We start from the raw sequence: 56972 nt of genomic DNA, 5'->3' as shown, positions 1-56972 counted from the left end.
TCCCCGTGTGTTGAGCACGGCTTGTGCCCCTTGCTTCCCTTGCAACACCTCGTCCACCACCGCATTGTCACTTATCTTCTGGCCGATGCGTTTGGGATCCGGGTGATAGATCAGGGTCTTCTGCCGGTCGACCACGTAGAGGTAGGAGCCATCCTGGTAGTAGTGCTGGCCCAGCAAGCTGGAAAGCACGCTGGCGGACTGCAGGTAGATGCTGCCGGCGACAAAGCCGAGAAAGCGCCTGTCCGCCGAAAACACCGGGTAGGAGAGGCTGATGAGGTAGTTGCCCGAGAGGGAAATGAGAGGGTCCGAGATGATTGGCTGCTGGCTGGCGAGACTCTGGCGGGCGCTGCGGGAGGTGAGCTTGGCCCCCTTGATCTTCAAGGTCTCGGGGGAGACGGCGACGACGACGGACTCGGTATTCACGACGGCTACCGAGTTGAAGGTGTTGGTGCGCTCGCGCAGCTGGGTCACCTCCTGCTCCAATCCCTTGACGTCGTTGGCCTGCAGCAGCGGCGCCAGCTGGGTGGCGCTGTAGGCAAGCTGCCCCTGGGCCGCGCTCAGCATGGTGTCGGCGGAGGCAGCGAGCTTGGCGGCATAGACCCGGTTGGCCTCCAGGGTACTGTCGATCAGCAGTTGCCTTTGTGCCTGATGGATGGCGTAGAAGCTGTTGCCAAAAGTGGCCAGCACGCCGAGCACGGCCAGGGCCAGGATGAGGCGATGGAGATCAAACCTCAGCAGCCAGTGGGATAGCATTGGAGAAACGAGTCCTTGTCGGTTGGCGCCGAACGCCGGGGCCATGGTGCAATTTTACGGGGGCTGCCCGCTCAAAAGCTACCGTTAATGTGGTTCTCGAACGATTCTGCCCTGCGCAAGGAGCCGTCGCCGCGCTATGGCTCGCTACCGCCTTGATCAGCCAGAGTGGTGAGAGCGGGATCACCGAGCTCGGCCACCGTCTGCCAGAAGGGGGCGACGAGGGGGTTATCCCCTCCCGGCGGGCGAATGAGGCCGATGATCCAGCTCGCCTCGGCCTCCCTGAGGGGCAGGGTGATCACGTCCGGGTGCTCTATGGTGGTGGAGGAGGGGACCAGGGTCCAGGCGATGCCCGCCGCCGCGGTGGCGATGCCGGCGGCGAAGTCGTTGACGTACTGGATCTCCTGAAACCTCAGTCCGCTCTGTGCCAGGTAGTGCACGAACTGATCGTGGAAGGAGGGAGCTTTGTCCCGGCGCAGGATGGCGAGCGGCTTGTCCAGCAGATCCGAGAGCCCCGTCACCCCCTGGTAGCTGGCGGGCAGCACGGCGACGAAATGGGCGCGCACCACAGGCAGCACTGGCCAGCCCTTGGGGGCGGGCAGGCGGCAGAAGCCGAGATCCAGCCTGCCTTCACTGAGCGCCAGCAACTGGTGATGGGTGGAGAGATCGTTGAGCTCGATGCCGACCCCGGGGCGGGTGGCCCGAAAACGGGCGATGGCGGCGGGCACCAGCAACTTGGTGGCGACCCCGAAGCCGATGCGCAGGGTGCCGCCATTGCCCGCCAGCACGTCGCGGGCGGTGCGACCGAGCTGCTCGCTCTGGGCCACCAGGGCGCAGGCGTCCCCGTAGAGGGCGCGTCCCAGGGGGGTGAGCCGGGTGCTGCTGGCGTTGCGCTCGAACAGCTCGCCGCCAAACGCCACTTCCAGTCGCCGGATCTGCTTGCTCAGGGCCGACTGGGTGATGTGCTGGCGCGCCGCCGCCTGACCAAAGTGCAAGACCTCCCCCAGGGTGACGAAGGCCTTCAGATCCCGCAACTCCATCACGACTCCTTCATTCCTGTTTGGAATATTGAATAGCAAAAATTGTCATTGGACGGAATTCTAGAACTGTTCGATGCTGATGCCAATTCGTTTTGACGCCCGCCAGTGCCCCCAGAGGGAGAGGCGGCACCATCCTCAAGCAGCAGGAGACAAGCCAGATGCACCATCCCAAGTTCAACGACTTCCCCGCGGATTTCCTCTGGGGGGCCGCCTCTGCCGCCTACCAGGTGGAAGGGGCCTGGAACGAAGACGGCAAGGGCCCCTCGGTGTGGGATCTCTTCACCAAGTTGCCGGGCAAGACCTTCGAGGGCAGCAACGGTGACGTGGCGGTGGATCACTACCACCGCGTGGAAGAGGATGTGGCGCTGATGGCCGAGATGGGGCTCAAGGCCTACCGCTTCTCGGTGAGCTGGCCGCGCATCTTCCCCAATGGGCGCGATGAGGTGAACGAGGCGGGGCTCGCCTTCTACGAACGGCTCATCGATGCCCTGCTGGCCCACTGCATCGAGCCTGTGCTGACCCTCTATCACTGGGATCTGCCCCAGGCCCTGCAGGACGAGTACGGCGGCTGGGAAGACAGGCGCATCATCGACGACTTCGAGCGCTACTGCGTGACTCTCTATCAGCGCTTCGCTGGTAAGGTGAAGTACTGGGTGTCCCTCAACGAGCAGAACTACAACCTGACCAACGCCTACCAGCTCGGCACCCATCCGCCCGCAGTGCAGGACAGGAAGCGCTTCTTCGCCGCCAACCACATCGCGTTTCTCGCCAACGCCCGGGTCATCAAGGCGTTCCGCCAGCATGTGCCAAACGGCCTCATCGGCCCGAGCTTCGCGTATTCCCCCGCCTATCCGGCCTCCTGTGCCCCGAGCGACATGCTGGCGTTCGAGAATGCCGAGGAGTTCACCAACCTCTGGTGGTTGGATGCCTACTGCTTCGGCCGCTATCCCCAGGCGGCGCTCGCCTACCTGAGAGAAACAGGCGAGGCCCCCGAGATACTGCCAGGGGATCTCGAACTGCTGCGCGAAGGTACCCCCGACTACATAGGCGTCAACTACTACTACACCCTGACCTTCACCGACAATCCCCTCGGCGGTCAGACCATGCAGCGCATCAACACCACGGGGCAGAAGGGCACCACGCCGTCGAGCGGCGTTCCCGGTCTCTACAGGACAACCCCCAACCCGCACCTGGAGACCAGCAACTGGGACTGGGCCATCGATCCCACCGGGATGCGCATCGCCCTGCGCCGCCTCTCGTCCCGCTACGGCCTGCCGCTGATGATCACCGAGAACGGCCTCGGCGAGTTCGACAAGCTGACCGCGGACGGCCGGGTGCAGGATGACTACCGCATCGCCTATCTGCACAGCCACCTCAAGGCCTGCCAGGAGGCGATGCAGGACGGGGTAGCGCTCATCGGCTACTGCGCCTGGTCCTTCACCGACATCCTGAGCTGGCTCAACGGCTATCAGAAGCGCTACGGCTTCGTCTATGTGGAGCGCGACGAGCAGGGGGGATCGCTGCGCCGCATCAAGAAGGAGAGCTTCCACTGGTACAGCCAGGTGATCGCCTCCGGTGGCAAGACGCTGTAACGACCTGTCTCTGGCTCCTAAAAATACAGAAGGCCCCTCGCGGGGCCTTTTTCATGGCTGGTGGGCAGCGTCGCAGGGAAATGACGGCCTAGATAAACATGCCTCCCGAGGCCTCGATGCGCTGGGCGGTGAGCCAGCGGCAGTCATCGGAGAGCAGGGCGGCGATGGCACCGCCGATGTCGTCGGGCTGGCCGACCCGGCCGAGCGCCGTCTGGCTCGCGATAAAGGCGTTGACCCCCTTGTCGTCGCGCACCACGCCGCCGCCAAAGTCGGTCTCGATGGCGCCGGGGGCCAGCACGTTGACGGCGATGCCGCGCGGGCCCAGCTCCTTGGCCAGATAGTGGGTCAGCACCTCCACGCCCCCCTTCATGGCGGCATAGGCGGCATAACCCGGCATGGCGAAGCGGGTGAGGCCGGTGGAGAGGTTGATGATGCGCCCGCCATCACGAAGCAGCGGCAGCAGCTTCTGGGTCAGGAAGAAGGTCCCCTTGAGGTGGATGTTGAGCAGGGTATCGAACTGCTCCTCCGTGGTCTTCTCGAAGCTGGCACGAATGCCGATCCCGGCGTTGTTGACCAGATAGTCGAACTGCGACCGTTGCCACTCCCGAGTGAGCAGTTGTTTCACCTCCTCTGCGAAGGCGACAAAGGAGGCGCTTACCCCCACATCCAGCGCCAGGGCATGGGCCTGAACCCCGAGCGCCCTGGCCTCGGCCACGACGGCCGCCGCCTCGTCGGCCTGGCTGCGGTAGGTGATGATGAGATCCACCCCCTTGGCCGCGAGGGCGAGGGCGCTGTGTTTGCCGAGGCCACGACTGGCGCCGGTGATGAGGGCGATGGGTCTGGTCATGGTGTGACTCCTGTGGGTGACAAGGGCTCGGTGCGAGCCGACCGGATCACTGTATTGTTCCTTTATTGCCGGATAAATAGCGCGATAATGAAATCACTGTTCCGTTTGAAGAGACAATCAGTCCATAGATCAACTGGATGCGATGAAATTGTTCGTGCGGGTCGCCGAACTCGAGAGTTTCACCCGTTGCGCCGAGCAACTGGGCATCCCCAAGGCGACCCTCTCCGCCGCCATCCGCAGGCTGGAGGAGCGCATGGGCACCCGGCTCCTGCTGCGCACCACCCGGCGGGTGCAGCTCACCACGGATGGCCAGCTCTGCTACGCCAGGTGCCGGGATCTGCTGGCGGACATGGAGGAGTTTAACGGCCTGTTTCGCCAGGGGGGGCAGATCTCGGGGCAGTTGCGGGTGGACATGCCGAGCCGGATGGCGCGCCATCTGGTGATCCCGGCGCTGCCCGCCTTCCTGGCGCAGCACCCCGACTTGCAGCTGATGTTGAGCAGTACGGACCGACGGGTGGATCTGGTGCGCGACGGCTTCGACTGCGTGGTGCGGGTGGGAGCGCTGGAGCCCTCCAGCCTGGTGGCGCGGCCGCTCGGCCACTATCGCCAGATCAACTGCGCCAGCGCCGCCTACCTGGCCCGTTACGGGGTGCCGCAGACCCTGGCGGATCTGGCCGGGCACCGGCTGGTCCATTATGGCTCCGGGCAGGGGCGCAGCGAGCCGGGGTTCGAGTACCAGCTGGAAGATGGCAGCCGCGCCCTCTTGCCGATGGCGGGGGCCCTGATGGTCAACGACAGCGAGACCTACCTGGCGGCGGCGCTGGCGGGGCTTGGCATCATACAGATGCCGAGGGTGGGGGTGGAGGAGTTGCTTGGGCGCGGCGAGCTGGTGAGTCTGTTGCCCCGGTGGCAGGCGCCGCCGCTTCCCATCCACGCCCTCTATGCCCATCGCCGCCAGCTGGCGCCCAGGGTACAACTCTTCATCCACTGGCTGGCGGAGCTGCTCGCCAGGGCCCTGGTCGAGGGATCAGAGCCGGCTGCGCCTTGAGCGGTATTCGCTGGGGGAGAGGGCGAATGCCTCCTTGAAGAAGCGGGTGAAGCTGCTCTGGCTGGCAAACCCGAGGCGCCCGCCCACCTCCTGCAACTGCAGGGCAGGGTCTTGCAGCAGCCGGCAGGCCTCCTCCCTTCTCACCTGCTCCAGTAGGGCCGAGAAGTGGCACCCTTCCTCGCGCAGGTGGCGGTTGAGGGTCCAGCGGGTCAGCCTGAGGGCCTCGCAGACCCCCGCCAGCAGGGTGGGGGAGTCGACGCTCTCCTGCCAGAGCCGCTGACGGATGAGCCCGAGCACCCGCTCCCTGTAGTGGCTGCTCGGGCGCAGCAGCCGCATCTGGCCGTCGAGCTCCCCCAGCAACAGGGGTTGCAGGGGGCCGTTGCAGCCGCCGTGGGCGAGATCGAGCAAGGCCGCGGGGAAGCGCAGCTCAAAGCGCTCTCCCCGTTGCAGCCGCTCCCCCAGCCAGGCCCCCAGCTCGCGCCACAGCTTGGGCCGCACCGGGGTGGGCAGCACCAGCTGGCCCTGGCCGGGGTGGTAGAACTGCAGCAGGGCATAGAGGTGACCGAGGTTGGCCAGGCTGCTCATGGCGATCACGTCCGGGTGATCGGACTCCGAGTGGTAACTGAGCCTGGCCTCTCCCTCTTCCTCCCGCAGGACGATTCTATCGCACTCGCCGATGAGGGGGCGGTAGGCGAGAAAGAAGTGCAGGGCCTGGCGCAGGGTGGCGGCGTTGCAGCAGAGGCTCGCCAGCGGCAGGTAGTCGGCAAAGAGCCCCGCGAGCGAAGGGGGCGACCACTTGTGGGACATGTCCAGATGGGGGGCGACCCGGGTCAGCAGCCGGAAGTGGCGCTGGGCGTCGATCCGCCCCTGGGGGAGCAGCAGCTCTTCTCTGGCAATACCGGCTTCTTGCAGGAGCTGGGCCGGATCCCTGCCCTCTCTCTGCCAGTGGTTGAGGCAGTGCAGGGCTATCCGGTTGGAGACTGTCTTCACGGCGAAAATCCTTGTCGGCGGTGGCCCACCATCATCCGCCAACGGCCATGAATTGCCGTGAGCCAGGTTCGGCTTCATGTTTCAGAAATGTAACCAAGGGTAACCCTGCAACCCTTTTCACACTTTTCGAACTTGCTCCCAACCGGCAATTCCCTGCACCCGCAGGGCAAGTGAGGCGGGCCGATTTTGCATAGAGTGGCCACTCCGACACACACAAGGAAGATAACAATAATGAAACACCACTCGCTCTCCCGAACCCGCGTCGCCCTCACCATAGGGGCCCTGCTGCTGGCAGGGTGCAATGACAACGACTCCACCCCCAAGCCGGCGCAGCCCACCCTGGGCCACCGCACCGTCAGCCTGATCGAGCAGGACGGCCTGCAATTCAAGGATCTCGATGGCAGCGGCACCCTGACACCTTATGAAGATTGGCGCCTCGGAGCCGCCGAGCGGGCCCGGGACCTGGTGGGCAGGCTCTCCCTGGCCCAGAAGGCGGGCCTGATGATGCACGGCACCCTGGTGCTGGACGCAGACGGGCGGGTCAACCTCACCGCCATGGACAAGATGCTGCGTGAGGATGGCGTCAATACCTACATCACTCGCATGGCGGGGGATCCGGCGGCCATCGCCGACGACAACAACCGGCTGCAGGCCCTGCTGGAAGGGGTGGGGCTCGGCATCCCCATGACGGTGAGCACGGATCCCCGCAACCACTTCACCCATGATCCCAACGCCACCAGCATAGGCGCCGGGGCCTTCTCCCAGTGGCCCGAGACCCTGGGGCTCGCCGCCATCGGCGATGCCGCCCTGGTGCAGCGATTTGGCGACATCGCCCGCCAGGAGTACAGGGCCGTCGGCATTCACGAGGCCCTCTCTCCCCAGGCGGATCTCGCGACCGAGCCGCGCTGGGGCCGCATCAACGGCACCTTCGGCGAGGACAATCTGCTCGCCAAATCCCTGGTCAAGGCCTACATCGAGGGCTTCCAGCAGGGAAGCGACGGCATAGGCCCGGAGAGCGTGGTCACCGTGGTCAAGCACTTCGCCGGGGCAGGTCCTCAGAAAAACGGCCTGGATGCCCACAACCCCTGGGGCAAGGAACAGGTCTACCCGGGCGGCCAATTCGCCTATCACCTGGTGCCCTTCGAGGGGGCCTTCGAGGCCAGGGTGGGGGCAGTGATGCCCTATTACGCCCTGCCCGAGGGGCTGACCTACGAAGGGCAGACCATCGAGGAGGTGGGCTTTGGCTTCAACCGCCAGATCCTCACCGACTTGCTGCGGGGCCACTTCAAGTTCGACGGCGTGGTGCTGAGCGACTGGGGCATCGTCAACGACTGCGACAGCCGCTGCGAGCAGGGGCTGACCCAGGATGAGGTGACGGCGGGCGTCAGCCCCTGGACAGTGCCCTTTGGCATGTCCTGGGGGGTGGAGAAGCTCACCAAGGCCGAACGCTACGCCAAGGCCATCGACGCCGGGGTGGATCAGTTCGGCGGCGTGGAAGATCCCGCTCCCTTGCTGGCGGCGGTGCAGAGCGGCCTGGTGACCGAGGCGGCCATCACCACCTCGGCCGAGCGGATCCTGGAACAGAAGTTCGCCCTGGGACTGTTCGAGAACCCCTATGTGGATACCCAGGCCGCGGTGGCCCTGGTGGGCAAGGCCGAGTTCCAGCAGGAGGCCCAGGCCGCCCAGGCGGCGTCCCACGTGTTGCTGAAGAACGAGGGGGCCCTGCTGCCACTCAAGGCGGACGGCAAGCGGGTCTACCTGCATAACGTCAATGCCGAGGTGGCCAAGGCCAACGGTTACACCGTAGTGACTGAGCTGGCCCAGGCCGATCTCGCCATAGTGCGGGTCAATGCCCCGGGTGAGCAGGATCCCCGCTTCCCGTTTGGCAGCATCCACTTCGGTCAGCTCGGCTTTGCCAGCGCCGATCAGGTGGTGCAGGAGACGGCCCACGAGGGGGTCTACCGCGGGGCGGACGAGTACGCCGCCATCCAGAACATCGCGCAGGCCGGGGTGCCCATGGTGCTCTCCGTCTATCTGGACAGGCCCGCCATCCTGACCGAGGTGGCACCGGCAGCCCAGGTGCTGCTCGCCAACTTCGGTGCCCTGGATCAGGCGCTGTTCGACGTCATCAGCGGCAAGGCCAAGGCCAGCGGCAAGCTGCCCTTCGAGCTGCCCTCCAGCTGGCAGGCGGTGCAAAACCAGCACCCGGACGTGGCGAAGGACTCCGCGAACCCGCTCTACCCCTATGGTGCCGGTCTGGCCTATTGAGGGCGAGCCCGACATCCATCATCAAGGCGCCTCCGGGCGCCTTTTCCATGGGGATCATCCATGGGGCATAGCTGATTGCCCTGCCCGGGACAGGCGCCGCATCCTTGAGTACCCCACGATGGGAGGGGCATGGGTCCTTTTTCCGGTTGGAGGATCCCGAGGTTTTGATCCGCGCGATGGTGGGGGCTGCGGGAGAGCGGGTTGTCGCCGATATGCGCGGACTTCTGTTCGGTATCAATGGCCATTGACGGGAACATGTCGGCAATCAGTTCACTGAATACCCTAGGGAAGGTGCGAATAAGCGGGGAAATTCTTCTCGGCTGACTCAGTCATTTCATTTCTTCATGTTTGAGCCGATTTTTTCTCCCGTAAATGCCTTGAATCAGCCTATTTAGACCGTTTCTTCGCCATTTAAGGCGTTATTCCCAGTTTTTAGTGAGATCTCTCCCACTGACGTATCATTTGGTCCGCCCGAAACAGGTTGGCCAGCGTGAATAACATCGCCAGTTGGTTATCGTTTTTCAGCAACCCCTTGTATCTGGCTTTCACGAAGCCGAACTGTCGCTTGATGATGCGAAATGGGTGCTCCACCTTGGCCCGGATGCTGGCTTTCATGTATTCGATGTTGATGGCCGTTTTGTTCTTGCGTGGATGCTGTTTCAAGGTTCTTACCTTGCCGGGGCGCTCGGCGATCAGCCAGTCCACATCCACCTCGGCCAGCTCCTCGCGCTGTGGCGCCCCTTGGTAGCCGGCATCGGCTGAGACAAATTGCTCCTCTCCATGCAGCAGATTACCCAGCTGATTGAGGTCATGCTCGTTGGCCGCGGTGGTGACTAGGCTGTGGGTCAGGCCACTCTTGGCATCGACACCAATGTGGGCCTTCATGCCAAAGTGCCACTGATTGCCTTTCTTGGTCTGATGCATCTGCGGATCGCGTTGCTGCTCTTTGTTCTTGGTCGAGCTGGGTGCCTCAATGATGGTGGCATCGACCAAGGTGCCTTGAGTCATCATGACGCCTGCTTCGGCCAGCCAGCGATTGATGGTCTTGAACAATTGGCGGGCCAGTTGATGCTGCTCCAGCAGGTGGCGGAAATTCATGATGGTGGTGCGGTCCGGCAAGGCGCTATCCAGGGATAACCGGGCAAACAGACGCATGGAGGCGATTTCGTACAGAGCATCTTCGATCGCGCCATCGCTCAGGTTGTACCAATGCTGCATGCAGTGAATGCGTAGCATGGTTTCCAGCGGATAAGGTCGCCGGCCATTACCAGCCTTGGGGTAAAACGGCTCGATGACTTCCACCATGTTTTGCCATGGCAGAATCTGCTCCATGCGGGACAAGAAAATCTCTTTTCTGGTCTGACGGCGCTTGCTGCTGAATTCACTGTCGGCGAAGGTAAGCTGATGACTCATGATGAACCCTGTTCCATGGCTCCAGATGACAAACATGATCTCATATCAGGGACTTGTTCGCACCTTCCCTAGGTATTCGAGCTCAGCTCTGTATTCTTCCAATCGACCCTGAAAATGTGTGGTCATGGCTCGGCACCGGCACCCAAACGGAAAATGAATAGGGCAGACTAGCAAAAGCGCGGGGCTCGCCCAAGCACCGGGATCACAGCTTGGCGCCGACTGCTCTCTTTATGACCATCTGGTGAGGGAAAATCCGCCCTGGTGCACAGCTTGCGGCCGGGCAACTGGGCGCCGCCTGGGGGCTGTGCTCTAATAAGCTCCCTCTTTGGCGGTAGTGCTGCCGCCCTGAACATCGACAACGAGGCGGCGGCCCGGGCCGCGCCAATGGAGCCACAGATGCAGATCACCAGATTGAACCGCTTTATCGGATTGGGGGTGGCGGGCAACTTCGCCGGCCATCTGGAGCAGGCAGGGGAGGCGGCAGATTTCGTCGCCGTCAAGGTCGCGGACAAGGTTGCCCCCAAGGCGCTGTTCCCCTTCTATGTGCCGGATCATCCGGGCCAGCTCGGCGTCTTCCCATTGAGCGGTGAGGCCATCTTCCTGCCAGAGGCGGCGGTGAGCGGTGACGAGAAGGTGCAAATCGAACCCGAGGTGGCGCTCTGGTGCGAGCTGGAGTACGCAGGGGAGCAGGTGGTGGCCATCCATCCCAAGGCGTTCGGCGCCTACAACGACTGCTCCATCCGTCGCCCCAACGCCAAAAAGATCAGCGAGAAGAAGAACTGGGGGGAGGAGAGCAAGGGACTGGCCGCGAGCCTGCTGCCGCTATCCCACTTCGGCGCCGGGTGCGAGCTAGACGACTATCGCATCGCCTGCTACCTGGAACGGGATGGCGAGCTGCATCCCTATGGGGTTGACAGTGCGGCGGTGGATTACAGCTACTTCCATCGGCAGCTGCTCGACTGGGCCATCGACAAGTTCAACCATCAGCAGGATGAGGGCCCGGCCGAGCATATTCAGGGGCTGCTGGCCCAGGCGGGGCACCCGACCCATGCGCTCATCAGCATAGGGGCCACCCGCTACACCCCCTTCGGCGAGACCCACTTCCTCGCGCCTGGTGACACTTCCTGCGTGGTGGTCTACCCGGCCAGCCGTTACGGCGAAGCGGATATTCGCGAAGCCATTCGCAGCCGAACCTTTGGACCGGATGTCTCTGCCTTGCTCCAGGCGGTCAGGGTTCGCTGATCTCTTCCTTCCCCCGCGCCCGTGGGGGAAGGTTTGCCACCTCTTCCTCTTCGCCAGCTGCGGCGCCGAGCTGACATACCGTCATGAGTTGTTTTAACATTCAGCCTCTGTCGCACCCCTGCTAGAGACCCATGATGCTGGAGTTCAAAACGATCGGGTTGTTTCTGATCACCGCAGTGGCCGAGATCGTCGGCTGCTATCTGCCCTATCTGTGGCTGACCCAGGGGCGGAGCCCCTGGTTGCTGCTGCCCGCGGGTCTGAGTCTTGCCCTCTTTGCCTGGTTGCTCTCCCTGCATCCGACCGCCGCCGGCCGTGTCTATGCCGCCTATGGGGGCGTCTATATCTTCGTGGCCATCCTCTGGCTCTGGGCGGTGGATGGCATCAGACCCACGCTGTGGGACTGGCTCGGCTCCGGGGTCGCCCTGACGGGCATGGCCATCATCATGTTTGCCCCCAGATCCGCATAGGGCGGCGCTGGGGCACACCGAAGATCAGGAGGGTTACCATGGTGGTGATCAGAGCGTGCAGGGAGCAGGATCTGGCGGGTTTGCTCGGCCTTTACGCCGAGCTCAGGCCCCGGGATCCCGTGCTGACGCCATCGGTGGCGAGGGCGGCGCTCAGGCAGCTGCTGGCCGAGCCCGGGGTGCGGATCCTGGTGGCCGAGGTGGAGGGTCAGCTGGCCGCCACCTGCCAGCATCTGGTGTTCGGGGTGACGGGGCGCTCCCCCCTGGATGGTCAGGGCAAGCCCTATCCCCTGCTGCACATGGCCTTGGCCGCCGAATAAGGGCGCCAGAGCATAAAAAACCGCCCGAAGTGGGCGGTTTTTTTGTGTCAGGTCGGCAGGGGGTTGCCTCACTCCTCGCTGGAGTTGTCCTGATAGTCGTCCCGCTGGGCCTTGGGCAGGCGGCGCATGGGGGTGAAGCCGATGTCTTCCCCCACGACCTCGCGCTTGCGAGCCGGGGCCGGCTTCTTGGGGCCGTCCCCTTTGGCCTTGCCTTTGGCCGCGTCAGGCTTGCCCTTGGCATTGTTGCTCTTGGCGTTGGCATGGCCACGGGCACGGGGCGGGTTTTGCACCGGCTTGCTGCCTGGCAGGGTCTGGCGGCTCGGTTTGCCGCTCGGCTCGTACCCTTCCATGATCTCCACGGTCAGGGATTGGCCGATCAGGGCCTCGATATCCTTGAGCTGGCCCAGCTCGTCCTGGCTCACCAGGGAGATGGCTTCGCCACCACGGCCGGCGCGGCCGGTGCGGCCGATGCGGTGGATGTAATCCTCCGCCATCTGGGGCAGCTCGAAGTTGATCACGTGGGGCAGCTGATCGATGTCCAGGCCTCTGGCGGCGATGTCGGTGGCGACCAGCACCCGCACCTTGCCCTCGCGGAAATCGGCCAGCGCCCGGTTGCGGGCACCCTGGCTCTTGTCGCCATGAATGGCGACCGTATTGAGGCCATCCTTTTGCATCTGCTGGGCGAGGCGGTCGGCGATCTGCTTGGTACGCACGAACACCAGCACCCGCTGCCAGTTGCCACGGCCGATCATGTGGGAGAGCATCTCGCGACGGCGTTCCCGGTCGACCTGGATGACGCACTGGGTCACCTGATCGGCGGCGGTGTTGCTGGGATCCACCTCGATCAGGGTGGGGTCATTGAGCAGATCGTCCGCCAGCGCCTTGATGTCGTTTGAGAAGGTGGCGGAGAACAGCAGCGTCTGACGCTCTTCCGGCAGCGCATTCATGATGCGGCGAATGTCGGTGATGAAGCCCATGTCGAGCATGCGATCCGCTTCATCCAGCACCAGCACTTCCAGGGCGCTCAGGGTGAGTGCCCCCTGGGTCAGCAGATCCAGCAGGCGGCCCGGGGTGGCGACCAGGATGTCGACCCCGAGCTTGATGGCGTCCAGGTTCGGCTTGATGCTGACGCCGCCGTAGGCGATCAGGGTACGGAACGGCAGATGATGGGCGTACTTGATGATGCTCTCGCCCACCTGGGCGGCGAGCTCCCGGGTCGGGGTCAGCACCAGGGCGCGAACCTGACGGCGACCGCCACGGCCGTGGTTGGCCAGCAGACGGTGCAACATGGGCAGGGTGAAACCGGCCGTCTTGCCTGTCCCTGTCTGGGCACCGCCCAGCACGTCCTGACCGGCCAGAATGGCCGGGATGGCTTGCTGCTGGATGGGGGTGGGCTGTTCGTAACCCAGCTCCTTGACGGCCCGCAGGATGTGCGGTGACAGACCCAGTTCATTGAATGACATGTTCGAGAGAAACTCCGAGCCTTGGGCTCAACGGGTGACGGCAGCCTTGGCCCGTCACGACATGGAAGAAGGTGGGTAGCGGGTCAGGACACGGCCTGATCCCTTCAGGCCCGTCCCGCGGGCGCTACGACACGAAAAAGATAATGGGCGCGTAATATAGCAGAAGTGACGAGGACACGCAGTAACGGCGTCACGAATGAGGACCCGGAACACCGAGGGGCGGCCAACTGATGGGAGAGGGGCCACGCCAGCCTGTCGCACGGGGTGCCCCGCTCACAGCTGCGCCTGGATGGCCCCCGCCAGATCCTCGGGCTTGGTCTGGGGGGCGAAGCGGTCCACCACCCGGCCCTCGCGGTCGATCAGAAACTTGGTGAAGTTCCACTTGATGGCCTCGCTGCCGAGCAGCCCGGGCTTTTGCTGCTTGAGCCAGCGATAGAAGGGGTGAGCCTGCTCGCCGTTGACCTCGCACTTGGTCATCAGGGGGAAGCTCACCGGGTAATCCACCTGGCAGAAGCGGGCTATCTCCTCGGCATCCCCGGGCTCCTGGTGGCCGAACTGATCGCAGGGAAAGCCCAGGATCACCAGTCCCGCCGGGCCAAACTGGCGATGAAGGGCCTCCAGCCCGGTATATTGGGGGGTGAAGCCGCAGCGGCTGGCCACGTTGACCACTAGCAGGACCTTCCCTTGCAGGGTGTCTCTCGGGAACTCGCTGCCATCGAGTCGTTGCAGGGGAATTGGGGGCAAGGGCATGGGGTTCTCCTGGGCCGTGGATGCAAGGGGAAGGCCCGTGTCGGGCGTTGCTTGCACGTTAACGGGCCCGGAGCGGCGGGGCAAGGGGAAACCACGACTGATCCTATTGATGGCGGGACTTCTCAAGAGAAGCAATCCGGTTTGTGCCAACAGGGGGAAGTCGCTACAAAGCGCACTCTCTCCACTCGCTGCGAGTCAATCTTGGACTATCAAGCCGTCATGGATGCCATTTACACCCGGGGATGGGTGATTGTGGATGATTTCTTAACCACCGCCGAGGTGGATGCCTTGCGGGCCTGCCTGCCCGATGAGTGGCAACCTGCGGGGATAGGGCGGGAGGGGCTGCATCAGGGCAACCCGGAAATCCGCCGGGATCAGATCCACTGGCTGGATCCTGATCAGGGCGCCCCCGTGGCCGACTATCTGGCCCGCATGGAGTCCCTGCGTCTGGCGGCCAATCGCAACCTGATGCTGGGGCTGTTCGACTACGAGGCCCACTTCGCCCGCTACCGCCGCGGTGATTTCTATGCGACTCATCGCGACGCCTTTGCCGGGCGATCCAACCGCCGTCTCACCTCGGTGTTCTACTTGAACAACGGCTGGCAACCCCAGGCGGGGGGCGTGCTGCGGGTCTATGACAACGACGAGCAGTTTCTGATGGATGTCTCCCCCAAGGGGGGGCGCTTGGTGCTCTTCCTGTCGGAGGAGTTTCCCCACGAGGTGCTGCCCGCGAGCGAGGAGCGCTACAGCATCGCCGGCTGGTTTCGGGTCAATGGCAATGGCGCCGGTCGGGTCGATCCCCCTCGCTGAGTCCGTTTCGTCCCGTTTTTGACACAGGCGCCGCTTTTTACGGGCCAGTATGGGGGGATGGCGTCCCCATCGGCTGACAAGGCTTCCTCTCCCTTGCTACACTGGCCGCACTTATGTTTGTATCTGGCTTCGCCCGTTGTTTCGTGCGCAGGTCGCGCGGCCGGATTTTCCCCGGCCATGACGAAGCCGCTTCTCCCAAGGGATCACATCTAATGAAGAACATGCATGTCTTGCTGCTGTGCGGCGGCGGTGGCGCCGAGCACGAAGTCTCTCTGCGCAGTGCCAATTTCCTCGAACAACAGCTCGGTCTTTTGCCTGGGGTCGAAGTGACCCGGGTCGAGATGTTCGCCGACCGCTGGCTCAGTGCCGACGGCCGCGAGTGCAAGCTGGGGCTGGACAAGCTGCTCTCCTTTGATAGCGTGGCCCGTCCGGTGGACTACGTGGTGCCCTGCATCCACGGCTATCCGGGTGAGACCGGCGATCTGCAATCCTTCCTCGAGCTGGCGGGCCTGCCCTATCTGGGGTGTGATGCCGAGGCGAGCAAGATCTGCTTCAACAAGATCAGCACCAAGCTGTGGCTCTCCGCCATCGGCATCCCCAACACCCCTTATCTGTTTTTGACCGAGCAGGGCGACGCGGCGCTCGCCGAGGCGAGAGCCGCGCTGGCCAAGTGGGGCAAGGTGTTTATCAAGGCGGCCTCGCAAGGGTCATCCGTGGGCTGCTACTCCGCCAGCAACGAGGCCGAGCTGGTGCAGGGGATCAAGGACGCCTTCGGTTACTCCGAGCAGGTGCTGATCGAGAAGGCGGTCAAGCCCCGCGAGCTGGAAGTGGCTGTCTACCAGTACGGTGACGAGCTGGTGGCCACCTATCCCGGGGAGATCTGCGTGCCTCAGGACAAGTTCTACACCTATGAGGAGAAGTACAGCAGCGCCAGCCACACCGAGACCGCGCTCAAGGCCGAAGGCCTGACCCAGGCTCAGTCTGACGCCATCCATGCCTACTCCCTCAAGGCTTTCCGCCAGCTGAAGTTGACCCATCTGTCACGCATCGACTTCTTCCTGACCGAGGATGGCGAGATACTGCTCAACGAGATCAACACCTTCCCGGGCATGACCTCCATCTCCATGTTCCCGAAACTCTTGGAGCATCATGGCCACAGCTTCGCGGCCTTCCTCGAGCAGAATCTGCGCCCCGTCTGAGGGTGCCGACAAGGCATGTCAACAAGCGAGGGGCCCAAGGGCCCCTCTGTCGTTTCTGCGGCGTTGCATGACCCTCAGGGCTGCTGGCAATCCCCGGGGAATGGAGTGAACAGCCAGATGTGCGCCCCTTGCGGATCGGCGATGAGCGCCATGCGCCCGACGGTGGGGATGTCCATTGCGGGCACCACCAGGCTGCCGCCATGCCGGGTCACTTTGGCCAGCCTGGCATCGACGTCATCCACCGCTATGTAGGTCGCCCAGTGGGGCGGCACGCCAGCCATCTGGGGGTTGTCCCGGGTGGACTGTACTCCGGCCACCGGTCGGCCATTGACCACCAGCATGGGGTAGTTGCCTCCCTCCATCTCCATGAGCTGGCTCTCCCAGCCGAGCACTTCGGCGTAGAAGCGGATCCCGGCCTCGCCATCCGGCACATAGAGCTCGTGCCAGGTAAAGGTGGATCCTTCGGCCAGGGCGTGCTCCCTGGCCATGTCTGGTTCTGCCATTTTGTCCTCCTTGTCCCATCGGCCTTCCCGTGCGTGGGATGATGGGATGAGGACCAAGTATAGAGCGGTGCGTTGGTCTCTGCGCCTGGCTGGGCAGAGGCCGCGCACCTTGCTCCCGGCAGACCCGCTCGCTACAATCTGCCCCTTTTTTCCCGCAGACCCTGTCGCTGAGCCGCGCCCCATGAAGCCCATTCCCGATCATGCCGTCAATCGCCTGCGCATCTGGCGCAAGAGCATCTCAACCCGTCCCTTTCTCGCCCGTGGCGGCAGCGTGCCCCGCTGCGAGGCCTGCCAGCTGCGTCATGCTTGGTGTGCCTGCGAGTGGCGCCCCGAGCTCAAGGCCGAGGCGGGCTTCTGCCTGCTGATGTATGACAGCGAGCCCATGAAGCCGTCCAATACCGGCCGTCTCATCGCCGACGTCTTGCCCCAGACCACCTGGGCCTTTCTCTGGAAGCGCACCCAGCCTCATCCCGAGTTGCTGGCCCTGCTGGCGGATCCCGTCTGGCAGCCCTATGTGGTGTTTCCCGCCTGCGAGAAGAGCCCGGCCCGGGTGACCGAGCAGGTGGCCCTGGCCCCTGGCAAGAAGCCGCTCTTCATCCTGCTGGACGGCACCTGGCCCGAGGCGCGCAAGATGTTCAACATGAGCCCCTATCTGGATGGTTTCCCCGTGCTGTCGGTGCGGCCGGATACACTCTCCACCTATGGCATGCGAGTCGCTCACTGTGATGAGCACCTCTGCACCGCCGAGGTGGCGGCCTGCGTGCTGGAGGTGGCCGGGGAGCTGCAGGCAGGGCAGGCGTTGCAGCACTGGTTCAATCTGTTCAGCAGCCGTTATATGGCGGGCCGAGTCAGCCGGGCCCCGGGCGAGGACGAGACCCCGCTGTTGCAGGCCCTGGAGACGATCAAGGGGGAGGTTGCCGAGTCTGACGCTGAGCGGGGCGAGGCAGCGCTGGCTTAACCCTGTTCAGCAGCCGCTATATGGCGGGCCGGGTGAGCCGGGCCCCGGGCGAGGACGAAAACTCGCTGTTGCAGGCTCTTGATGCGATCAAGGGGGGAGGGCGCTGGACTGGCTGACCCTCTCCTGCAGGGATCGGACGCTGCCTGAGCTACCGGGGCGACTGATGAAAATCAGGAATCAATTGGCTGCCATTGTTTCGTTAGCCTCATGAGCCCGCCCCCGTTAGGATAGCGACCTGCATTGTGCTCAAACAGGACACCCGGGATTGCCGCAGGTGGCCGCATCAGACGAGGTTTATGGATGGAACTGGAACTGCTCACCCTGGTTGCCCTGTTCGGGGTCGCCCTCATCGCCGGCTTTATCGACGCCATCGCCGGAGGCGGCGGCCTGCTGACGGTGCCGGCCCTGCTCGCCACCGGCATGCCGCCCGCCCTGGTGCTCGGCACCAACAAGTTGCAGAGCAGTTTCGGCTCCTTCTCCGCCACCTGGTTCTATGCCCGCCGTGGGCTGCTGGAGTGGGGCATCATCTGGCCGGCAGTCATCTGCACCTTCATCGGGGCTGCCCTCGGCACCCTGGCGGTGCAGACCATAGACGCCGCCATCCTGGAGCGGCTGCTGCCCTTCCTGCTGGTGGCGTTCGCCTGTTACTTCTACTTCTCACCCAGGGTGAGCGATGCGGAGAGTCAGCGCCGCCTCACCCCCATGATGTTCGCCCTGCTGGTGGGGGGCGGTGTCGGCTTCTATGATGGCTTCTTCGGTCCCGGCACCGGGTCCTTCTTTGCCATCGGCTTCGTGGCGCTGGCGGGCTTTGGCATGGCGCGGGCCACGGCCCACACCAAGTTGCTCAACTTCACCTCCAATATCGCCTCCCTGCTGTTCTTCGCCCTCGGTGGCAAGGTGGTGTGGAGCGTCGGTTTTTGCATGGCGCTGGGTCAGTTCATCGGGGCCCGCTTCGGTTCCAAGCTGGTGCTCAAGAAAGGGGTCAAGCTCATCAAGCCGCTGCTGGTGACCGTCTCCCTGGTGATGTCCGCCAAGCTGGTGTGGAGTCAGTACCCCGAGCTGTTCAGCTGGCTGGTCTGAGTCAGCTCTAGCCTTGGCTCACCCGGGCGAAGTGGGCCCGGATCTCCTCGACCAACCGCTGGATGCGCGCCCGTTTCAGGCTGCTTGGGCGATAGACCAGGTGCAGTGGGCGCGCCAGCCCCGGCAGGGCGCGCGCCCGTTTCCCCTGATCTCCCACCAGGGCCAGCAGACCGGCCGGCAACAGCACGGGGCCTATGCCAGCCTTGGCCAGCTCGATCAGCGCCAGGTAGGAGTCGAGCTCCATGGCTGGCACCAGCCCGAGCGCGGCCAGGGGATCCCGCAGATAGCGATTGGAGGGGTTATCCAGATCCATGGTGAGTATCTTGCGCACCTTCTCCTGCGCCAATAATTCCTCATTCACCTCTGCCTCGCTCAGCTTGCCAGTCAATGTTGCTTGCAAGGCGATCTGATGATCCGGCTGCACCACCTCATCCCCATCGTCCCCCACCAGATAGAAGGGCTCTTCCAGCAGCAGCTCGGCGCACAGGCCGTGACCGGGGGGCAGGCGACCGGCACAGATGCCGAGCAGGGCGTCCCCCCCGCGTACCCGCGTCAGGATCACCGGCGTATGGTGAGTGGAGAGGGCAAGGTGGGGATCCCGGCCCAGGTAGTCGTGCATGAAGCGGGCGAGGTAGCCCGCCAGCAGGGTTTCGGAGCAGGCGACAGGCAAGGGAGTCTTGTCGGTGAGGGTCTGGCTGTCCGCCAGCACCCCCTTCATCTCCGCGAGGCTCGGGGCTACCCGGGCGAGCAGCTCCCGGGCCTGGGGGGTGAGCCGGATCTGGCGGCCATCCGGCTCGATGAGCCGCTTGCCAAGGCGCTGCTCCAGCTGGGTGATGCGTTTGCTCACCGCCGACTGGCTGATATAGAGGCGGCTCGCGACCTTGGCCATGGTGCCCTCGCTCGCCAGCAGGCAGAGTGTCTCCAGCCCTTCCAGTAACATCGTCTCTCCGGTCATCCTCTGTAGGGAGCCGTTACCTTAGGGGCTGGTGGCATCAGGGGCAAGTACCGTTTGCAGCCCTCGATAACGGCCAGCGCCACGTCTTGACGGGCGGGGCGAAGATCACCAGGTTGCCGATGAGGCTCACCACCACCCCCATGATGGAGACCGTCTGCCAGACGAAACCCTCATACAGGGTGGAGAGGCTGAGCGCTACCAGGGGAAACAGCACGGTGGCATAGGCGGCCTTGCTGGCGCCGATGCGCCCCACCAGGGTGAGGTAGGCGGTGAAGGCGATGACGGAGCCGAAGATGGCCAGATAGACCATGGCCGCGAGGTAGCGGGGCTCGGTCGGCAGGGTCAGCGACTGACCGAGCACCATGACCCAGCCCAGCAGCAGCGCCACCCCGTACACCATGCCCCAGGGCACCATCTGCAACACCTGGTAACCCTGACGCTGACCACGGGCGGAGACAAGGTTCCCGAGAGAGAAGCAGAGGGTGCCGCCGCAGGCGAATAGCAGCCCCTTCCAGCCGTTTGCACCCAGTTGCGCATCTGCAAGCACGGGCCAGAACAGCAGCAGGGTACCAAATAGGCCCAGCAGTGACCCCTGCAACCAGCGCAGGCCGGGGCGTTTGCCCTCGAACAGCCAGAGGTTGAGGCCGTTGAAGATGCTGGCGCTGGCGAAGATCACCGCCGACAGACCGCTCGGTATATAGAGGGTGGCGTGATAGAAGCAGAGAAAGTTGGTGGAGAAGAGCAGGGCGCCGAGCAGGGCCGCATAACGCTGACCCGCCCAGGGTAGGCGAGGGAACCTGCCGCTCACCGTGAGCAGGGCAAACAGCGCCAGCGCCGCCAGGGCGAAGCGATAGAGCACCGAGACCTCGATGGGAATGGGGCCGAGCTGCCAGGCGATGGCGATCCAGGTACTGCCCCAGATGAGGACGGTGGAAACATACAGCAGGAGATTCATGAGCGGATCCGATGAAAAGGAGAGTGACATGGGGATCAGCATGGATCGGACGGCGTGAGCTGGCTTGCACCATCTTGCGGTTTTTTGTGGCCGGCAGCAGCGCTTGGCGAGCCGCCGCGATAAGATGACGGCACGGGAACAAGGATGGGGCAGACAGGTGCAGCAGAGACGACAGGCGGGGGTGTTTGATGCCCTGGTCAGCACGGGGGCGCGGCTGGAGGACTCCTGCTGGCTGGAGCCCGGGCTCGGGGTGGCCAGCTGGCGCAACCGCTACGATCAGACCCGCTACCACAAGCCGGGTCACCACACCATCAGCGTCTATCTGCAGGGGGGCGAGCAGACCGAGCGCCTCGACGGTCCCGGCGGCCATGGCGGTACCGGCAAGGTGTGCATCATGCCCGATCACCACAGATCCGAATGGCTGGTACGCGAGGAGTTTCGCTTCTTCCACCTCTACTTCACTCCCGCCCACTTCACCCGCATCGCCGAGCAGGTGTGCGACAAGGAGGGGCGCCACCTGGTGTTGCAGGACAAGACCTTCATCGAGGATCCCCAGGCCGCGGCCCTGGTGCAGGCACAGCTGATGAAGCTGGACTGGCAGCACGGGGTCGATCGCATGGCGCTCTCCCACGGCGCCTGGATGCTGATGTTGCACGCCTACCGTCACCATACCCGGGAGGCGCCCAGCCTGCCGGAGGTGCGGGGCGGCCTGGCGCCCGTCGTTGTCCGGCGGGTGCAGGAGTACCTGCTGTCTCACCTGGCGGACTCCGTGACCTTGAGCGATCTTGCCCGGGAGGCTGGCCTGAGCGAATACCATTTTGCCCGCATGTTCGGCCAGAGCCTGGGCTGCCCGCCCCATCGTTACCTGCTGGGGCTCAGGCTCCAGCGGGCCAAGCAGCTGCTGGCAGGAAGCGATCCCCTGGCCAGCATTGCCGCCCAGTGCGGCTTCTCCTCCCAGGCCCACTTTGGCAATCGTTTTCGGGAGGCCTTTGGCCTGAGCCCGGGGCAGTGGCGCGCACAATTGTCATTCTCCTGTCACAGATAACGCTGAGACTCTGGGTAAAAGAGGTGTACCCTCTGCCTCTTACCCACAAAAAGGAATGCCCATTGAATCATCGCAAACGTCAGACCCGCACCCGCCACCTCTGGTTCAGCCACTGGAATGCTCCGCAAGACCGCCTCTCTGTTCCCACCCCACCCGAACCCGCAGTGCCTCACAGTTCCCGCTGAAAACCCCAAGACCCGATAGGATTTTTCCGGCAACTTTGCCACTATTGCGCCATCAGGATGGACTGGATATGGCCGCATGTTTCTGGAACGCATTGAAGTCAAAGGTTTTCGCGGGATAAATCGGCTCTCGCTCGGGCTGGATCACACCACGGTTCTCATCGGTGAGAACGCCTGGGGCAAGTCCAGCCTGCTGCGTGCCCTCTGGTGCCTGCTGGGGGATGCCGAACCCTATCAATTCAGTCGCGATGATTTCCATCAGCCCGAAGATCCCGAGCTGAGCCCGTCGCGCACCCTGCAACTGGTGCTCACCTTCAGCGAGTACCGCCCCCAGATGTGCCAACACTCCCGCCGATTGGCGCGCCTGGGTTCGGCCTGGATCCCCCACAAGGACAAGTTCCACCGGGTGCACTATCGCGCCAGCGCCGAACTGCAGGACGACGGCAGCGTGCAGAGCACCCATGACTTTCTCGATGGCATTGGCAAGAGCCTGGCCATCGACAACAACGAAGAGCTGGTACGGCTGCTCATCACCATGAACCCGGTGTTCCGGCTGCGGGATGCCCGTACAGCTCGCGACGGCATAGAGCGGCTGCCCTGGGACGATCTCTCCGAGCAGCGACTCGGGGAGCTCGCCGGCAAGCTGACCGATGAGCCCCAGCGCATCGGCGAACCCGAGCTGAAAGAGGCGCTGCAGGCGGTACAGCAGTTGATGGAGCACTACTTCAGCGCCCTGGCCCCCATCAAGCACAAGCCGCGCAGCCAGCGGGAGATAGTCAATCGCCCCATGACCCTGCGCAATCCCGGCAACTTGCAGGTGCTGCTGCGCAATGCCGATAACCGGGCCCTGCAACTGGCCATGGCGGGCATGGCCGCCATGCTGCTCCATGCCCGCGGCAACCGCGAGTTGGAGGAGGGGGCCAGGCCCATCCTGATGCTGGAAGATCCCGAGAGTCGCCTGCACCCCACCATGCTGGCACTGGCCTGGGGCCTGCTCGAGCAGTTGCCCGGTCAGAAGCTGCTCACCACCAACTCGGGGGATCTGCTCTCTTCCCTGCCACTCAATCAGGTGCGCCGCCTGGTGCGCCGCCAGCATGACATCCTCTGCCACCAGTTGGGGGGGGAACGTTACAGCAGCGATGACCTGCGCAAAATCGCCTTCCACGTGCGCATCAACAGACCCATGTCGATGTTTGCCCGTTGCTGGTTGCTGGTGGAGGGGGAGACAGAGATCTGGCTGCTTTCCGAGCTCGCCCAGATCTGTGGCTACAGCCTGCGGGCGGAGGGGGTGCGCATCATCGAGTTTGCCCAGTGCGGTCAGGCCCCTCTCATCAAAGTGGCCCGCGACTTCGGCATCGAGTGGCACCTGCTCACCGACGGTGACGAGGCGGGCGCCAAGTACGCGAGCTCGGCTCGTTCCCTGCTCAAGGGGGAGCGTGAACGGGACCGGCTGACCCAGCTGCCCTCGGCGGACATAGAGCACTACCTCTACCAGAACGGATTCGAGGCGGTGTTTCGGCGCGAGGCGGGTGTCGGTGGGCGCTCCACCCTCAACGCCGGGCGCATCATCTCCAAGGCCATTCATCACCGCAGCAAGCCCGGCATGGCGCTGGCCGTGGTGGAGGAGGCGGAGCGCCTTGGCAGCGAACACATTCCCCCCATGCTCAAGCAGATGTTCGCGCGAGTGGTCGCCCTGGCCCGCGGCCAGAGCTAGTCTCGCAGGCGTTGGGAATAGGGGCGGGTTTGGGTATACTCGCCCCTCGTTTTTTGTTGCCGGGGCCTCTTGGTCCTGTCCTCTGTTTGCTGCCGGAGACCCTATGTTCGTCCAACTTCCTTTTTGGCTCTTTTCCCTGACCGGCCTGATGGCCCTGGGGGCCTTGATCGCGCTCGGGATCGTCTTGTGGCGTGGGGATCTCTGCCCGGGCCAGCGCTCGCGGATCACCCATCAGCTCTTCTCCATCTGGGTGATCACCGGCCTCTCCCTGATGCTGGGAATTGAAGCCGGGGTGACCGGCTGGCTTCCCTGGTGTGGGGGCGCCGCCCTGATCCTGGGGATAGTGCTCTCCCTGGCCCAGTCCCGCCTCGAGGGCAAGCGTGCCATTCCCGCCACCCTGCTGTGGTTGCCCGCCATGCCGCTCGCTCTCTATGGCCTGGGTCTGCTGCAGATCCAGGGCTGGCTGAATGGTGTGCTGCAGATGGTGCTGCTGGGCTCGGCCTTCGCCCACCTGATGCTGCTGCGTGCCCGCCACCGCCTGCAGGCATTCAACCTGCTGCTGCCGCTGGCGGGGCTGTTGGCCGCCATGCTGAGCCTGATCTGGCTGGCGGTGCTGGTGAGCGGGCAGGACAATGGCGCCGGGCTCGATGCCCTGATCCCCGGGGTGCTGACCCAGGCGGGCTTGCTCATTGCCGCCCTGCTGCTCTGGTTCAGCCCTCTCTACCGGCAGCAGGAGACGGCCCCCGTGGTGTTGTCCGTGACCCTGTGCGGTCTCATCATCGCCCAGATAGCGGCGACCAGCGTGCTGCACCAGCTGGCCTGAGTCGCACAGTGGCAAGCCAGGGAGTAAGCCCGCGTCTGTGTAGACGCGGGCTTTTTCATACATAGAGAGGGGTATGTGGCACGCCGGAGCCGGTAGCGCAGCCTGGCAGGCGAGGGCCTTGAGTGGCAAGGTCGGCACCTAGTTGACTGAAAAAACTACGGTTTGTTGCAAAAGAACACAACATGTGATGGTTTAATCCCCTGGTAAACTTTTTTTAGGATAATTACTTGCAATCTCAGCGTTGGAGCCTATTATTGGCGACCTCAGACGCGGGGTGGAGCAGCTCGGTAGCTCGTCGGGCTCATAACCCGAAGGTCGTCGGTTCAAATCCGGCCCCCGCAACCATCTGAGTGTCGACATCGACGACAACCTTAGGGTGATAGCTGATGAAGACGATTCGAACTGGCTAGTGCTCGGTCACTTCGGAAAAATACGGACGCGGGGTGGAGCAGCTCGGTAGCTCGTCGGGCTCATAACCCGAAGGTCGTCAGTTCAAATCTGGCCCCCGCAACCAACTATTTGTGCTCATGGCAAGGCTGATGCCAAGCGGTGAACGTAAAGGCAGCACACTACTTCTGCTCGGTAGTGCGCGGTGATGAAAGCAGTACAATTCGGACGCGGGGTGGAGCAGCTCGGTAGCTCGTCGGGCTCATAACCCGAAGGTCGTCAGTTCAAATCTGGCCCCCGCAACCAACTATTTGTGTTCATGGCAAGGCTGATGCCAAGCGGTGAACGTAAAGACAGCAAACTACCTCTGCTCGGTAGTGCGCGGTGATAAAGGCAGTACAATTCGGACGCGGGGTGGAGCAGCTCGGTAGCTCGTCGGGCTCATAACCCGAAGGTCGTCAGTTCAAATCTGGCCCCCGCAACCAACTATTTGTGTTCATGGCAAGGCTGATGCCAAGCGGTGAACGTAAAGACAGCAAACTACCTCTGCTCGGTAGTGCGCGGTGATAAAGGCAGTACAATTCGGACGCGGGGTGGAGCAGCTCGGTAGCTCGTCGGGCTCATAACCCGAAGGTCGTCAGTTCAAATCTGGCCCCCGCAACCAACTATTTGTGTTCATGGCAAGGCTGATGCCAAGCGGTGAACGTAAAGACAGCAAACTACCTCTGCTCGGTAGTGCGCGGTGATAAAGGCAGTACAATTCGGACGCGGGGTGGAGCAGCTCGGTAGCTCGTCGGGCTCATAACCCGAAGGTCGTCAGTTCAAATCTGGCCCCCGCAACCAACTATTTGTGTTCATGGCAAGGCTGATGCCAAGCGGTGAACGTAAAGACAGCAAACTACCTCTGCTCGGTAGTGCGCGGTGATAAAGGCAGTACAATTCGGACGCGGGGTGGAGCAGCTCGGTAGCTCGTCGGGCTCATAACCCGAAGGTCGTCAGTTCAAATCTGGCCCCCGCAACCAACTATTTGTGTTCATGGCAAGGCTGATGCCAAGCGGTGAACGTAAAGACAGCAAACTACCTCTGCTCGGTAGTGCGCGGTGATAAAGGCAGTACAATTCGGACGCGGGGTGGAGCAGCTCGGTAGCTCGTCGGGCTCATAACCCGAAGGTCGTCGGTTCAAATCCGGCCCCCGCAACCAACTTGTCATCTATTCCTCTCTTTATATCCATCTCGACTCCCTCGTATATCACCCTGATCCAGCACATTAATTTATGTGGTGGCGATCCTTTGTCCCATTTGTTCGGTATCATTCTGGCTTCTGTTCATGGATGAGGCCTCTCCCTGTGATGCACGCTTTCAACTACCTTCCTCCCAAGATAACCATGCAGACCACCACCCTGAATGAGGTGATGGCGAGCAACATTCCCGTCAAACTGCTGCTGGTAGCCGAGACCGGGCGCGATGCCCTGCTGGCGCAGCCGGCCTTCGCCGGGGTGGCGTCCCAGATAGCCCTGGGTCTGCCGGCCCCTTACCGGCTGGCGGATGGTCAGGGTCTGCAACTGGTGCTCTTCGTGGACTCGGCGCCCGTTGTGGATCACCGGCTCTACAAGCAGATCCGCACCTGGACAGCCCCCCTCGCGGGCCTCAAGGTGGCGCAGCTGGCGCTGCACCTGGAGGGCTTCGATGAGGCGCCCCGGGCGCTGCTGGCCGAGCTGGTGCTCGCCACCCTGCTGGCGGCCGATGTGCCGCTGCCCACCCAGAAGCGCGCTGACGAGGCGCCCATCGGCTATCAGAGTCTGACCCTGTCTCCCCCCTGCGTCCTTGATCTGGCCCGCATCGAGGCCGAGGCGCAGGGCAACGGGCTGGCCCGTCACCTGGCCGTCCTGCCTGCCTCAGAACTCAATGCCGGCAGTTACCGTGCCTTCGCGCGGCAGCTGGCGCAACAGGAGGGTTGGCAGTGGCAGGAGTTCGACGAGGCGGCCCTCGCCAAACTCGGTGCCGGCGCCTTCCTGGCGGTGGCCAGGGGCTCGGAGGACAACCAGGCTGCCATCGTCAGGCTCAGCTATTGCCCGGCCAATCCGGTGCGTCGCATCGCATTGGTGGGCAAGGGGATCTGCCACGACTCCGGGGGCTATAACCTGAAAGTGAGTGGCAGCATGTATGGCATGCACCTGGACATGGGGGGCAGTGCGGTGGCGCTCGGGACCCTGCATGCCATCAGCCGGGCCAAGTTGCCCGTTGAGGTACACTGCTGGCTCGCCATCGCCGAAAACCACATAGGCCCCAAAGCCTACCGACCGGGGGAGGTGGTGACCGCCCTCAATGGCACCACCATAGAGGTGGTGGACACGGACGCCGAGGGGCGCATGGTGCTGGCGGATGCTCTGGCGCTCGCGGCCCAAGGGGAGCCCGATCTGCTGATCGACTACGCAACCCTGACCGGTGCCTGCAAGCGGGCACTCGGCAGCCGCTACAGCGGCGCCTTCACCAATCGCCCCGACTGGTTTCCCGAGCTGATACGCCTGGGGCAGCAGAGCGGTGAACGGATCTGGCCCTTCCCGCTGGACGAGGATTTCGATGACAACCTCGATAGCGAGTGGGCCGATCTGTTACAGTGCGCGCCGGGTAGCTCGCCGGATCACATCGATGCGGCCCGCTTCCTCAGCCGCTTCGTGCCCGGGCAGACACCCTGGTTGCACCTCGACTTGAGCGGTTTTCGCAACAAGGGGGGCAACGGCGTGGTCAGCAGCGAAGTGACCGGGTTTGGTGTCAGGCTGTCGCTGACCCTGCTCGCCAGCCCGCTCGGGATGGCCGAGCCTGGCACCCAGGCAACGACATGAATCGCCAAGTACAACCGATAAGGACAAGCGTGAAACAAGCAAGCTATGACTGGGTGCTGTTCGATCTGGACGAGACCCTGCTCGATTTCCCGGTCGCCCAGGCACTGGAGCGCACCCTGCAGATCTATGGCGTGACGCCGACGCCCCCCAGGATGGCGGCCTATCACGAGCTGAACCACAGGCTGTGGCAGCAATACAATTCGGGTGAGATAAACGCCACCCGGCTGCAGCAGACCCGTTTTTCGATGTTTGCCGAGCAGGTGAACGTGGCGCCCATGGCGATGAATGATACCTTCCTGCAGCAGATCATCGCCCTGAGCGTGCCGCTGGAGGGGGTGGAGGAGACCCTGCTGGCCCTGAAGAGCCGGGTCAGGATGGGGATCATCACCAATGGTTTCAGCCTGCCCCAGCGCGGTCGTCTCGACAAGCTGGGCTGGAACGAGTGGTTCGAGCCCCTCGTTATCTCCGACGAGGTGCAAGTGACCAAGCCGGCCGCCGCCATCTTCCAGCACGCTCTGGATCTGATGGGACAACCGAGCCCGGCGCGGGTGCTGATGGTGGGGGACAACCCCAAGACCGACATCGCCGGTGCCGCCGCCCAGGGGCTGGCGACCTGCTGGTACAATCCCGCCCGCCAGCAGGGGCCCAGCGAGGCGACTCACGAGATCCATCACTTCGCCCACCTCTCTGACATAGTGCTGGGACGCTGAGCCAGGCCCTAGGCGACTTCGCAAAGACAAGAAAGGCAGCCCTCGGGCTGCCTTTTTCATCGGTGGCGTTCTCAACTGCCGAGGCGGCTGAGCAGCCAGGCCTCGAGCAGGGCGACGCCGGGAGCCAGCACAGCCTCGTCGAAGTCGAACTCCGGATGGTGGTGAGGCGCCGCCAGATTGGCCCCCAGAATGAGGTAGGCGGCCTCACCGCCATTTTGCTGTACTCGCTCGATGAGAAAACCGGCATCCTCGCTGGCGCCGAAGCGGCGAGTGTGGATGGTCTCAAGCTTGAGCGCCTCGGCCAGCGGCACTATCTCCTCGAGCAGGGCCGGGCTGTTCTCTATGCCGATGGCTTCCCCCTGTTTGCGAATGAGGTAGCTGGCCCCCTGCATCATGGCGGCCCCTTCCACTATCTGCTGCACCTGGCCGAACATGTAGTCGTTGAGAGCCGGGGTCGCGCCACGGGTCTCTCCCTGCAGTCGGGCGTGACCCGGGATCACGTTGCGACCGCTGCCCCCATTGAGCTGGCCTATGTTGATGCGGGTCATGCCGTCCCGGTGGCGGGCAATGCCGAGCATGGCGGTGGTGGCCATGCAGGCCGCCGCCAGGGCATTGCTGCCGGCGTTGGGCTCGAGCCCCGCGTGAGCGGCGCGCCCCATAAATTCCACGTCAAATTTTGTTGAACAGAGAAACTCGGTGGGATTGATCACCAGTTCGCCGCTGTTGGCGTGAATGCCGATGTGCAGCGCCAGCAGGGCATCCACGTCATCGAGCTGACCGCCCGCCGCCAGCGCCTTGCCGCCGCGGCATCCCTCCTCGGCAGGCTGGAAGAACAGCTTGATGCGGCCGTTCAAACCATCGGCCAGGGCCGCGATCCGCTCGGCCAGCACCAGCCCGATGGCGGTGTGGCCATCGTGGGCGCAGGCGTGCATCCAGCCCGGGTTGGCGGAGTGCCAACCCTCCTGGCAGGGTTGGTGTGCCGGCTCCCGGCTCTCTTCCACTTCTACCGCATCGATGTCGAAGCGAAAGCCCAGGGTAGGGCCGGGGCGGCCGCTGTCCCAGACGCCCATCACCCCGGTGATCTCGTCGATGCGGGCCAGCCAGTCGGGGTGGGCCCCCTGACGCAGGGCACGCTCCTTCTGGGCTGCGACGTCTATCTCCCGTCCCATGATGAGGTTGCTGGCCAGCAGCTTGTCACCCAGCATGACGGAAAAACCGAGTTCACAGAGGTGGTGGGCGATGAGGGCGCTGGTACGAAATTCACACCAGGCGGCTTCGGGGAGACGGTGAAGGTCACGGCGCCAGTGGCGCAGAGCATCCTGAGTCATGGTGATTCCTGCATGGCAAATCCAGCGGACATTGTGACGGGCAGGGGGGCAAGAGTAAATCCCGCAGAGACAGATGCGGCAAGGGGAGCACTGAGGCTCCCCTTGCAAGAACGGCGATCATGACGTTCAGGTCGTTAAATGCTCACTGATGGCCAATAACTCCTGACTGGCATCCTGTTCTTGCACAAGGCTTCAAAAAACCACCTTTGCGGGTGTTTTTGCGGCCTGGTGGCGCTATCAAGACGCAGGCCAAGCAGCTGCCTGACCGATTAACCGCCTTAGAGCTGTGCCAGCGAGGGCAGAGAGACGGCAACCAGAGTGAAAAACACGGTAAAAACGGCGGTAACAACGAACTCTTTCATTATTTTGTCTCCCTTGGCTGACTGATGATGAGACCAAGATACCACAATGACAGGGGATAACAATGAAAAATGTAATTATGTGGCAAAATAAGGCTTGCGGTGTCGTAGTGCTGTGTTTTTGTAATTTTGTGGCCGTTTTATCACCCGCCCAGAGGGTGATGGATTTCTATCTCATGATATTTATCATTATATTGTTTATATACAGTTACTTATTGTTTTTCGTTTGCGTTTTTTGATGGGTTTTGTACGAGGCTATTTTGGTGGTCATCAACTTTTGTGGCGAGAAATGGCAGGGTGATGCGCCTGAAAGTGTCGCCAGTGATGGGTTGGCTGGCTGGTGGCGCCATTTTCCTTATCCCATCATTTTTATCTGCCCGCCATGAGGTAAACCCAGTAGTGACGGTGCTTTATCGCCATCACCTCCCGGCATAATTTCAATTCACAGGGGAAAACAGGGTAAAACAGCAGGCATTCGGCAGGGAAAAGCCCCGCTGCCCCGCCCGCCGAGCCGCTCTTTTTGAGTGGGCGTCATGGTGGGAGAGGTGGGCTTTCATTCACAGATGCCCAGAGATAAGTACGCAGAGACGGACACCCAGGCAGGGGGCTCCTGTCAGAGGAGTAGGGGCAGGGCGAGGGGGCAGAGTCTGCTGGAGGGGGGAAACCTCAGTAGAGCGCGGCGAAACGAAAGAGAACGCCTGTATCGCCGTCTATCAGGCAGAAGCACAACAGGGCAAGCTGGCTCGTTACAGGTCGGGGAGGGCGGTTGCCTGTGTTTGCCGGGGCACTGATGCAGGCATAAAAAAACCCTCCGATGGAGGGTTTTTGTCACAACAACCTGTCTGAAGCGCGATGGCTTAGAACAGGGTGGTGGAGAGATCGTACAGCTCCTGATCGAACGGGCGCTTGAGGTTCTCGATGCAGTCGATGATGTCGTGGTGCACCATCTCGTTGCCCTGGATCCCGACGCAGCGGCCACCCTGACCGGCCAGCAGTTGCTCGACGGCAAAGGCACCCATGCGGCTGGACATGATGCGATCTCGGGCGGTCGGCGAGCCGCCACGCTGGATGTGACCCAGTATGGTGGCGCGGGTTTCGCGGCCTGTCATGGCTTCGATGTCTTTGGCCAGGGCATTGACGTCGGTGACGTGCTCACAGATGGTGATGATGGCGTGCTTCTTGCCTTTGGCTTCACCTTCCTTGATCTGTTGCAGCAGCTTCTCTTTGTCAAAAGCCACTTCCGGCACGATCACGTACTCGGCGCCACCGGCAACGGCGGCGGACATGGCCAGATCGCCACAGTGGCGGCCCATGATCTCGACCACGGAGATGCGGTGGTGGGAGCTGCAGGTATCGCGCAGACGGTCGATGGCGTCGACGACCACGTTCAGCGCGGTGTCAAAGCCGATGGTGAAGTCGGTACCGGCGATATCGTTGTCGATGGTGCCCGGCAGACCGATGCAGGGGAAACCCTCTTCGGTCAGCTTCTTGGCACCCATGTAGGAGCCGTCACCACCGATCACCACCAGGGCATCGATGCCGTGTTTTTTAAGGTTCTCGATCGCCTCGGCACGCACTTTCGGGTCTTTGAAGGCGGGGAAACGGGCGGAGCCCAGGAAGGTACCGCCGCGGTTGACCACGTCGGAGACGCTGTGGCGCTCGAGCTTGACGATCCTGTCCTGATGCAGACCGAGGTAGCCATCATAGATGCCGTAGACTTCCAGGCCATGATGCAGACCGGCGCGTACCACGGCGCGAATGGCTGCGTTCATACCCGGTGCGTCACCACCACTGGTCAAAACACCAATACGTTTGATTTGTTTGGTCATGAGTGCCTCTGGATCTGAGTTGTCGAATATCAATATCTGAAAAATACGGCCAGCCGCTTTTACTATATCGGCTTTCCTATGGCAGAAGGGTCCATAGGAAAGCGATATCAAGAGAGGGGCCAGGCCCCTCTCTTGTGTCACTTACTGGGCGGCGCCAGCGATGATCTGGGAGAAGTCGTCCACTTTCAGGGACGCACCACCCACCAGGCCACCGTCGATGTCCGGCTGACCGAACAGGTCGGCAGCGGTCGCGCCAGTGACGGAACCACCGTACAGGATCTGTACCTTGGCAGCCACGGCGGCGTCGAAACCGGCCAGGTACTGACGGATGTGAGCGTGCACGGACTGAGCGATTTCCGGGGTAGCGGTCTTGCCGGTGCCGATGGCCCATACCGGCTCGTAAGCCACTACGGCGTTGGCGAAGGAGGCGATGCCGCAACGGTCGATGACGGCTTTGAGCTGGGTCTCAACCACGGTCTTGGTCACACCGGCTTCGAACTGCTCCAGGGTCTCACCGATGCACAGAACCGGTACCAGGCCAGCTTTCTGGATGGCTTCGTACTTGGCAGCCACCACGTCGTCGGTCTCTGCGTGCAGGGTGCGACGCTCGCTGTGGCCGACCAGGGAGTAGGTGCAACCGAAAGCTTTGAGCATGGAGGGGGCGTTCTCGCCGGTGAAGGCGCCGGACTCGTGAACGTCGGCGTTCTGGGCACCGTAAGCAATCTTGCTGCCAGCGGTCAGCTGTTCAACCAGACCCAAAAAGATAACCGGCGGGCAGACGGCGACTTGCACGGAAGGATGAGCGGCAGCAGCCGGGGTCAGTCCTTTGATCAGAGCTTCGACAGAAGCTTTGGTGCCGTTCAGTTTCCAGTTACCCATTACCAGGTGCTGTCTCATCTTCTCAATCTCCTAGGCATTTGATTGCGCAACATTATATGAATTGAACCGAGCCCAAGATAGCTGACCCGGCGGCAAATGACGTAATTTTTTTTCGCTTTCCTGATCCAAATCAGGAATGCAAGAACCGATCGCTCATTCGTTAACCTGCCCCCGCAAACGGGCCCACCATACCCCAATCCATTCGTGAATGGCAGCCTCGGAATACATCAGGTAGCGCCCCTTGGGCAGGTAGCTGTAGAGGGGTTGCGGCTCCTGACTCTGCTTGGCGGTATAGTCGGTGGGGGCCGGCACCGCATCGAGTCCCTGACCGCGATAGATCGCCATGGCCCGGGGCAGGTGGGTGGCCGAGCTTACCAGCGCCACCCGCTTGCCCTTGAGGTGGGCGCTGATGCTGACCGCCTCGTCGTGGGTGTCTTTGTTGTTTTCAAACAACGTCATTCGGGAGCGGGGGATGCCGAGGCCTGCCGCCATGCGGGCATTGACCTCGGCGTTGGAGAGGGGATCCCCCGACACATAGCCCGAGAAGACCAGCTCCGCTTGCGGGTAGGCCTGGGCCAGGCGCACCCCTTCCAGGGTGCGGGTCAGGGAGATGTTGTTCTGCCAGGCGCGTTCAGGCACTGCCGGATCGCTGACATGGCCGTTGCCGAGCACCACGATGGCGTCGATATGGGGATGCAGGCTCACCTCGAACGGTGGATAGGTCTGCTCCAGGCTTCGCGCCAGTTCATAGCTGACGGGCCTCATCCCCATCAGGGTAATGAGGAGCAACGAGAAGGTGGCCAGCAGTTTGCCGGTTTTCTGAAAGCGGGTGAACCAGAGTAGCGCGAGCGCCAGCAACAATAAGGAGAGGGAGAAGGGCAGCGGCATCAGCAGCTGGCCCAGCCACTTCTTGATCACAAACAAGTTCAATTCAAACACAGTGTTCTCCCATCAATTCCTTATTACATGCGATAGCTGGCATCAGGTGCTGGGGCACTTTATCAGATCCAGCGCCTGAATGATCTCGACACCTTAACCTTGGACTCGAACACCGTCAGCTCTCCAGAGAAGCAGTGTTATCGCGCCGACTTCACAATCACTATCAAAAAACAACTGGTGAAATTGCCGGTTGAATCCTTGCTACTTCTGCTCAGAATGGCCAGGGGTCAAAATGATCCTGGCCTTTTTCATTTTTGGGCAACCTCGGTATGCTTCGAACAGCTCAGCATGCCACCGTGTAGTCGCATCAGTTGAGTCGTATTATGTCTAAGCATGCAGCCAAGGTCGGGAATATAGGAACCGACCACGATGGATTTCACCCCACGCCTATCATTGCCGGTTCTCCCGACGTTTTCATCGATGGCATCCCTGCCGCCAGGGTCGGAGACCCGTTGGCTCCACATGACAAGCCAAACCATCCCCCACACCCCCGCAAGATAGCGTCAGGTTCATCAACGGTATTCGTTAACGGTAAGCCCCTGGCCATCACAGGTGGCTCTGTTGACTGTGGTGGAGTGATCATCGGTTCGGGAACTGTGATAGTTGGCGATCAGTTCGAGAAGGTCGATTCAAATTTCATACCTCCCGTAATTGAGAAAGTCACTCCGTTCATTTTCGCGAAGTCTAGCTCGGTGCCGCCGACAACCATTGAGGCGGCTACAATTGCAGAGCCTCTCGCGATGTTCGGTAGAGCCGTGGTACTGGCTCCAATGCCATCTAAAGCCAAGTGAGGAGATGCTGATGTCTGGAGCCACAACCGCAAGTGCAACAACAGAAATTGCACTTGGGAGAATATCTGGCGCCTTGCCAAGTGAATTAGGGGCCTGGGCTCTGCGTTCTAGTGGGGCCGCCTCTGGGGCGTTTCTGATGGCATTTTGGCCATCAGACTTAGGGGATGGAACGCTCTACACGGATGCGCAGTTGCAGGCCATGAGCCGGGCTGCCACGCGGGTCCGTTTCAGATTCATTGAGGATGAACAGGGGCGGATGCAAGTGTATGGGATCCACACCAGCGCAGCATCTGGCATGGATTCAGTGCCTATCGTGCAGGCCCGGCAAGAAGGCAGTGCCGTTGTAGCAGTGGTTCCCGGTGGTCCCACTCTAACTTGGTACCCTGATAGCAGTGGCGAAGTGCCTGATGCCAGTAGTTACTATCCGGAGCGGGATGGCATGGATGTGTCGAACATTTTAGTTCGTCCCATCCCTGAGGCTCCAGATGCTGAGCTCGAGACATTCCCGGTAAGCGGGGATGACCTGGAAGATTGCATCATCACCTTCCCTGCATCATCAGGGGTTCCACCGTTATATCTGGTTTTCAGCAAGCCGCCGGTGAAATTACTGGAAGTCGATACCTACAGAGGATTTCAGGGGAGACCAAGGGCAGGCACTCATGCTGATCACATGCCATCAGCAGCGGCGATTGAACGCTATTTGCTTGAGACCTTTCCGGGGTTAACATCCTCAGAAATAGGAGGGCTTAAGAAGGATGTTGCAGCCTTAATAATTCCTGCCTCGGTTCACCAGAAATGTAGTGAAACCTATGGTGGAAGGAATACCTCTTTGCAGATTGAAAAAGACTCAAAGGACTTAAAAAAGGCCGTAGACAGCAACTTTGATATGGTTAAGAAGTGTTTGCTGGATGAAGGGTATGACAATGCTGAAATCGAGCGGGCAAGGCAGGAAATGCACCAAGTGAATAAAGAACAAGGGTGGTACAAATGACGGTGGATGCTAAAGCTTTAATCAATGGCCTTGGGCTCACATATGAGGCCATGCTCGAAGCCGAGATGATACCCTATAAGACGAAGCCAAAAGGGGATTCAGGTAGTCCGTATATTACGCTGAACATGGCAAAGGAAGGGGTATTTTTGACATTTGACCGAGTGTCGAGAAAACTCATCGAGGTCGATCTTGAGCTGATTAGAGAGGGGGATGATAAGTATGTATTCCCTAATGAGGTACCTTCTCCTCTATGGAGTGTTATGTTGCGCTCCGATGTAAGAGCCAAGTTTGGTGTACCTACAAACACCCTCCCACCTTACAGGCTTATAAATCGCAAGAAAGGTGGTACAGATCACTATGTCCTCGAGAAGGGAGGGAAAAAGGTGAGTATGTTGCTGAGCTATGACTTAGAACAGAGAGCAACTACTGTTGGTTTTAAACCAACAGAGCTTGTGCAGTGGAAGGAGCTGGATCCGTCTCTGCTGCTGTAGTTGCTAGTTCGGTGTCCCCCTGGATTATTCGTTTCTGCTATAGCAACAATTGAGGTCCCTCCAGCATCTGTTGAATGTTTTGCTGTAGCGCGTTAGCATCTCCCAAAGATGTCCAGAGTCCCCGTGACCCTGGCCGTTTTCATTTCTGGCCCGCCTCGTGCGGGCTTTGTCGTTTCTAGAGGAGCGATGCATGGCGAAAGAAGAAGATCTCGCGACGGCTGCGGCTGCCGCGGGGGTGGCAAAGAGCGCACCGCCAGTGGTGGTGTCCGGCATGACGCTGGCCGGGTACTCGCTCAATGACTGGGTGCTGGCCGCTACGTTGATGTGGATAGCGGTTCAGATGGGCTGGTTCATCTGGTCGAATATCATCAAGCCGCGCCGCCAGCTGGACAGTGCACGAACCATCGACCTACTCCAACCCCATATAGAGAATGAAACTCCCCGTCCTTGAGTTTTCAGCGGATCCGGGATGTGACAGAATACCCCTCTTTTTTCCTGTGGCCCAATCCTGTGTGGTTTCTCCCCAACCCCCTCCCCACAGCAGGGCGGCCGAAGATGAGCATTGTCTTGAAGCAAGATCAGAGTTTTGACGGGCGCGCCGACAAGTTCGCCCGCAACATTTACGACTCCACCAAGGGGCGCATCCGCACCGCCGTGGTGTGGAGCGACATCGAAGCCTGCCTGGCGCGCCTGGGCAACCGACCCCTGCGGATCCTGGATGCCGGTGGCGGCTTTGGCTATTTCGCCCAGAAGCTGGCGGCCATGGGCCATCAGGTGGAGCTGTGCGATCTGTCGGCAGAAATGCTGGATCTGGCCCGGGAGCAGATCGCCGAAAAGGGACTGGAAGACAGAATTCGTCTCATCCATTGCCCCATTCAGGATCTCAAGCAGCATGTGACCGGCACCTTTGATCTGGTGCTCTGTCACGCGGTGTTGGAGTGGCTCGTCGAGCCCCGTCAGACCCTGCTCGGTCTGTTCCCTTTCGTCAAGGCAGGGGGCATACTGTCGCTGCTTTTTTACAACCGTCACGGCCTCTTGTTCCAGAGCCTGGTAGTGGGCAATTTTGACTATGTGCGCCAGGGGCTGAACAAGAAGCGCCAGACCGCGCTTACGCCCACCAACCCTCAGTTGCCGGAACAGGTCTACGACTGGATAGGACGGGGGGGCCTCAAGATCATCGGCAAGACGGGGGTGCGGGTCATTCACGACTACATGCGCCACAAGCAGCAACAGGTCGAGAAATTCGACGATCTGCTGGCCATGGAGCAGCACTACTGTCGTCAGGAACCCTTTGTGTCCCTTGGGCGCTACATCCATGTGATGGCCCAGAAACCAGCCGGTTGAGACGAACCGGCGTGAATGTGATGCGGGATCGAGCCGTCGGGGTGCCACCGACCCCGGCCTATATCACCACGGCGGGCGAGTGACCCGTCGGTTATAACAACGAGATGATAACGTCATGATGAGTACATCCCGTACCCTGCCAGAGACGGTGGGATGGGTCAGACAGGAGGGGTTGTCCCTGAACCTCCCCACCGACAGGCTGGCCTTTCTGATCGCGATCAAGACACTCTCCGAGGATGAATCGGATCTGTCGGAAGCCGCGCTGCACGACGCCTTCGGTTACGTGAGCAACGCCTTCGGCCAGATGGACGAGACCCTCTCCGGTCGCGCCAACAACGCCATCAACGATCTCATTCGCCAGCAACTGCTGTCGCGCTTCACCACCGACATGGTGGCGGGGGAGAGCCTCTATCGCCTGTCGCGCCTTGGCATGAGCATCGTCGACTTCTTTCTGGAGAGCCGTCAGGTGGACTCCATCAAGCTCTCCATTTTGCTCGAACACCTTGCCGCCGAGCTCGACACCGCCCGCAAGGCGGCGCTTGAGACCAACACCCGCGAGCAGTGGGATGCCGAGGTGCTGCCGCGCCTCTCCTTCTCGCTGGAAGAGACCCTGGGGCGCATCGATCTCACCCAGCGCGCCATGGACGAGCAGCAGAATCAGGTCAAGAACGAAATAGCGGCCCTGCTGACCCAGAACTGGGTCGACGCCATCCACAGCTGCGAGAAGCTGCTGCGCGAGACGGGCCAGACTCTGCGCGAGCTGCAAGACACCCTGGATGCCGCCGGTCACCGCCTGCAGGCGGGGCTGCTCAACATTCAGGAGGCGGCGCAAGGGCGCGACGACCTGTTCCATGTCGAGGAGCTGACCCATGCCCTGCAGGGGCGTCTGGACGTCATCACCTCCTGGGGCCAGCAGTGCATCGAGCTCTGGTCCCGCTATGACAGGCACGTCCACAAGTTCATCCGCAACGCCATCGACATGGACAAGAATCGCGCCTTCAGCCAGCGGCTGCGCGAATCCATTCGCAACTTCGAGCAGCACAACTTCTTGCTGCGGGTGGCCGAGGAGCCGCGCCTGCTGGAGCTGCGGGACGAAACCATCGCCATCCACGACGAGGAGGTGACCGGCGAGGTGCCCCTCGAGATGGAGTTCATGGAGATGGTGGACATCAATCAGGCGCTGGCAGAGCGCATCGAACGCTATCTGGCCCGCTATCCCGAGCAGGGGCAGCAGCTGGATCTCGCCGACGTGCTGCGCGAATACCTGCTCGATTTCCCGGCCCACGCCCACTTCGACGTGGCGCGTCTGCTGATAGACCAGGCCGTGCGCCTCGGCCATGCCAGCGGTGAGCGCGAGCACCACCGCCAACCCGCATGGAAACCCATTAACCAAGCTGGATCCAAGGTTCAGGCCTATGTCATTGATCAATTCTGAGTTTCCCTTGCCGCTGCGGCTCGCAGAGGCCATCGCCAACCCCTTGTTTCCGCGCATCGACACCGCCCTGCGCTCGGGGCGCCATATCAGTGCCGACGATTTCGAACAGCATTCGGCGCTGGTGGAGTTTCATGGCGAGCTGGAGATCTTCTACGGCCGCTATCAGGTCGAACTCATCAAGGCGCCTGAGGGCTTCTTCTATCTGCGCCCGCGCCCCAGCGCCGACATCGGCACCACAGTGCTCTCCGAGCTCGATATGCTGGTGGGCAAGGTGCTCTGTTACCTCTATTTGAGCCCGGACCGGCTCGCCTCGGAAGGAGTCTTCACCATGGGCGAGTTGCAGGAGGAGGTACTCGGCCTCGCCGACGAGAAGCAACTGCTGCGCATGGTCAACAGCCGCTCCGGCGGCACGGATCTGGACAAGAAGAAGTTGCTGGAGAAGATCCGCACCTCCATGCGCCGCCTCAAGCGCCTCGGGATGATCACCGCCCTTGGCAACAGCGACAAATTCCGGGTCAACGAATCCGTGTTTCGCTTCGCCGCCGATGTGCGCTCCGACGAGGATCCCCGCGCCGTCCAGCTGCGGATGATCCAGGAAGGGGAGGCCATCTTCCACGACGACGAGATGCCGAGCAGCGATTCGCTGTTTGACGATATCGAGGGGGATTTGGATGAAGAGCAACTGGAGCTGGAGGTGGAAGATGATCTGCAACGTTAATGTTCTGGCACCGATGGCGTCGGCCGGTTTGATGGAGAGTGTGGCGTGAGAGGCAAATTCAAATCCCTGACCATGGTCAACTGGAACGGCTTCTTCGCCCGGACCTTCGATCTCGACCTGCTGGTGACGACACTGTCTGGCGGCAACGGCGCGGGCAAGTCCACCACCATGGCGGCCTTTATCGCGGCGCTCATTCCCGATCAGTCCCTGCTCCACTTCCGTAACACCACGGAGGCGGGCTCCAGCAGTGCGTCCCGCGACAAGGGGCTCTACGGCAAGCTGCAGCGCGGTCACTGCTATTCGCTTCTGGAAGTGATGAACAGCCGCGAGCAGCGGATCTGGGTCGGCGTGCACCTGGAGCAGGTGGCGAACCGCGACAACAAGGTCAACATCACCCCCTTCGCCCTGGTGGACGTGCCAGAAAACCTGCAACCCACGGATCTGCTGCTGGAAAAACTCCATGATGGCAAGGGCCGGGTGCGCGCCTTCACCGATCTGAAGGGGGCGGCCGCCGAGCTGGGGGCCATGAAGGTCGCCAAGTTCAATACAGTGACCGACTATCACAACTTCATGTTCGAGTTCGGCATCACGCCGAAGAAGCTGCGTGATCAAAAAGATCGCGGCAAGTTCTATCGCCTGATCGAAGCCTCGCTGTATGGCGGTATCTCCTCCTCCATCAGCCGGTCGCTGCGGGAATACCTGCTGCCGGAGAACTCCGGCGTGCGCAAGGCGTTCCAGGACATGGAGGCGGCCATCTACGAGAACCGCCGCACCCTGGAGGCGATCAAGGAGACGCAGGGTCAACGGGATCTGTTCAAGAACCTGATCACCGAGACCACCCACTACGTGGCGGCGGAGTATGTGCGGGGGGCCGCCGAGAAGAACCGTCTCTCCGAGCTGGCCCTCAAGGCCCGGTCCGAGCTGGCGGGCAAGCGCCGCCTGCTGGCCGAGGAGAAGCAGCGCGCCATCTATCTGGCGGACGAGGTGGATCAGCTCACCAACCGCGAGAAATTGCTGACCGACGAGCTGGAGTCCGCCGCCGAGCACCTGGCCAAGGTGATGGCCGCCGTGGCCCTGCAAAAGAAGATCGCCCTGTACCGCGCCGATCTGGCTGAGCTGGTCGACAAACTCGAGCAACAGCAGGCGATCGTTGAAGAGATCCATTGTCAGCTGCTGGAGGTGGAAGAGCGCAAAGAGCTGGCCCAGGCTGAGGTGGACAGCCTCAAGACCCAGCTCGCCGACTACCAGCAGGCGCTGGACATTCAGCAGACCCGCGCCATCCAGTACCGTCAGGCGGTGCAGGCCCTCGATGCTGCCCGCGAGCAGTGCGAGCTGCCGGGGCTGAGTGTCGAACAGGCGAGCGACACCCTGCATCAGTTCCGCGCCGCCGAGCAGAGCCTCACCAGCCGAGTGCTGGGGGCCGAGCAACAGCTGGCGCTGGCCAAGGCGGCGGTGGCCGAGCACGAGGCGGCGCTGGCGCTGCTGTTGAGCATTGCCCCCGAAACCGTGCGCGAGGCCGCCTGGCCCACGGCGCAGGCGCTGCTCAAGCGTCATATCGAAGACAAAGCTCGGATTGCGCAGGGACAGGGGCTGCGCGCCGCCCTGGCTCGCCTCGAGAAAGAGAGTGAAAGCCAGAAGCATCTCTTCAAGTTGCGCGACGAGCTGCAGCAGGCCTCTGGCCAGCTGATCGCCAGCCAAGACGAGCTGGAGATCTTCCTCGAAGCCCAGCGCTCCCGTCAGGAAGAGCTGAGTGATCAGCAGGCGGAGGTGAATCAGCGCCGCGCCAGCCTGGTGCATCAGGGCGCCCAGCTGGGCCGCGATATCGCGGAGCTCACCAGGCTGGCCCCGCGCTGGCTGAAATCGTTCGAGAAGCTCGAGCAACTGCGCGAACAGAGCGGTTTGCCGCTGGCCACCGCCGAAGAACTTTCTTCCGGCATGCAGAGCGTGCTCGACAAGGAGCGCGAGTTCGAGCAAGAGAGCAACCGCATCGCGGCGCAGAAACAGGCGCTGGAGCTGCAAATTCGCAACCTGCAGCTGGGGGCTGGCGAGGCGGATCCGCGCCTGGCCCGCATCGCCGAGCAGGTGGGGGGTGTGCTGCTCTCCGATGTCTATGACGACATCTCCATCGACGATGCTCCTTACTACTCCGCGCTGTACGGCCCGGCCCGCAGCGCCCTGGTGGTGCTTGACCTTGAGGGCGCCATCGAGCGGCTGAAAAAACTGGACGATTGCCCGGAGGATATCTACCTCATCCAGGGCAACCCCGACTCCTTTGACGAGGATCTGGTAGAGGCTGACGAGCTCGGCGACGCCGTGCTGGTACGCACCAGCAAGCGTCAGGTGCGTTTCTCCCGCTACCCCGAGTTGCCGCTGTTTGGCCGTGCCGCGCGGGAAAAACGCATCGAGCAGCTCGACCTCGAGCGCGAGGGCCTGATCGAGGGCTACGCCAAGGCTGCTTTCGAGCAGCAGAAGTATCACCGTCTCTACGGTCACTTCCGCGACTTTATCGGCCAGCATCTGGACATCGCCTTCCGCCCGGATCCCGAGGCCGAAGTGGAAGCCAAGCAGGCTGAGCTGCGCAAGTTGCAAGGGGCCATGGCCGAGTGCGACAAGCAGCTGGCCGAGGCCAAAGCGGCCGCAGCCCAGCTGACCCGCCATATCCAGCTGGTGCAGGGGATGCTGCCCTTTGCCCATCTGTTTGCAGAGGCCGACCTGACCGCCCGTCTCGAGGCGGCTCACGCCGACGTGGAGGCGCTTAAAACAGCCGAAGCCTTTATCGCCAGGCACGGCAAGGCGCTGGAGAAGCTCGAGACCCTGGTGCAGGTGCTGCGCCAGGATCCGCAGGATCTTGCGGCTCTGCAGGCGGCGTATGATGAGGTGAGCGACCTGCTGGCCGAGCAGAAGCGCCGTTGCTACGCCCTCGATCAGCTGGTGGCCCGCCTGCCGCACTTTGCCTATCAGGATGCGCAAGATCTGCTCGGCAAAGCCTCCGAGATGAGCGAGCGACTCAAAGAGAAGCTGAAAGCGGCCGAGCTGGCGGCCCGCACCGCCGGTGAACAGCACAAGCAGATTGCCCAGCGCCACACCGAGGCGCTGCAGCTGCGCACCGCGCTCGATTCCAGCGCATCGGCCAAGCGCCAGACCCTGACCGAGTTCGAGCAGGAGCTGGCGGCCATGGGGCTCACCCTGTCGGACGACATGGAAGAGAAATCCCGCGCCCACAAGAAAGAGATCGAGGAGCTGCTTATCCGCACCCGTTCCCGTCGCACCAGCGCCGAGGCCCAGCTGCAGGTAACCAAGCGCGAGATCGAATCCCTCGGTGGTCGTCTCAAGCTCGAAGGCAAGGATTACTACAGCGCCCGTAAATCCCTGGTGGGTCACAAGGCGAGCTGGTCGCGAGTGGTACGACTGGCGCGGGAAACCGACGTCGAGAAGCGCCTCAACAAGCGCGAGCTGGCGTACCTCGACAGTGACGAGCTGCGCTCCATGTCGGACAAGGCCCTCGGCGCCCTGCGCGTAGCCGTGGCCCACGACGAGGCCCTGCGCGATGCGCTGCGACTCTCCGAGGGTAACCGCAGCACCGAGCAGAAGGTCGCCTTCTACGTGCAGGTCTACCGTTACCTCAAGGATCGCATCCGCAACGACATCATCCGCTCGGATGATCCGGTGGAGGCCATCGAGGAGATGGAGATCGAGCTGGCGCGCCTCGCCGACGAGCTCAAGCAGCGGGAAAATCACCTGTCGCTCTCCTCCCACGAGGTGGCGGCCAAGATCACCAACATCATCCGCCGCGAGCAGAACCGCATCCGGGTACTCAACCAGGGCCTGCAGAACATCGCCTTCGGCCTGGTGCGCGGGGTGCGCCTCAACGTCAACATCCGCGAGGCCCACACCCGGCTCTTGACCGCGCTCGCCGATCAGAGCGCCATGCACAACGATCTGTTCGCCGACAAGGAGCTCAGCTTCTCCGAGGCGATGGCCAAGCTGTTCCAGCGCCTGAACCCGCAAGTAGAGCAGGGGGAGCGCAACTATCAGGTGATGGGGGATGTGCTGCTGGACTATCGCAACTACCTGGAGCTGGAGATCGAGGTGCAGCGTGGCGCCGATGGCTGGCTGCGGGCCGAGAGCGGGGCGCTCTCCACCGGCGAGGCGATCGGCACCGGTCAGGCCATCCTCTTGATGGTGCTGATCAGCTGGGAGGAGGAGTCCCGCCGTCTGCGCGGCAAGGACATCGCCCCCTGCCGCCTGCTGTTCCTGGACGAGGCGGCGCGTCTGGATGGCAAGTCCATCGCCACCCTGTTCGAGCTGTGCGAGCGGCAGGATATGCAGCTGCTTATCGCGGCGCCGGAGAACATCAGTCCCGAGAAGGGCACTACCTACAAGCTCATCCGCAAGGTACAGGGCAAGCACGAACACGTGCACGTGGTGGGTCTGCGCGGCTTCGGTTTCGCCGATGACAAGCTGATCGCCTGATCTCTTTCCCTGACAGGGGCTGACGGGTGGACACACAAACGGGAGGCTTGGGCCTCCCGTTTTCCATGGGAAATATGAGAGAGTAGGCTCCTGTTCGCGGGATCCAGACTGGTGATGAAGAGGGGGCTGCCATGGCACGTCGACCCGACATCGCATCGAGGGAATAAAACATGACGTGGAATCTACAAAAAGGGCTGCTGGCCTCGCTGTGCCTGCTGCTCGCAGCCTGCAGCAGCCAGCCTGATGCGGGCAGTGCGGGCAACTGGCGCGGTTATACCCAGACGGGGCTGGCTTCCTACTATGCCGATCGCTACCACAACAAGCGCACCGCCAGCGGCGAGCCTTACCAGAAGAACGCCAACACCGCCGCCCACATGACGCTGCCCTTCGGCGCCATGGTGAGGGTGACCAATATCGCCAACGGCAAGAGCGTGGTGGTACGGGTCAATGACAGGGGCAACTTCCCGAGGGGGCGAGTGATCGATCTCTCAAGATCTGCGTTCAGCACCATAGGTAACACCCGCTCCGGCCTCATCAAGGTCAAGGTCGAGGTATTGTAGGGGCTGCAGCGGGGCGCCATAAGCTCCGCCCATCGCACCGCTGGCAACGGCAAGACCCCGCTCTTCGCATCTCAGAGTTGACATCAGCCTCTCCCCAGCCGTATCTGTCTTGTTGCGTGACTGCCACTCAGGCAGACACCTGGCTGGTCTCTTGCTGCCCCTTGCCAGGGCGCCCAAACGGAGGTTGTTGAGATGACGCACCGCACGCCCATTCAGGCCACACAGATCCCGGAGAGTACGGCAAAGTCCCTCTATCCGGAGCCTTTTGCCTCTCTGGTCAAACACCGTACCAGGCGCAAACTGGGGGAGCATTTCGGTCTTGCGAATTTCGGGGTGAACCTGACGACCCTGGCGCCGGGGGCCATCTCGGCGCTCAAGCATCACCACAGCAAGCAGGATGAGTTTGTCTATGTGATCTCGGGGACGCCCACGCTGCGCTATGGAGAGGATGAGTACCCGATGTCGCCGGGGGAGTGCATTGGCTTCAAGTGCGGCAACGGCCTGGCCCACCAGTTGCTCAACTACGGTGAGGTAGACGCCGTCTATCTCGAAGTGGGCGACCGGCTGGCGGGAGACACTGTCGACTACCCCGACGATGATCTGGCCCTGGTGCAGGGCGCCGATGGCGCCTGGGTTGCCAGACACAAGGACGGGACCCCCTATCAGGAGCCCCTCACTGTTGGGAAAGCATGATAAGCCTATGAAATTCATACCCTTGCACGAGGTGCGCGTAGAGGGTCTTCTGCCCCTGCTCAACGACGAGACGCTGCGAAAGCACCTGATTGACCACCCTCCCTTTGATACCGCCAGAGTGCGCGCCTGGATGGATGAGAAGCGACGAATAGACGGGCTGCCCGGTTGCCGCGTGCGCGCCGTCCTCATCGATGGTGTCCTGGTGGGGTGGTGCGGGCTCCAGCCCGATGAGGAGGGGGTCGAGATTGCCATCGTGATCGCCAGGGCGGGTTGGGGCAGTGGGCTCGCCATCTTCCACGAGATGATGGGCTGGGCGCGCAGCATGGGCCATCAAGAGGTCATCTTTCATCTGCTGGACACGCGTCCCCCATACAAAGTCCTCGCCAGGCGCGCCACCAGGGTGAAGAAGACGATCCTGTCGGGGTGCCTCTTCACCAGCTATTACTTCTGCGTCGAGACCTGGTGCAGACCGTGACGGCTAACCGCTGTCACCCGTTGCTCGCACTGTCAGTGCCCACGTGCCGAGAACCTGGTCACCCGGACTCGGTGCTCAGCTTGCCCGAGACTCCCGCGCAATGTGGCTTCGCTATGATTGACATGACGACGTGACAGGCATGCAAACCCTGGCCGTCACTGGCGGACCGATGGGCGGTCGTTGCAGGAGGAGTGATGAACAGAACGTTGATCCTGATGCGTCACGGCAAGTCGAGCTGGCAAGATGAGGCACTGCCTGACAGGGCGCGGCCGCTCGCGGAGCGCGGTCTGCGCGACGCCCCCCTGATGGGCAGACGTCTGGCGCACGCGGTAGGGGTGCCCGACCTTATCCTGTCGAGCCCCGCCTGTCGGGCCTTGTCGACGGCCCGGCTTGTCGCCCATGAGCTGGGCTACCCGGCGAACGGGATTGTCATCGACGAGCGCCTCTACGGCAGCGATGTCGGGACCCTGCTTGCACTGATGGATGAGCTTGAGGACGATCTGAGGTGCGTGATGCTCGTTGGTCACGATCCCGAGTTCACCGATCTTGCCCACTGCTTTTCCGGCAAGATCACCCGGATGCCGACCTGCGCCGTCGCCCGCTTCACCTTTGATGCTCCCTCCTGGTCGGCCGCTGTATCGCAAACGCCGGTGACGGCCGTGCTCGACTATCCGAAAAAGGGGTAAGTGAATAGCAAGAGGAAGTGCAGGGTTGCCGCTCACCGGGGGCTGGGAAAGCCATTGGCAAGTGATCAAGCAAGAAGGGGAGCCCAGGCTCTCCTTCACATTCCCGTGATGTTGTTTATTTGGCGGTGATCGGTCCCTTGGTGCCCGCATCGTTGTCGACCCAGCCATCTTCCCCCTTGAGGCGACGATCCCCCTGTATGCGATAGATGACCATGCCTTCCTTGAACACCAGGGCCCCGTCGGATTTCTTGGCCTTGACCTGCTTGTCGTTGACCCACACCTGATCCTTGCCATCGATGCGAATGGTGGCCACGGTGGCCCCCGTCTCGGGGAAGGTGGCGACCCAGTTGCCGGCGTAGGGGCTGGCGCTGGTGGCCACCGGGGCATCACCAAATCCGGCGGCCGCGTTCTCGGCCTGGGTCTTGTTGATGTCGCAGCCGCTGAGCTCGCTCACCTGGGTGCAGCCGGAGCGCTCCAGCTTCTGTGCGTAGCTCATGTTCAGACCGCCGTCCGTGGCCGGGACGACAGCACCGAATCCCGCCTTGGCATTCTCCTCCTTGGTCTTGTGAATATCGCAGCCCTGGGCCTCGGTCACCTGAGTGCAGCCGGAGCGTTCCAGCTGCTGGGCATATTTTGCGTTGATGGCGTGAGCCGGGGCCATGCCAAGCAGGGTCAGGGTCAGGGTCACGATCAAAGCAGCAGTTCTAGGCATAGTTAATCCCTCAAAGTGTGAGTCTTTCCGGTTCATCGCAGCCTTGACTGCCATGAGCAATAGCCTGTGTTTGCGGCAATATCCTGGGGGCGAGAGCCTGTCTCACGTTAGCACCTGTAACAGGTGTCGCACAGGAGGGCCGATGAATCTGTGCCATTCAGAGGGAGTCCGTGAACCTGTGGGCTCAGCTCTGGGGCACCCGGATCCCCTTGTCGAGATAGAGGCTGCTGTAGTGTGCTCGATGGGTGACGAACATCACCTGGTGGCGGCTGCCGTCGGAGAGGATGACGAAATCCCCGGCCTGGGCCGGGCTTTGCAGCAAGATCTCGTGCTCGGGAGCCGTCAACTTGTCGACCTCTTCCCTGAACGTAAGGGTGTATGAATACATATGGCACTCCACTGCGGGCTCATATACAGACACGTCTTCCCAACTCTAGTTGTCAGTACCCGGATCCGCGGCGCTCAAGCGGCACCTGTGCGGACGATAATTTTATGGGTAAGCTGGGCCTCTGATGCGGGCGCCCGGGAAGGGACCGCAGGGATGAGCTTGTGAAAGCCACTTTTCGTGAAGCAAGAAGCCAAGGAGTTGTCATGACGGAGCTGGTCACTGAGTTGGTGCGGATCGCCGCCTTTTCCGACGGATCCCGGGGGGGTAATCCCGCCGGCGTCTGGATCGGGGCCCAACTGCCGACGGTGGAGGAGATGCAGCGCATCGCCGCAGAGGTTGGATTCTCGGAGACGGCCTTCGCCGCCCCGCTGCACGGTGAGGGGCAAGAGGCCTGCGGACGGCAATGGCGGGTGCGCTACTTCTCTCCCGAGGCGGAGGTGCCGTTTTGCGGCCATGCGACCATCGCCCTAGGGGTGGCGCTGGCGCGCCGCTTCGGGGCAGGGGATCATGCACTCTGTCTCAACCAGACAGAGATCCGTGTCTCGGGCTGGCAGGATGAGCAGGGGCAGTGGCAGGCGGCGTTGCAATCCCCGCCGACCAGCAGCAAACCGGCGCCGGCGGATCTGATGCGCGAAGCCCTGGCGCTGTTTGGCTATGATGCAGCCAGCCTGGATCCCCGCATCCCCCCAGCGCTCATTCACGGCGGCGCCGATCATCTGGTGCTGGCGCTAAGCGATCGCGCAGCGCTCTCGGCCATGCACTATTCGCTGGCGCAGGGGCGCCTGCTGATGCGCCGCGAGGGCCTGGTGACCATGCTGTTGGTGCATGTGGCCGGGGATCGGCTGTTTCACACCCGCAATGCCTTCGCCTATGGCGGCGTCTATGAGGATCCGGCCACAGGCGCTGCGACCGCAGCCTTCGCCGGTTACCTGCGCGATCTGCACTGGCCCCACGGCGGTGCCATCGACATAGTGCAGGGGGAAGACATGGGCATGCCGTCGCGGCTGCATGCCGAGATCCCGGCCGAACCCGGCAGTGCTGTGCGGGTGTCCGGCGGGGCGCGCTGGATCTGAGCCGGCAGCACGGGCAATACCAGGTCAGTTGAGGCAGGCGGAGGGTGTCGATGGGATTGTTCGAGCGAGCGGAGATCCGCGCCCTGAGCGAGAAGTTGCTGGCACTGGCGGCGGGGCAGGGGATCCTGCTCAACAGTGTCGCGGGGCGGGAGCTGGACGATATGTTGTGGCGGGTCGGCGGTGTGCAGCCGGTGGGACGCAGTGCGCGCCGCCAGCTCACCGAGCGAGGCAGGGCGTTTTTGACGACCCAGCTCGCGCAAGCAGCAGAGGAGCAACCCTGGTCGGGGGAAGTCGCGTTGGCGGCATTGGGTTGTCAATTACCCGCATCCATCAACGGTGCCACCTTGAGCGGCCTCTGGCTGCGTGACTGCAAGGCCGTGCTATCGCCACCGCAGTTGGCGCGAGTCGCCGAACTGGGCAGCCAGGTGCTGACTGACGAGGCGATCCGGCTGCGTACCCTGACCTCGCTGAGCCTGATCGATAAAGCGGGACGACTCCACGACATGGCGCCCGTCATCAACCTGCTCGGGGAGCTCGCCTTGCCAGAGCGAGCCTTGACCGGGTTGCGAGGCATTGAGTGGCCGGGACGGCAGATAGTGACGGTGGAGAACAAGGGGGCCTTCGTGGATTATCCGCTACAGCCAGGTGAGCTGCTGCTCTATGTGCCGGGCCGCAACACCGCATTGGCAAAACGGGTGATGCCCCTGTTGCCGGCCGCCATCCCCTGGGCCCACTTTGGCGACCTGGATCAGCGGGGGCTGGAGATCGCCGCCGAATTGGCCCAGGCCACCGGCCGGCCCTTGGCGCTCTGGCTACCCCGCAATCTGGCCGATTATCTCCCTCACTATGCCCGCCCCCTAAGCCTCCCGTCGGCAGGATCGCAGAGCAAGATCCCCTGGCAGAGCAATGCCTGGGAGAGGGTATCCGGCTCCGAATTGACAGAGACGCTCAACTATTTAGCCCTGAACAAGTGTTGGCTGGAACAAGAAGTGCTGGTGACCGCCAGGCACTGGCAGTCCTGGCCATTGGGGTGAATGTGGGCGTCATCGAGAAACAAAGAACCGCCGTCAGGCGGTTCCTTTCATGGTGCTGCGTTAACTTCCCGACCGATGGTATCCAGACAGGCACCCGTATCGGCTCAGGGTCGACCGCTGAGCAAGATGGCACCGCCGAGCGTGATGAACAGCCCCCCTGTGATGCGGCCGAACAGACGCTGGCCGCTCCCCGGCTTTAAATAGTTGCCGGCGCGTCTGGCCAGGGCTACATAGCAGAGGTGCACCAGGCTGACGATGGCACAGATGGTCAGGTACATGATGAAGAACTGGATGGGCAGCGAGCTTTGGTGATCGAGAAACTGGGGCAGCAGCGCGCAGAGGAAGATGATGGTCTTGGGGTTGCTGGCCGACACCAGGAAGGCTTCCCGCAGCAGGGAGCCTTTGCTCCGTGATGGAGGACTGACGCCAACCCGTTGCACCTTCTGACTCCCCGAGCAGGTCGCCCGCAGCGACTTGTAGCCGAGATAGATCAAGTAGCCACCGCCCGCCAGCTTGAGGGCGAGGAACAGGGGCGGCAAGGTCTGCAGCAGGGCCCCCACACCCATGGCAACCAGAAAGATGAGAATGCCCTGACAGAACAGATTCGCGCCTATGGTGAGCAGGGCCGGACGCCAGCCGAGCTGCAGGCCGTTCTTTACCACCAGCAGCACATTGGGCCCCGGGGTCAGGGTTGCCAGCAGATAGGCCAGCAGAAACAACATCCATGTATCCAGACTCATGATATCTCCTTCGTAAAGAGCACATCATGCTCCGCCCCAGGGGCCGCGTCCAGTGGCTGCTGCCGCCAGGATGTGGCTGTTTTTCAGGTGCTTAACCAAGCGCCAGTCCATTGGGGAAAGGGACGTCTGGAGACGTTGCCTGACTGGCGCAATAAAAAACCGCCCTCGGGCGGTTGATTTATGCTGCCGACCCTTATTTCAGGGCTTTCTTCAGCTTCTTGATCTTGCCTTCGTGCTTGGCAATCTTCTCCTGGCGGGCGGCGATTTTCTTCTTGATATCTTTCTTGCTGGCTTTGGCCATAGGTCGTGCTCCTTGTTTCAAGCGGACATCATGGGGTCATGATGCTCAGTATCTGTCCATGTGAAGAGCCCAGAGTGCCACATGAATTCCATCCGGGCCAGTGCTTCAGGGTGCCGGGAGTGGATCATCCTCTGACGGAAAATACGGCAAAGGGGTGGCTCGCTCATCGGGACTGGTTTGCAGGATAGCCCAGTTTCCCCGCGGCGCCACTGTGGCCGCGCAGACATCGGCGGTGGCCCGGCAACAAAAAAGCGCCCCCGGGGGGCGCTTCTTGCATCATTCAAACCACAGGCCGAGGGGATCAGGCCTTCTTCAGGTAGGCCGCGACCAGCACTATCTGCACGCCGTTGACCTTGCCTTCGATGTGCAGCGGGTTGTTGGTGAGGCGAATGCCCTTGACCAGGGTGCCGCGCTTGGCGGTGAAGCCGCCGCCCTTGACCTCCAGATCCTTGATCAGGGTGACGGAATCCCCCTCCTGCAGCACGGCGCCGTTGGAGTCGACGGTGGGCACGCTGTCGTCATCGTCGCTTGCGCTGCCCGCCTCGGCCCAGGCCTTGGTCTCTTCTTCCATGTACATCATGTCCAGCATGTCCTGGGCCCAGATCTCGCCCCGGGCGGACAGGGCTTTAAGCTGGCGCCATGCCATCACTTGCACCGCCGGCACCTGGCTCCACATGCTGTCACCCAGGCAGCGCCAGTGGTTGACCTCGGTGGTGTCCGGCTGCTCTAGCTGGCCACGGCAGGTGGAACACAGCACCACGCTGTGGTCATCGTCACTGGCGGGGGAGTGTGGCACCGGGAAGGCAGTCAGCGCATGTTCTGCGCCACACAGCTCACACTTGGCGTCCGCACGCGCTTGCAGGATGGCATTGATGGTCATGTTTTGGTTCCGTTCATATGGGTAAAACGACCCGCGTGGGCGAGTCGCGCTAATGAGGGGGCGGAATATAGCACAAGTCCCTGCTTTTTGTCAGGCTACCAGCAAGGGGTGGGCGGATACGCTGGCCAGTGCTTTTTGATGGCAGATCGCTAGAATGAGCCTCCCTTTTGGATAGCAGGACAAGCTCACCGTGCTGGCTCACCGTTTTCGACAACTGGACTGCTTGCTGACCGACGAGAGACGCTGGTGGCAATATCAGCCCTATCATCATCTGAGCCTGGCCTTCGCCGATGAGGCCCCCGAGCTTGCCGCCTGCCTCAATGGCCTCGGCCTTGACGAGATAGCCCGGCTCGACGCCGACATGGGGGCGCTTTGCACCCTGCTTGCCCCCTGGATCCCGGCAGGGGCCGAGCTCCATGCCCTGAGCGAGCTAGATGCCTTCGTCCCCGAACCCATTCACTGCGCCAGGGCCATGGCGATGTACATGCCGGGGCGCAAGCAGGCGCAGATAGAAGCCTTCACCGGCTGCCTGCCCGCCCATCAGGGCCCCTATCTGGAGTGGTGTGCCGGCAAGGGCCACCTGGGGCGCCTGGTCTCTCTGCACCGGGGGGCCGAGATCCTGAGCCTCGAATTGCAGCGCACGCTCTGCGAGGAGGGGCGACAGCTCGCGGCGCGGGACGGTGCCCGCATGCAGTTTGTGGAGGCCGACGCCTTCGCCGCCGAGTCGGGGGCGCTCATCGCCCCGCACCATCACGCCATGGCGCTCCATGCCTGCGGTGAGCTGCATACCCATCTGCTGGAGCAGGTGGCCGAGCGCGGTGCCCGGGGCGTGACCCTCTCCCCCTGTTGCTATCACCTGATCCGCACCAGCCATTACCGCCCCCTGTCGCAGGCCGCCAAGGCCAGCGCCCTGCACCTTGGCAAGAGCGACCTGAAGCTGCCGCTGCAGGAGACGGTGACCGGCGGCGCCCGCATCTCCCGCCTGCGCGAGCAGGAGGTGATCTGGCGTCTCGCCTTCGATTGCCTGCAGCGTGAGGTGCGCGGGGTGGATGAGTACCTGCCGGTGCCCAACTTGCAAAAGAGCCTGCTGGCGGGCAGTTTCGAGGCTTTCTGTGACTGGGCCGCCGAGCGCAAGGAGATAGTGTTGCCTGGGGGAATAGGCTATGAGGACTTCCTCGCCAGGGGGGAGCGGCGCTTTGGGGACGTCGCCCGCATGGAGCTGGTGCGCCATCTGTTTCGCCGTCCGTTGGAGATCTGGCTCGCCCTGGATCGGGCCCTCTTCCTCGAGGAGCAGGGCTACCAGGTCGAGCTGGGGACGTTTTGCGACAAACCCATGACACCTCGCAATCTGCTGATCCGGGCGGTGCGCGTTCGCGGCGCATAAAAAGCGAGCACCTTGAGGTCAAAATGAGGCCGTTGTGCGGTTTCATCTGAGTGCAGAGTGAAATGGCTCACAAAATCGCCAAACTCTTAATTCTTGTCGTGAATTTAGTTGTCGGGATGCCTATGCTCGCCCTGACATTTTCAAGACAAGGATGGTTACCCATGTTCATGCTCAAGCGGACCGCCTGGCTGGTTGCGGGGCTCTGCGCCTCGCCAGCTTATGCGGCCATGACTATTCAGCCCGACCCACAAAATAGCGGTGGCTATGTGATTGCCGCCTCCGATATAACGACCGTTGAAAAGGCCAAGACGGCCAACCCCATGTATGGCATCTGGTCAAAGGCATTGGCCACCCGCCCCAACATCCTGGTGGAGGCGATTGTGCCGAGACGAGCCGACAACCCGGACAACGTCAAACGGGTCGAGCGGGTCTTTACCGAATCGGACTGGGACTTTCTGACCCAGATGGCGGCCCCTGAATATACCTATGAGCGCTTCTTGCGGGCGGTCGGCAAGTTCCCCGCCTTCTGCGGCGACTACACGGATGGGCGCAATGCGGACGCCATCTGCAAAAAATCCGTCGTCACCGCCTTCGCCCACTTCGCCCAGGAGACGGGCGGCCACATCGCCAGGGAAAATGTCTCCGACAACCCGCTGGGGCTCGAAGAGTGGCAGCAAGCGCTGGTGCATGTGCGCGAGATGGGTTGGGCCGAGGGGCAACTCGGCTATACCACCGGCTGTGGCCAGAATGACTGGCAGAACAGGAAATGGCCCTGCAGCACGGGGCAGGGCTACTTTGGCCGTGGTGCGAAACAGCTCTCCTATCACTTCAACTACGGCGCCTTCTCCGAGGCGATGTTTGACGGCAACGCCACCGTGCTGTTGAACAACCCCGGTCTGGTGGCCGACTCCTGGCTCAACCTCGCCTCCGCCATCTGGTTCTTCCTGACGCCGCAAGCCCCCAAACCCGCCATGTTGCACGTCATCGACAGAACCTGGGTCCCCTCCCAGCGCGAGATTGCGGCCGGCATCGGCTATGGCTTTGGCACCACCATCAACGTCATCAACGGCGGCATAGAGTGTGGCGAGCAGAACAAGAACAAGGGGCAGCCGGTCAACCGCATCCGTTACTGGGAAGGGTTGGCCGCCCATTACGGGATCCCGCTGCTCCCGGACGAGAAGAACACCTGCTGGCAGCAGACCCCCTATGACAGCCTCAACCTGAACGGCGCCACCGACGTGCTCTACACCAACTGGGACGGCAACTGGAAATATTATGCCGACAGGCCAGGTGGCTACTCGTTCGAGTGCGAGCTGGTGGGATTCCAGACCACCTATTCGGCCCTGGTGCCGGGGGATTACGAGAAGTGCGTGACCAACGTCTACGGCTCCCACGCCAACTGGCCCAAGGTACGGGTGGTCGCCAAACTCGATCCTGCGCCCGTTGATCCGACCGACCCGCCCGTGGGGGATGTGCCCGCCTGGGAGGCCAGCAAGGTCTACACCGCCGGCAACAAGGTGAGCCACAAGGGTGTCATCTATCAGGCCAAGTGGTGGACCCAGGGTAACGAGCCGGGCAAGGGAGATCCCTGGGCACCGGTGACCTGATCCCGGTGAGGGCGCGTCATCAGCCATGATGGGGAAGGGGGGTGATGGGTCTCTCTTCCTCTCTTTCATGAGGACGGGCCCGCAGGCACATGGAACAAGTCGAGGGTGTTCGGGTGCTTATCTCGCACAGAGGAGTGACAGATGAATATCGCCATCCACTTTGAAATCCCGGTGCAGGATCTGGAGAGGGCCATCCGCTTCTGTGAGGGGGTCTTCGAGATAGCTCTCGAGCGGGCGCACATAGATGGCAACGAGATGGCACTGTTCCCGCTCCTTGACGGGGTGGCGGGCTGCTCCGGCGCCCTGGCAAAGGGGGAGAGCTATGTGCCGAGCTAGGACGGCACCCGGGTCTATCTGAAGGTCGCGGACATAGAGCGGGCCATGGCCCGGGCGCTGACAGCGGGAGGGGAGTGTCTCTATCCCGTCACCCGGGTGAGCGAGCACATCCGGGTGGCCGAGCTCAGGGATCCCGAAGGCAATCGCATCGCCCTGCAGGAGCAGAGCTGAACCTGATGCCGATGAGGGCATCCCTCGATGGGCTCGCCTGCCAGGTGGGGGTAGATGCCCCCTCGGCAGTGGCGAAACCCGGGGTGAGCGGCTACTCATATGATGCTAAATGCGGCCGGCATACTGTCGGCTCGCACCTAGGAGAGAGGAGCTGTATATGCAAGGAACCTGTCTGTGCGGCGGTATCACCGTCTCGAGCGGCGATCAGAATGAGGTGAGCCTGTGCCATTGCGCCATGTGCCGGCGTTGGTCGGGTGGGCCCATGTTCGCGGTGCATGGTGGCAAGGGGGTCAGTTTCAAGGGGCTCACCCCTGTGGCCTACCGCTCGTCCGAATGGGCGGAGCGCGGCTTCTGCCCCACCTGTGGCACCCACCTTTTCTACCATCTGTTGCCGACGGACGAGTACATCCTCTGTGCCGGCCTGTTTCAGGAACAGGGGTTCGAGCTCACCGGGCAGATCTTCATCGATGAGAAGCCTGATTTTTATGCGCTCAAGAACGACACCCCGACCCTGACCGGGCAGCAGGTGTTCGAGCAGTTCGCCCCCAAGCCCTGAACCTGTCGCCACAACTCTGGAGAGCCAATCATGGATGAATAACAGAAGGTGAGGGGGCCTGCCTCCTATTTCCCCTCCATCGAGAAAACCTATGGGCAGCCGATTGCCCACTGGCTGGCCCTGCTGGCGGGGCGGGAGGAGCGCAAACACATGGCGCTGGTGGCCTGGCTCAAGGCCGAGCACGGCATGGGCCACGGCCATGCCAATGCTCTGGTGGCCCACCATCTGGCGCAGGGTTGAACCGCCCGTATCGGCCCTGGTTGCTTTCGTGTGTCAGGGCTTTCGACCACTGCTGATGAAACAAGGATGAAAGATGGAACTGGTGGTGATCCGCCATGGCGAAACCCGGGCCAATGCCGAGGGGCGCTATCTGGGGGCGTTGGATATGGGGCTCAACGAAACCGGATGGGAGCAGGTTGGCACGTTGGCGCAGGAGCTCGTCAGGGAGACGCCGTTTCAGCGCCTGTTGAGCTCCCCCCTGTTGCGTGCCAGACAGAGTGCCGAAGTGATTTCCCGTGCACTGGCATTGCCCGTTCAGCTTATCCCGGCCTTTCGTGAGCGGCACGTAGGGGTGTTCGAGGGACTGACGCAGGCAGAGGCGAGGCTCCGTTACCCCGAGCTCTGGGCGCGCAACATCACCCGTCGTTGGGACGAGGCTCCCACCGACGGTGAGTCGCTGGATGCCGTGATCGCACGGGTGTCGTCAGGGTTGATCACGCTCGCCGATGAGGCGCGGGGCGAGCGGGTATTGCTGGTGGCACACGGGGTGGTGGCCAAGGTGATCCGGGCCCTCACGAGCTCAGGTTTTGCCGACTTCTTCGAGTGGCAACTGCATAACGGCGGCAGACTGGTGGCCAATATTCCCCAGGCTCAGTCACCGATCCGCTTTCACCGTCCGGCCGGGCAGGATTAACCCGCGCTCTGTCCTGCGCAGGCGGGGGAAGCCAGCCCTTCGTTGCCAAGGGAGCACCACGGGCACCACCGTCCACGAACGCCATCGCGCTTAACATGGGTATCGGGGATCGACTCAAGAGGAGAAGAGAGATGAAGATAAGCGTCAGTGTCCGGGTCGAACGGCCACTCGCTCTGGTATGGGAGGGGTGGAATACCCCCGCCAGCATCATGGCATGGAATGCAGCCTCCCCCGAGTGGCACTGCCCCGGCAGCCGGGTGGATCTGCGGATCGGCGGGCGTTTCTGCCACCGTATGGCCGCCCGGGATGGCAGCATGGGGTTCGATTTCGAGGGCACCTTCACCGAGGTGGTGCCGCCAACCTCCCTGGGTTACGTCATGGACGACGGTCGGGCCGTCAGGGTGCGGTTCGTGGAGGAACAGGGAGGCACTTGGGTGCACGAGGAGTTCGACGCCGAATCCGAACACAGCGGCGAGCAGCAGCGTGCCGGCTGGCAGAGCATACTCGACAACTTCAAACGCTATATGGAAAGCGC

At 62.4% G+C, this 56972-nt stretch carries 55 protein-coding genes, 8 tRNA genes and 1 pseudogene (2 of these 64 cut by a window edge); 46 read left to right on the top strand and 18 right to left on the bottom strand.

What is annotated here, in order from left to right; all coding sequences use genetic code 11:
* Together KI797_RS10955 and KI797_RS10950 are read right to left on the bottom strand one after the other, a co-directional pair.
* Positions 1-753, bottom strand: the 5' portion of a protein-coding gene (locus tag KI797_RS10955; RefSeq protein ID WP_226169328.1) for a cache domain-containing protein. Its footprint begins 216 nt before the window's first position; only the first 753 of its 969 coding nucleotides appear in the window; the start codon lies at positions 751-753; the stop codon falls past the left edge of the window.
* A gap of 134 nt (positions 754-887) precedes the next feature.
* Positions 888-1790, bottom strand: a complete 903-nt coding sequence (locus tag KI797_RS10950; protein ID WP_226169327.1) for a LysR family transcriptional regulator — start codon at positions 1788-1790, stop codon at positions 888-890.
* Between the two features lie 158 nt (positions 1791-1948).
* Here KI797_RS10950 and KI797_RS10945 point away from each other — a divergent pair, with 158 nt between their 5' ends.
* A complete protein-coding gene (locus KI797_RS10945) occupies positions 1949-3382 on the top strand; it encodes a glycoside hydrolase family 1 protein (protein WP_226169326.1) in 1434 nt (477 codons plus the stop codon).
* 88 nt (positions 3383-3470) lie between these two features.
* On the opposite strand, the gene KI797_RS10940 is transcribed toward KI797_RS10945, so the two are convergent.
* Positions 3471-4229, bottom strand: coding sequence for an SDR family NAD(P)-dependent oxidoreductase (locus tag KI797_RS10940; protein WP_226169324.1), 759 nt, complete (start codon positions 4227-4229; stop codon positions 3471-3473).
* Positions 4230-4353: 124 nt separating this feature from the next.
* Here KI797_RS10940 and KI797_RS10935 point away from each other — a divergent pair, with 124 nt between their 5' ends.
* Complete coding sequence (locus KI797_RS10935) at positions 4354-5277, top strand: LysR family transcriptional regulator (protein WP_319003261.1); 924 nt, start codon at positions 4354-4356, stop codon at positions 5275-5277.
* On the opposite strand, the gene KI797_RS10930 is transcribed toward KI797_RS10935, so the two are convergent.
* The gene (locus KI797_RS10930) at positions 5257-6267 is read right to left on the bottom strand and encodes a helix-turn-helix transcriptional regulator (protein ID WP_226169320.1); all 1011 of its coding nucleotides are present in this window, start codon (positions 6265-6267) and stop codon (positions 5257-5259) included. The two genes, KI797_RS10935 and KI797_RS10930, sit on opposite strands and share 21 nt — an antisense overlap.
* A 231-nt stretch (positions 6268-6498) precedes the next feature.
* Between KI797_RS10930 and KI797_RS10925 the strand changes: the two genes are divergently transcribed.
* Positions 6499-8535 (top strand): glycoside hydrolase family 3 protein, encoded by a 2037-nt coding sequence (locus KI797_RS10925; protein WP_226169318.1) that lies wholly within the window; start codon positions 6499-6501, stop codon positions 8533-8535.
* 432 nt (positions 8536-8967) lie between these two features.
* Here the strand turns inward: KI797_RS10925 and KI797_RS10920 are convergent, their stop codons facing one another.
* Positions 8968-9948 carry an IS5-like element IS5 family transposase gene (locus tag KI797_RS10920; RefSeq protein ID WP_041206871.1) on the bottom strand — a complete coding sequence of 327 codons (981 nt, stop codon included), beginning with the start codon at positions 9946-9948 and terminating at the stop codon, positions 8968-8970.
* Positions 9949-10344: 396 nt separating this feature from the next.
* On the opposite strand from KI797_RS10920, the gene KI797_RS10915 reads away from it, so the two are divergent.
* The 3 genes and pseudogenes from KI797_RS10915 to KI797_RS10905 form a co-directional block, all read left to right on the top strand.
* Entirely contained in the window at positions 10345-11190 is an 846-nt protein-coding gene (locus tag KI797_RS10915; protein ID WP_226169316.1) for a DUF5718 family protein, read from the top strand.
* Positions 11191-11324: 134 nt separating this feature from the next.
* On the top strand, positions 11325-11657 hold the full coding sequence (locus tag KI797_RS10910) for a YnfA family protein (RefSeq protein WP_226173082.1): 333 nt from the start codon (positions 11325-11327) through the stop codon (positions 11655-11657).
* 38 nt (positions 11658-11695) lie between these two features.
* Positions 11696-11894 (top strand): annotated as a pseudogene (locus tag KI797_RS10905) (GNAT family N-acetyltransferase); the annotation flags it as partial.
* A 148-nt stretch (positions 11895-12042) separates the two neighbouring features.
* Here KI797_RS10905 and KI797_RS10900 read toward each other — a convergent pair.
* Positions 12043-13437, bottom strand: a complete 1395-nt coding sequence (locus KI797_RS10900) for a DEAD/DEAH box helicase (RefSeq protein WP_226169312.1) — start codon at positions 13435-13437, stop codon at positions 12043-12045.
* Positions 13438-13710: 273 nt separating this feature from the next.
* The gene (locus tag KI797_RS10895) at positions 13711-14187 is read right to left on the bottom strand and encodes a glutathione peroxidase (protein ID WP_226169310.1); all 477 of its coding nucleotides are present in this window, start codon (positions 14185-14187) and stop codon (positions 13711-13713) included.
* Positions 14188-14388: 201 nt separating this feature from the next.
* Between KI797_RS10895 and KI797_RS10890 the strand changes: the two genes are divergently transcribed.
* Together KI797_RS10890 and KI797_RS10885 are read left to right on the top strand one after the other, a co-directional pair.
* Positions 14389-14997: a 2OG-Fe(II) oxygenase gene (locus KI797_RS10890; protein ID WP_226169308.1), complete on the top strand. Its 609-nt coding sequence runs from the start codon at positions 14389-14391 to the stop codon at positions 14995-14997.
* Between the two features lie 212 nt (positions 14998-15209).
* Entirely contained in the window at positions 15210-16196 is a 987-nt protein-coding gene (locus tag KI797_RS10885; protein ID WP_139751622.1) for a D-alanine--D-alanine ligase, read from the top strand.
* A 74-nt stretch (positions 16197-16270) separates the two neighbouring features.
* On the opposite strand, the gene KI797_RS10880 is transcribed toward KI797_RS10885, so the two are convergent.
* Entirely contained in the window at positions 16271-16699 is a 429-nt protein-coding gene (locus KI797_RS10880; protein WP_139751619.1) for a VOC family protein, read from the bottom strand.
* Positions 16700-16880: 181 nt separating this feature from the next.
* Between KI797_RS10880 and KI797_RS10875 the strand changes: the two genes are divergently transcribed.
* Positions 16881-17657: a tRNA-uridine aminocarboxypropyltransferase gene (locus tag KI797_RS10875; protein ID WP_226169306.1), complete on the top strand. Its 777-nt coding sequence runs from the start codon at positions 16881-16883 to the stop codon at positions 17655-17657.
* A 300-nt stretch (positions 17658-17957) separates the two neighbouring features.
* Positions 17958-18737, top strand: a complete 780-nt coding sequence (locus KI797_RS10865) for a TSUP family transporter (protein WP_005329325.1) — start codon at positions 17958-17960, stop codon at positions 18735-18737.
* Positions 18738-18744: 7 nt separating this feature from the next.
* Here KI797_RS10865 and KI797_RS10860 read toward each other — a convergent pair whose 3' ends face one another.
* Positions 18745-19677: a LysR family transcriptional regulator gene (locus KI797_RS10860; RefSeq protein WP_005329332.1), complete on the bottom strand. Its 933-nt coding sequence runs from the start codon at positions 19675-19677 to the stop codon at positions 18745-18747.
* A 52-nt stretch (positions 19678-19729) separates the two neighbouring features.
* Positions 19730-20647, bottom strand: a complete 918-nt coding sequence (locus KI797_RS10855) for a DMT family transporter (protein ID WP_042648116.1) — start codon at positions 20645-20647, stop codon at positions 19730-19732.
* 124 nt (positions 20648-20771) lie between these two features.
* On the opposite strand from KI797_RS10855, the gene KI797_RS10850 reads away from it, so the two are divergent.
* The 14 genes from KI797_RS10850 to yjjG all read left to right on the top strand — a co-directional run bounded on the left by KI797_RS10850 (position 20772) and on the right by yjjG (position 28351).
* Positions 20772-21692 (top strand): helix-turn-helix domain-containing protein, encoded by a 921-nt coding sequence (locus KI797_RS10850; RefSeq protein WP_404801057.1) that lies wholly within the window; start codon positions 20772-20774, stop codon positions 21690-21692.
* Between the two features lie 62 nt (positions 21693-21754).
* The gene (locus KI797_RS21045; protein ID WP_264160698.1) at positions 21755-21877 is read left to right on the top strand and encodes a hypothetical protein; all 123 of its coding nucleotides are present in this window, start codon (positions 21755-21757) and stop codon (positions 21875-21877) included.
* Positions 21878-21953: 76 nt separating this feature from the next.
* On the top strand, positions 21954-23588 hold the full coding sequence (locus KI797_RS10845; RefSeq protein WP_042648114.1) for an ATP-dependent endonuclease: 1635 nt from the start codon (positions 21954-21956) through the stop codon (positions 23586-23588).
* 103 nt (positions 23589-23691) lie between these two features.
* Entirely contained in the window at positions 23692-24411 is a 720-nt protein-coding gene (locus KI797_RS10840) for a hypothetical protein (RefSeq protein WP_226169304.1), read from the top strand.
* Positions 24412-24679: 268 nt separating this feature from the next.
* Positions 24680-24756 (top strand) — tRNA-Met (locus KI797_RS10835).
* A gap of 92 nt (positions 24757-24848) precedes the next feature.
* Positions 24849-24925 (top strand) — tRNA-Met (locus tag KI797_RS10830).
* 102 nt (positions 24926-25027) lie between these two features.
* A tRNA-Met gene (locus KI797_RS10825) sits at positions 25028-25104 on the top strand.
* 102 nt (positions 25105-25206) lie between these two features.
* Positions 25207-25283, top strand: a tRNA-Met gene (locus KI797_RS10820).
* 102 nt (positions 25284-25385) lie between these two features.
* Positions 25386-25462: transfer RNA gene (locus tag KI797_RS10815), tRNA-Met, on the top strand.
* A 102-nt stretch (positions 25463-25564) separates the two neighbouring features.
* Positions 25565-25641: transfer RNA gene (locus tag KI797_RS10810), tRNA-Met, on the top strand.
* 102 nt (positions 25642-25743) lie between these two features.
* A tRNA-Met gene (locus tag KI797_RS10805) sits at positions 25744-25820 on the top strand.
* 102 nt (positions 25821-25922) lie between these two features.
* Positions 25923-25999 (top strand) — tRNA-Met (locus tag KI797_RS10800).
* A gap of 145 nt (positions 26000-26144) precedes the next feature.
* Complete coding sequence (locus KI797_RS10795; RefSeq protein WP_226169302.1) at positions 26145-27641, top strand: M17 family metallopeptidase; 1497 nt, start codon at positions 26145-26147, stop codon at positions 27639-27641.
* Positions 27642-27670: 29 nt separating this feature from the next.
* Entirely contained in the window at positions 27671-28351 is a 681-nt protein-coding gene (yjjG, locus tag KI797_RS10790; protein ID WP_042650050.1) for a pyrimidine 5'-nucleotidase, read from the top strand.
* 71 nt (positions 28352-28422) lie between these two features.
* On the opposite strand, the gene KI797_RS10785 is transcribed toward yjjG, so the two are convergent.
* The 4 genes from KI797_RS10785 to elyC all read right to left on the bottom strand — a co-directional run bounded on the left by KI797_RS10785 (position 28423) and on the right by elyC (position 33670).
* Positions 28423-29679 carry an amidohydrolase gene (locus KI797_RS10785; protein ID WP_042650051.1) on the bottom strand — a complete coding sequence of 419 codons (1257 nt, stop codon included), beginning with the start codon at positions 29677-29679 and terminating at the stop codon, positions 28423-28425.
* Between the two features lie 1216 nt (positions 29680-30895).
* Complete coding sequence (pfkA, locus tag KI797_RS10780; protein WP_005326082.1) at positions 30896-31867, bottom strand: 6-phosphofructokinase; 972 nt, start codon at positions 31865-31867, stop codon at positions 30896-30898.
* Between the two features lie 141 nt (positions 31868-32008).
* Positions 32009-32764: a triose-phosphate isomerase gene (tpiA, locus tag KI797_RS10775; protein WP_226169300.1), complete on the bottom strand. Its 756-nt coding sequence runs from the start codon at positions 32762-32764 to the stop codon at positions 32009-32011.
* A 135-nt stretch (positions 32765-32899) separates the two neighbouring features.
* Positions 32900-33670 (bottom strand): envelope biogenesis factor ElyC, encoded by a 771-nt coding sequence (gene elyC, locus KI797_RS10770; RefSeq protein WP_226173081.1) that lies wholly within the window; start codon positions 33668-33670, stop codon positions 32900-32902.
* 338 nt (positions 33671-34008) lie between these two features.
* Here elyC and KI797_RS10765 point away from each other — a divergent pair, with 338 nt between their 5' ends.
* The 12 genes from KI797_RS10765 to KI797_RS10710 all read left to right on the top strand — a co-directional run bounded on the left by KI797_RS10765 (position 34009) and on the right by KI797_RS10710 (position 46342).
* Positions 34009-34476 (top strand): type VI secretion system PAAR protein, encoded by a 468-nt coding sequence (locus tag KI797_RS10765; protein WP_226169298.1) that lies wholly within the window; start codon positions 34009-34011, stop codon positions 34474-34476.
* Positions 34477-34486: 10 nt separating this feature from the next.
* Positions 34487-35467, top strand: a complete 981-nt coding sequence (locus KI797_RS10760) for an S-type pyocin domain-containing protein (protein WP_226169297.1) — start codon at positions 34487-34489, stop codon at positions 35465-35467.
* Positions 35464-35958: a DUF6392 family protein gene (locus tag KI797_RS10755; RefSeq protein WP_226169296.1), complete on the top strand. Its 495-nt coding sequence runs from the start codon at positions 35464-35466 to the stop codon at positions 35956-35958. Before KI797_RS10760 ends, KI797_RS10755 begins: the two co-directional genes overlap by 4 nt.
* A gap of 190 nt (positions 35959-36148) precedes the next feature.
* Positions 36149-36409, top strand: a complete 261-nt coding sequence (locus KI797_RS10750; protein ID WP_226169295.1) for a hypothetical protein — start codon at positions 36149-36151, stop codon at positions 36407-36409.
* Positions 36410-36525: 116 nt separating this feature from the next.
* Positions 36526-37302, top strand: coding sequence for a tRNA uridine 5-oxyacetic acid(34) methyltransferase CmoM (cmoM, locus tag KI797_RS10745; protein WP_226173079.1), 777 nt, complete (start codon positions 36526-36528; stop codon positions 37300-37302).
* A gap of 115 nt (positions 37303-37417) precedes the next feature.
* On the top strand, positions 37418-38737 hold the full coding sequence (gene mukF, locus KI797_RS10740) for a chromosome partition protein MukF (protein ID WP_041205839.1): 1320 nt from the start codon (positions 37418-37420) through the stop codon (positions 38735-38737).
* Positions 38718-39455 carry a chromosome partition protein MukE gene (gene mukE, locus KI797_RS10735; protein WP_041205837.1) on the top strand — a complete coding sequence of 246 codons (738 nt, stop codon included), beginning with the start codon at positions 38718-38720 and terminating at the stop codon, positions 39453-39455. The genes mukF and mukE overlap by 20 nt, the downstream gene beginning before the upstream one ends.
* 45 nt (positions 39456-39500) lie before the next feature.
* Positions 39501-43928 (top strand): chromosome partition protein MukB, encoded by a 4428-nt coding sequence (mukB, locus tag KI797_RS10730; RefSeq protein WP_043131942.1) that lies wholly within the window; start codon positions 39501-39503, stop codon positions 43926-43928.
* 170 nt (positions 43929-44098) lie between these two features.
* A complete protein-coding gene (locus tag KI797_RS10725) occupies positions 44099-44488 on the top strand; it encodes a septal ring lytic transglycosylase RlpA family protein (protein ID WP_042650056.1) in 390 nt (129 codons plus the stop codon).
* A 192-nt stretch (positions 44489-44680) separates the two neighbouring features.
* Positions 44681-45181, top strand: coding sequence for a cupin domain-containing protein (locus tag KI797_RS10720; RefSeq protein ID WP_043131940.1), 501 nt, complete (start codon positions 44681-44683; stop codon positions 45179-45181).
* Between the two features lie 7 nt (positions 45182-45188).
* Positions 45189-45656 (top strand): GNAT family N-acetyltransferase, encoded by a 468-nt coding sequence (locus KI797_RS10715; RefSeq protein ID WP_043131939.1) that lies wholly within the window; start codon positions 45189-45191, stop codon positions 45654-45656.
* A 194-nt stretch (positions 45657-45850) separates the two neighbouring features.
* Positions 45851-46342 (top strand): SixA phosphatase family protein, encoded by a 492-nt coding sequence (locus KI797_RS10710; protein ID WP_043131938.1) that lies wholly within the window; start codon positions 45851-45853, stop codon positions 46340-46342.
* A gap of 115 nt (positions 46343-46457) precedes the next feature.
* On the opposite strand, the gene KI797_RS10705 is transcribed toward KI797_RS10710, so the two are convergent.
* Together KI797_RS10705 and KI797_RS10700 are read right to left on the bottom strand one after the other, a co-directional pair.
* On the bottom strand, positions 46458-47054 hold the full coding sequence (locus KI797_RS10705) for a hypothetical protein (protein WP_201035087.1): 597 nt from the start codon (positions 47052-47054) through the stop codon (positions 46458-46460).
* A 184-nt stretch (positions 47055-47238) separates the two neighbouring features.
* A complete protein-coding gene (locus tag KI797_RS10700) occupies positions 47239-47442 on the bottom strand; it encodes a hypothetical protein (protein WP_005326065.1) in 204 nt (67 codons plus the stop codon).
* Positions 47443-47645: 203 nt separating this feature from the next.
* On the opposite strand from KI797_RS10700, the gene KI797_RS10695 reads away from it, so the two are divergent.
* Both KI797_RS10695 and KI797_RS10690 read left to right on the top strand, forming a co-directional pair.
* Entirely contained in the window at positions 47646-48515 is an 870-nt protein-coding gene (locus KI797_RS10695) for a PhzF family phenazine biosynthesis protein (RefSeq protein WP_226169294.1), read from the top strand.
* Between the two features lie 50 nt (positions 48516-48565).
* Positions 48566-49549 (top strand): Wadjet anti-phage system protein JetD domain-containing protein, encoded by a 984-nt coding sequence (locus tag KI797_RS10690; RefSeq protein WP_201035085.1) that lies wholly within the window; start codon positions 48566-48568, stop codon positions 49547-49549.
* Positions 49550-49653: 104 nt separating this feature from the next.
* Here the strand turns inward: KI797_RS10690 and KI797_RS10685 are convergent, their stop codons facing one another.
* Complete coding sequence (locus tag KI797_RS10685; RefSeq protein ID WP_201035084.1) at positions 49654-50289, bottom strand: LysE family translocator; 636 nt, start codon at positions 50287-50289, stop codon at positions 49654-49656.
* Positions 50290-50891: 602 nt separating this feature from the next.
* Positions 50892-51470, bottom strand: coding sequence for a PhnA domain-containing protein (locus KI797_RS10680; RefSeq protein ID WP_005326054.1), 579 nt, complete (start codon positions 51468-51470; stop codon positions 50892-50894).
* A 190-nt stretch (positions 51471-51660) separates the two neighbouring features.
* Between KI797_RS10680 and KI797_RS10675 the strand changes: the two genes are divergently transcribed.
* The 8 genes from KI797_RS10675 to KI797_RS10645 all read left to right on the top strand — a co-directional run.
* On the top strand, positions 51661-52854 hold the full coding sequence (locus KI797_RS10675; protein ID WP_201035083.1) for a methyltransferase: 1194 nt from the start codon (positions 51661-51663) through the stop codon (positions 52852-52854).
* Positions 52855-53015: 161 nt separating this feature from the next.
* Positions 53016-54461 carry a chitinase gene (locus tag KI797_RS10670; protein WP_226169293.1) on the top strand — a complete coding sequence of 482 codons (1446 nt, stop codon included), beginning with the start codon at positions 53016-53018 and terminating at the stop codon, positions 54459-54461.
* A gap of 141 nt (positions 54462-54602) precedes the next feature.
* Positions 54603-54797, top strand: a complete 195-nt coding sequence (locus KI797_RS10665) for a VOC family protein (RefSeq protein WP_216368187.1) — start codon at positions 54603-54605, stop codon at positions 54795-54797.
* A gap of 45 nt (positions 54798-54842) precedes the next feature.
* Positions 54843-54968 carry a VOC family protein gene (locus tag KI797_RS21040; RefSeq protein WP_264160696.1) on the top strand — a complete coding sequence of 42 codons (126 nt, stop codon included), beginning with the start codon at positions 54843-54845 and terminating at the stop codon, positions 54966-54968.
* A 157-nt stretch (positions 54969-55125) separates the two neighbouring features.
* A complete protein-coding gene (locus KI797_RS10660; protein ID WP_042650143.1) occupies positions 55126-55524 on the top strand; it encodes a GFA family protein in 399 nt (132 codons plus the stop codon).
* 48 nt (positions 55525-55572) lie between these two features.
* Entirely contained in the window at positions 55573-55764 is a 192-nt protein-coding gene (locus KI797_RS10655) for a DUF4287 domain-containing protein (RefSeq protein WP_201035081.1), read from the top strand.
* A gap of 73 nt (positions 55765-55837) precedes the next feature.
* Positions 55838-56437, top strand: coding sequence for a histidine phosphatase family protein (locus KI797_RS10650; protein ID WP_226169292.1), 600 nt, complete (start codon positions 55838-55840; stop codon positions 56435-56437).
* A gap of 131 nt (positions 56438-56568) precedes the next feature.
* A protein-coding gene (locus KI797_RS10645) for an SRPBCC family protein (RefSeq protein WP_218408578.1) crosses the window boundary here: on the top strand, positions 56569-56972 show its 5' portion. The gene runs 7 nt beyond the window's last position; 404 of the gene's 411 nt are visible here — the first part of the coding sequence; the start codon lies at positions 56569-56571; the stop codon falls past the right edge of the window.

The organism is Aeromonas media (assembly GCF_020423125.1).
Classification (GTDB): domain Bacteria; phylum Pseudomonadota; class Gammaproteobacteria; order Enterobacterales; family Aeromonadaceae; genus Aeromonas; species Aeromonas media.
This window is presented reverse-complemented; position numbering and strand designations above follow the sequence as displayed.

Coding starts and splice junctions, on each gene's coding strand:
- KI797_RS10940 (WP_226169324.1), bottom strand. CDS start 4,229: ATGACCAGACCCATCGCCCTCATCACCGGCGCCAGTCGTGGCCTCGGC.
- KI797_RS10680 (WP_005326054.1), bottom strand. CDS start 51,470: ATGACCATCAATGCCATCCTGCAAGCGCGTGCGGACGCCAAGTGTGAG.
- KI797_RS10705 (WP_201035087.1), bottom strand. CDS start 47,054: ATGCCTAGAACTGCTGCTTTGATCGTGACCCTGACCCTGACCCTGCTT.
- KI797_RS10950 (WP_226169327.1), bottom strand. CDS start 1,790: ATGGAGTTGCGGGATCTGAAGGCCTTCGTCACCCTGGGGGAGGTCTTG.
- KI797_RS10660 (WP_042650143.1), top strand. CDS start 55,126: ATGCAAGGAACCTGTCTGTGCGGCGGTATCACCGTCTCGAGCGGCGAT.
- KI797_RS10715 (WP_043131939.1), top strand. CDS start 45,189: ATGAAATTCATACCCTTGCACGAGGTGCGCGTAGAGGGTCTTCTGCCC.
- KI797_RS10920 (WP_041206871.1), bottom strand. CDS start 9,948: ATGAGTCATCAGCTTACCTTCGCCGACAGTGAATTCAGCAGCAAGCGC.
- KI797_RS10695 (WP_226169294.1), top strand. CDS start 47,646: ATGACGGAGCTGGTCACTGAGTTGGTGCGGATCGCCGCCTTTTCCGAC.
- tpiA (WP_226169300.1), bottom strand. CDS start 32,764: ATGAGACAGCACCTGGTAATGGGTAACTGGAAACTGAACGGCACCAAA.
- KI797_RS10945 (WP_226169326.1), top strand. CDS start 1,949: ATGCACCATCCCAAGTTCAACGACTTCCCCGCGGATTTCCTCTGGGGG.
- KI797_RS10755 (WP_226169296.1), top strand. CDS start 35,464: ATGACGGTGGATGCTAAAGCTTTAATCAATGGCCTTGGGCTCACATAT.
- KI797_RS10895 (WP_226169310.1), bottom strand. CDS start 14,187: ATGCCCTTGCCCCCAATTCCCCTGCAACGACTCGATGGCAGCGAGTTC.
- KI797_RS10765 (WP_226169298.1), top strand. CDS start 34,009: ATGTCTAAGCATGCAGCCAAGGTCGGGAATATAGGAACCGACCACGAT.
- KI797_RS10710 (WP_043131938.1), top strand. CDS start 45,851: ATGAACAGAACGTTGATCCTGATGCGTCACGGCAAGTCGAGCTGGCAA.
- KI797_RS10845 (WP_042648114.1), top strand. CDS start 21,954: ATGTTTCTGGAACGCATTGAAGTCAAAGGTTTTCGCGGGATAAATCGG.
- KI797_RS21040 (WP_264160696.1), top strand. CDS start 54,843: ATGGCCCGGGCGCTGACAGCGGGAGGGGAGTGTCTCTATCCCGTCACC.
- KI797_RS10690 (WP_201035085.1), top strand. CDS start 48,566: ATGGGATTGTTCGAGCGAGCGGAGATCCGCGCCCTGAGCGAGAAGTTG.
- KI797_RS10725 (WP_042650056.1), top strand. CDS start 44,099: ATGACGTGGAATCTACAAAAAGGGCTGCTGGCCTCGCTGTGCCTGCTG.
- KI797_RS10850 (WP_404801057.1), top strand. CDS start 20,772: ATGACGGCACGGGAACAAGGATGGGGCAGACAGGTGCAGCAGAGACGA.
- KI797_RS10925 (WP_226169318.1), top strand. CDS start 6,499: ATGAAACACCACTCGCTCTCCCGAACCCGCGTCGCCCTCACCATAGGG.
- KI797_RS10665 (WP_216368187.1), top strand. CDS start 54,603: ATGAATATCGCCATCCACTTTGAAATCCCGGTGCAGGATCTGGAGAGG.
- KI797_RS10860 (WP_005329332.1), bottom strand. CDS start 19,677: ATGTTACTGGAAGGGCTGGAGACACTCTGCCTGCTGGCGAGCGAGGGC.
- pfkA (WP_005326082.1), bottom strand. CDS start 31,867: ATGACCAAACAAATCAAACGTATTGGTGTTTTGACCAGTGGTGGTGAC.
- KI797_RS10750 (WP_226169295.1), top strand. CDS start 36,149: ATGGCGAAAGAAGAAGATCTCGCGACGGCTGCGGCTGCCGCGGGGGTG.
- KI797_RS10760 (WP_226169297.1), top strand. CDS start 34,487: ATGTCTGGAGCCACAACCGCAAGTGCAACAACAGAAATTGCACTTGGG.
- KI797_RS10720 (WP_043131940.1), top strand. CDS start 44,681: ATGACGCACCGCACGCCCATTCAGGCCACACAGATCCCGGAGAGTACG.
- KI797_RS10910 (WP_226173082.1), top strand. CDS start 11,325: ATGCTGGAGTTCAAAACGATCGGGTTGTTTCTGATCACCGCAGTGGCC.
- KI797_RS10670 (WP_226169293.1), top strand. CDS start 53,016: ATGTTCATGCTCAAGCGGACCGCCTGGCTGGTTGCGGGGCTCTGCGCC.
- KI797_RS10785 (WP_042650051.1), bottom strand. CDS start 29,679: ATGACTCAGGATGCTCTGCGCCACTGGCGCCGTGACCTTCACCGTCTC.
- KI797_RS10700 (WP_005326065.1), bottom strand. CDS start 47,442: ATGTATTCATACACCCTTACGTTCAGGGAAGAGGTCGACAAGTTGACG.
- KI797_RS10885 (WP_139751622.1), top strand. CDS start 15,210: ATGAAGAACATGCATGTCTTGCTGCTGTGCGGCGGCGGTGGCGCCGAG.
- KI797_RS10875 (WP_226169306.1), top strand. CDS start 16,881: ATGAAGCCCATTCCCGATCATGCCGTCAATCGCCTGCGCATCTGGCGC.
- KI797_RS10880 (WP_139751619.1), bottom strand. CDS start 16,699: ATGGCAGAACCAGACATGGCCAGGGAGCACGCCCTGGCCGAAGGATCC.
- KI797_RS10915 (WP_226169316.1), top strand. CDS start 10,345: ATGCAGATCACCAGATTGAACCGCTTTATCGGATTGGGGGTGGCGGGC.
- KI797_RS10650 (WP_226169292.1), top strand. CDS start 55,838: ATGGAACTGGTGGTGATCCGCCATGGCGAAACCCGGGCCAATGCCGAG.
- mukF (WP_041205839.1), top strand. CDS start 37,418: ATGATGAGTACATCCCGTACCCTGCCAGAGACGGTGGGATGGGTCAGA.
- KI797_RS10685 (WP_201035084.1), bottom strand. CDS start 50,289: ATGAGTCTGGATACATGGATGTTGTTTCTGCTGGCCTATCTGCTGGCA.
- mukE (WP_041205837.1), top strand. CDS start 38,718: ATGTCATTGATCAATTCTGAGTTTCCCTTGCCGCTGCGGCTCGCAGAG.
- KI797_RS10900 (WP_226169312.1), bottom strand. CDS start 13,437: ATGTCATTCAATGAACTGGGTCTGTCACCGCACATCCTGCGGGCCGTC.
- KI797_RS10855 (WP_042648116.1), bottom strand. CDS start 20,647: ATGAATCTCCTGCTGTATGTTTCCACCGTCCTCATCTGGGGCAGTACC.
- KI797_RS10840 (WP_226169304.1), top strand. CDS start 23,692: ATGTTCGTCCAACTTCCTTTTTGGCTCTTTTCCCTGACCGGCCTGATG.
- KI797_RS10865 (WP_005329325.1), top strand. CDS start 17,958: ATGGAACTGGAACTGCTCACCCTGGTTGCCCTGTTCGGGGTCGCCCTC.